Source organism: Natronorubrum texcoconense, assembly GCF_900100335.1.
GTDB classification, from domain to species: domain Archaea; phylum Halobacteriota; class Halobacteria; order Halobacteriales; family Natrialbaceae; genus Natronorubrum; species Natronorubrum texcoconense.
Genome location: NZ_FNFE01000002.1, coordinates 222,523 through 279,771 on the forward strand (window position 1 = coordinate 222,523; position 57,249 = coordinate 279,771).

51 protein-coding genes and 1 pseudogene (2 of these 52 cut by a window edge) are annotated in these 57,249 nt (G+C 64.1%); 33 read left to right on the plus strand and 19 right to left on the minus strand.

Translation table 11 applies throughout. The features are described 5' to 3' along the window. From mgtE to BLT08_RS07360, 3 genes are all read right to left on the minus strand, one after another. Positions 1-279: the 5' portion of a magnesium transporter gene (gene mgtE, locus BLT08_RS07350; protein ID WP_245724174.1), read on the minus strand. 801 nt of this gene lie to the left of the window's left edge; the window shows 279 of its 1,080 coding nt (coding positions 1-279); it begins with the start codon at positions 277-279; the stop codon falls past the left edge of the window. A 338-nt stretch (positions 280-617) separates the two neighbouring features. Beyond that, a complete protein-coding gene (locus BLT08_RS07355) occupies positions 618-1,706 on the minus strand; it encodes a glycosyltransferase family 2 protein (RefSeq protein ID WP_090304474.1) in 1,089 nt (362 codons plus the stop codon). Further along, complete coding sequence (locus tag BLT08_RS07360; protein ID WP_090304476.1) at positions 1,706-2,965, minus strand: polysaccharide deacetylase family protein; 1,260 nt, start codon at positions 2,963-2,965, stop codon at positions 1,706-1,708. The genes BLT08_RS07355 and BLT08_RS07360 overlap by 1 nt, the downstream gene beginning before the upstream one ends. Before the next feature lie 189 nt (positions 2,966-3,154). Here BLT08_RS07360 and BLT08_RS07365 point away from each other — a divergent pair, with 189 nt between their 5' ends. From BLT08_RS07365 to BLT08_RS07375, 3 genes are all read left to right on the plus strand, one after another. Further along, a complete protein-coding gene (locus tag BLT08_RS07365) occupies positions 3,155-4,144 on the plus strand; it encodes a glycosyltransferase family 2 protein (protein WP_090304478.1) in 990 nt (329 codons plus the stop codon). A gap of 151 nt (positions 4,145-4,295) precedes the next feature. Next, positions 4,296-5,507 (plus strand): sugar-transfer associated ATP-grasp domain-containing protein, encoded by a 1,212-nt coding sequence (locus BLT08_RS07370; RefSeq protein ID WP_090304482.1) that lies wholly within the window; start codon positions 4,296-4,298, stop codon positions 5,505-5,507. 173 nt (positions 5,508-5,680) lie between these two features. Then, on the plus strand, positions 5,681-6,949 hold the full coding sequence (locus tag BLT08_RS07375; protein WP_090304485.1) for a PKD domain-containing protein: 1,269 nt from the start codon (positions 5,681-5,683) through the stop codon (positions 6,947-6,949). Between the two features lie 184 nt (positions 6,950-7,133). On the opposite strand, the gene BLT08_RS07380 is transcribed toward BLT08_RS07375, so the two are convergent. Further along, on the minus strand, positions 7,134-8,465 hold the full coding sequence (locus BLT08_RS07380; protein WP_090304487.1) for a polysaccharide deacetylase family protein: 1,332 nt from the start codon (positions 8,463-8,465) through the stop codon (positions 7,134-7,136). 223 nt (positions 8,466-8,688) lie between these two features. On the opposite strand from BLT08_RS07380, the gene BLT08_RS07385 reads away from it, so the two are divergent. Then, positions 8,689-10,383 carry an asparagine synthase-related protein gene (locus tag BLT08_RS07385; protein WP_090304489.1) on the plus strand — a complete coding sequence of 565 codons (1,695 nt, stop codon included), beginning with the start codon at positions 8,689-8,691 and terminating at the stop codon, positions 10,381-10,383. A gap of 277 nt (positions 10,384-10,660) precedes the next feature. Beyond that, positions 10,661-11,056 (plus strand): hypothetical protein, encoded by a 396-nt coding sequence (locus tag BLT08_RS07390; RefSeq protein ID WP_245724175.1) that lies wholly within the window; start codon positions 10,661-10,663, stop codon positions 11,054-11,056. A gap of 23 nt (positions 11,057-11,079) precedes the next feature. Here the strand turns inward: BLT08_RS07390 and BLT08_RS07395 are convergent, their stop codons facing one another. Continuing rightward, entirely contained in the window at positions 11,080-11,706 is a 627-nt protein-coding gene (locus tag BLT08_RS07395; RefSeq protein WP_090304492.1) for a DUF7344 domain-containing protein, read from the minus strand. 388 nt (positions 11,707-12,094) lie between these two features. Here BLT08_RS07395 and BLT08_RS07400 point away from each other — a divergent pair, with 388 nt between their 5' ends. Next, a complete protein-coding gene (locus BLT08_RS07400; RefSeq protein WP_090304495.1) occupies positions 12,095-13,093 on the plus strand; it encodes a DUF1616 domain-containing protein in 999 nt (332 codons plus the stop codon). After that, on the plus strand, positions 13,094-13,672 hold the full coding sequence (locus tag BLT08_RS07405; protein WP_090304497.1) for a metal-dependent hydrolase: 579 nt from the start codon (positions 13,094-13,096) through the stop codon (positions 13,670-13,672). It begins immediately after the preceding gene. 173 nt (positions 13,673-13,845) lie between these two features. Here the strand turns inward: BLT08_RS07405 and BLT08_RS23725 are convergent. The 6 genes and pseudogenes from BLT08_RS23725 to BLT08_RS07430 form a co-directional block, all read right to left on the minus strand. Next, a pseudogene (locus BLT08_RS23725) lies at positions 13,846-14,079 on the minus strand (HAD-IA family hydrolase); the annotation flags it as partial. 18 nt (positions 14,080-14,097) lie between these two features. Beyond that, positions 14,098-14,451 (minus strand): HAD family hydrolase, encoded by a 354-nt coding sequence (locus BLT08_RS23730; protein WP_394328192.1) that lies wholly within the window; start codon positions 14,449-14,451, stop codon positions 14,098-14,100. Positions 14,452-14,572: 121 nt separating this feature from the next. Continuing rightward, on the minus strand, positions 14,573-16,555 hold the full coding sequence (locus tag BLT08_RS07415) for a DUF2206 domain-containing protein (protein WP_175529259.1): 1,983 nt from the start codon (positions 16,553-16,555) through the stop codon (positions 14,573-14,575). Then, the gene (locus tag BLT08_RS07420; protein WP_090304502.1) at positions 16,548-17,510 is read right to left on the minus strand and encodes a glycosyltransferase; all 963 of its coding nucleotides are present in this window, start codon (positions 17,508-17,510) and stop codon (positions 16,548-16,550) included. The genes BLT08_RS07415 and BLT08_RS07420 overlap by 8 nt, the downstream gene beginning before the upstream one ends. Positions 17,511-17,517: 7 nt before the next feature. Continuing rightward, positions 17,518-18,582 (minus strand): DUF354 domain-containing protein, encoded by a 1,065-nt coding sequence (locus BLT08_RS07425; RefSeq protein WP_090304504.1) that lies wholly within the window; start codon positions 18,580-18,582, stop codon positions 17,518-17,520. 6 nt (positions 18,583-18,588) lie between these two features. Beyond that, positions 18,589-19,989: a nucleotide sugar dehydrogenase gene (locus BLT08_RS07430; RefSeq protein WP_090304506.1), complete on the minus strand. Its 1,401-nt coding sequence runs from the start codon at positions 19,987-19,989 to the stop codon at positions 18,589-18,591. Between the two features lie 341 nt (positions 19,990-20,330). Between BLT08_RS07430 and BLT08_RS07440 the strand changes: the two genes are divergently transcribed. The 4 genes from BLT08_RS07440 (at position 20,331) to BLT08_RS07460 (ending at position 24,875) form a co-directional block, all read left to right on the plus strand. Continuing rightward, positions 20,331-20,972 (plus strand): helix-turn-helix transcriptional regulator, encoded by a 642-nt coding sequence (locus BLT08_RS07440; RefSeq protein ID WP_090304511.1) that lies wholly within the window; start codon positions 20,331-20,333, stop codon positions 20,970-20,972. 757 nt (positions 20,973-21,729) lie between these two features. After that, positions 21,730-23,538, plus strand: coding sequence for a glutamine--fructose-6-phosphate transaminase (isomerizing) (glmS, locus tag BLT08_RS07450; RefSeq protein ID WP_090304515.1), 1,809 nt, complete (start codon positions 21,730-21,732; stop codon positions 23,536-23,538). A 168-nt stretch (positions 23,539-23,706) separates the two neighbouring features. Then, entirely contained in the window at positions 23,707-24,498 is a 792-nt protein-coding gene (locus tag BLT08_RS07455; protein WP_090304517.1) for a TrmB family transcriptional regulator, read from the plus strand. Positions 24,499-24,560: 62 nt separating this feature from the next. Beyond that, complete coding sequence (locus BLT08_RS07460) at positions 24,561-24,875, plus strand: HalOD1 output domain-containing protein (RefSeq protein WP_090306067.1); 315 nt, start codon at positions 24,561-24,563, stop codon at positions 24,873-24,875. A 290-nt stretch (positions 24,876-25,165) separates the two neighbouring features. Here BLT08_RS07460 and BLT08_RS07465 read toward each other — a convergent pair whose 3' ends face one another. After that, a complete protein-coding gene (locus BLT08_RS07465) occupies positions 25,166-26,071 on the minus strand; it encodes a carboxypeptidase regulatory-like domain-containing protein (protein ID WP_090304519.1) in 906 nt (301 codons plus the stop codon). Positions 26,072-26,712: 641 nt separating this feature from the next. Further along, on the minus strand, positions 26,713-27,696 hold the full coding sequence (locus BLT08_RS07470; RefSeq protein ID WP_090304521.1) for a glycosyltransferase family 2 protein: 984 nt from the start codon (positions 27,694-27,696) through the stop codon (positions 26,713-26,715). Positions 27,697-28,040: 344 nt separating this feature from the next. On the opposite strand from BLT08_RS07470, the gene BLT08_RS07475 reads away from it, so the two are divergent. Further along, entirely contained in the window at positions 28,041-29,027 is a 987-nt protein-coding gene (locus BLT08_RS07475) for a glycosyltransferase family 2 protein (RefSeq protein ID WP_090304523.1), read from the plus strand. A 25-nt stretch (positions 29,028-29,052) separates the two neighbouring features. Here the strand turns inward: BLT08_RS07475 and BLT08_RS07480 are convergent, their stop codons facing one another. The 3 genes from BLT08_RS07480 to BLT08_RS07490 form a co-directional block, all read right to left on the minus strand. Further along, entirely contained in the window at positions 29,053-30,234 is a 1,182-nt protein-coding gene (locus tag BLT08_RS07480; protein WP_090304525.1) for a sensor histidine kinase, read from the minus strand. 74 nt (positions 30,235-30,308) lie between these two features. Continuing rightward, positions 30,309-31,400: an FkbM family methyltransferase gene (locus BLT08_RS07485; RefSeq protein WP_090304528.1), complete on the minus strand. Its 1,092-nt coding sequence runs from the start codon at positions 31,398-31,400 to the stop codon at positions 30,309-30,311. Between the two features lie 228 nt (positions 31,401-31,628). Next, complete coding sequence (locus tag BLT08_RS07490) at positions 31,629-32,330, minus strand: hypothetical protein (protein ID WP_090304530.1); 702 nt, start codon at positions 32,328-32,330, stop codon at positions 31,629-31,631. Positions 32,331-32,546: 216 nt separating this feature from the next. On the opposite strand from BLT08_RS07490, the gene BLT08_RS07495 reads away from it, so the two are divergent. The 4 genes from BLT08_RS07495 to BLT08_RS07510 all read left to right on the plus strand — a co-directional run bounded on the left by BLT08_RS07495 (position 32,547) and on the right by BLT08_RS07510 (position 37,440). After that, positions 32,547-35,330 (plus strand): leucine--tRNA ligase, encoded by a 2,784-nt coding sequence (locus BLT08_RS07495; RefSeq protein WP_090304532.1) that lies wholly within the window; start codon positions 32,547-32,549, stop codon positions 35,328-35,330. A gap of 193 nt (positions 35,331-35,523) precedes the next feature. After that, on the plus strand, positions 35,524-35,820 hold the full coding sequence (locus BLT08_RS07500) for a DdfA family disk-determining factor (RefSeq protein WP_090304535.1): 297 nt from the start codon (positions 35,524-35,526) through the stop codon (positions 35,818-35,820). Positions 35,821-35,941: 121 nt separating this feature from the next. Next, positions 35,942-36,733, plus strand: a complete 792-nt coding sequence (locus BLT08_RS07505; RefSeq protein ID WP_090304537.1) for a J domain-containing protein — start codon at positions 35,942-35,944, stop codon at positions 36,731-36,733. Between the two features lie 101 nt (positions 36,734-36,834). Continuing rightward, a complete protein-coding gene (locus BLT08_RS07510) occupies positions 36,835-37,440 on the plus strand; it encodes a DUF420 domain-containing protein (RefSeq protein WP_090304540.1) in 606 nt (201 codons plus the stop codon). Between the two features lie 152 nt (positions 37,441-37,592). On the opposite strand, the gene BLT08_RS07515 is transcribed toward BLT08_RS07510, so the two are convergent. From BLT08_RS07515 to ribH, 3 genes are all read right to left on the minus strand, one after another. Then, entirely contained in the window at positions 37,593-38,117 is a 525-nt protein-coding gene (locus tag BLT08_RS07515; RefSeq protein ID WP_245724176.1) for a polymer-forming cytoskeletal protein, read from the minus strand. Between the two features lie 187 nt (positions 38,118-38,304). Further along, a complete protein-coding gene (locus BLT08_RS07520) occupies positions 38,305-39,453 on the minus strand; it encodes a pyridoxal phosphate-dependent aminotransferase (protein WP_090304545.1) in 1,149 nt (382 codons plus the stop codon). An 18-nt stretch (positions 39,454-39,471) separates the two neighbouring features. Beyond that, complete coding sequence (gene ribH / locus BLT08_RS07525; RefSeq protein WP_090304547.1) at positions 39,472-39,897, minus strand: 6,7-dimethyl-8-ribityllumazine synthase; 426 nt, start codon at positions 39,895-39,897, stop codon at positions 39,472-39,474. Positions 39,898-40,074: 177 nt separating this feature from the next. Here ribH and tuf point away from each other — a divergent pair, with 177 nt between their 5' ends. The 17 genes from tuf to BLT08_RS07610 all read left to right on the plus strand — a co-directional run. Then, the gene (tuf, locus tag BLT08_RS07530) at positions 40,075-41,346 is read left to right on the plus strand and encodes a translation elongation factor EF-1 subunit alpha (RefSeq protein ID WP_090304550.1); all 1,272 of its coding nucleotides are present in this window, start codon (positions 40,075-40,077) and stop codon (positions 41,344-41,346) included. Between the two features lie 162 nt (positions 41,347-41,508). Further along, positions 41,509-42,675 carry a 5-(carboxyamino)imidazole ribonucleotide synthase gene (locus tag BLT08_RS07535; RefSeq protein WP_090304552.1) on the plus strand — a complete coding sequence of 389 codons (1,167 nt, stop codon included), beginning with the start codon at positions 41,509-41,511 and terminating at the stop codon, positions 42,673-42,675. 91 nt (positions 42,676-42,766) lie between these two features. Then, on the plus strand, positions 42,767-43,399 hold the full coding sequence (locus BLT08_RS07540) for an AIR carboxylase family protein (protein WP_090304554.1): 633 nt from the start codon (positions 42,767-42,769) through the stop codon (positions 43,397-43,399). A 316-nt stretch (positions 43,400-43,715) separates the two neighbouring features. Beyond that, the gene (locus BLT08_RS07545) at positions 43,716-44,129 is read left to right on the plus strand and encodes an NADH-quinone oxidoreductase subunit A (RefSeq protein ID WP_090304557.1); all 414 of its coding nucleotides are present in this window, start codon (positions 43,716-43,718) and stop codon (positions 44,127-44,129) included. Next, entirely contained in the window at positions 44,126-44,833 is a 708-nt protein-coding gene (locus tag BLT08_RS07550) for an NADH-quinone oxidoreductase subunit B (protein ID WP_006089403.1), read from the plus strand. Before BLT08_RS07545 ends, BLT08_RS07550 begins: the two co-directional genes overlap by 4 nt. Continuing rightward, positions 44,830-46,485 (plus strand): NADH-quinone oxidoreductase subunit D, encoded by a 1,656-nt coding sequence (locus BLT08_RS07555; RefSeq protein WP_090304559.1) that lies wholly within the window; start codon positions 44,830-44,832, stop codon positions 46,483-46,485. The genes BLT08_RS07550 and BLT08_RS07555 overlap by 4 nt, the downstream gene beginning before the upstream one ends. Before the next feature lie 2 nt (positions 46,486-46,487). Then, positions 46,488-47,579 (plus strand): complex I subunit 1/NuoH family protein, encoded by a 1,092-nt coding sequence (locus tag BLT08_RS07560; RefSeq protein ID WP_090304560.1) that lies wholly within the window; start codon positions 46,488-46,490, stop codon positions 47,577-47,579. Continuing rightward, positions 47,576-48,037: a NuoI/complex I 23 kDa subunit family protein gene (locus tag BLT08_RS07565; RefSeq protein WP_006089400.1), complete on the plus strand. Its 462-nt coding sequence runs from the start codon at positions 47,576-47,578 to the stop codon at positions 48,035-48,037. The genes BLT08_RS07560 and BLT08_RS07565 overlap by 4 nt, the downstream gene beginning before the upstream one ends. Positions 48,038-48,039: 2 nt before the next feature. Beyond that, the gene (locus BLT08_RS07570; protein ID WP_090304563.1) at positions 48,040-48,309 is read left to right on the plus strand and encodes an NADH-quinone oxidoreductase subunit J; all 270 of its coding nucleotides are present in this window, start codon (positions 48,040-48,042) and stop codon (positions 48,307-48,309) included. After that, positions 48,306-48,800 (plus strand): NADH-quinone oxidoreductase subunit J, encoded by a 495-nt coding sequence (locus BLT08_RS07575; protein ID WP_090304566.1) that lies wholly within the window; start codon positions 48,306-48,308, stop codon positions 48,798-48,800. Before BLT08_RS07570 ends, BLT08_RS07575 begins: the two co-directional genes overlap by 4 nt. Next, complete coding sequence (gene nuoK, locus BLT08_RS07580) at positions 48,797-49,102, plus strand: NADH-quinone oxidoreductase subunit NuoK (protein WP_090304568.1); 306 nt, start codon at positions 48,797-48,799, stop codon at positions 49,100-49,102. The genes BLT08_RS07575 and nuoK overlap by 4 nt, the downstream gene beginning before the upstream one ends. Position 49,103: 1 nt before the next feature. Then, positions 49,104-51,134 carry an NADH-quinone oxidoreductase subunit L gene (nuoL, locus tag BLT08_RS07585; protein ID WP_090304571.1) on the plus strand — a complete coding sequence of 677 codons (2,031 nt, stop codon included), beginning with the start codon at positions 49,104-49,106 and terminating at the stop codon, positions 51,132-51,134. Next, a complete protein-coding gene (locus BLT08_RS07590) occupies positions 51,134-52,657 on the plus strand; it encodes a complex I subunit 4 family protein (RefSeq protein ID WP_090304573.1) in 1,524 nt (507 codons plus the stop codon). The genes nuoL and BLT08_RS07590 overlap by 1 nt, the downstream gene beginning before the upstream one ends. Continuing rightward, positions 52,657-54,195 carry an NADH-quinone oxidoreductase subunit N gene (locus BLT08_RS07595; protein WP_090304577.1) on the plus strand — a complete coding sequence of 513 codons (1,539 nt, stop codon included), beginning with the start codon at positions 52,657-52,659 and terminating at the stop codon, positions 54,193-54,195. The genes BLT08_RS07590 and BLT08_RS07595 overlap by 1 nt, the downstream gene beginning before the upstream one ends. A 127-nt stretch (positions 54,196-54,322) precedes the next feature. Beyond that, the gene (locus BLT08_RS07600) at positions 54,323-55,870 is read left to right on the plus strand and encodes a DHH family phosphoesterase (protein WP_090304579.1); all 1,548 of its coding nucleotides are present in this window, start codon (positions 54,323-54,325) and stop codon (positions 55,868-55,870) included. 119 nt (positions 55,871-55,989) lie between these two features. Next, positions 55,990-56,796 (plus strand): CBS pair associated ParBc domain-containing protein, encoded by an 807-nt coding sequence (locus tag BLT08_RS07605; RefSeq protein WP_090304581.1) that lies wholly within the window; start codon positions 55,990-55,992, stop codon positions 56,794-56,796. A gap of 125 nt (positions 56,797-56,921) precedes the next feature. Then, positions 56,922-57,249 carry the beginning of an NAD(P)H-binding protein gene (locus tag BLT08_RS07610; protein WP_090304583.1) on the plus strand. 440 nt of this gene lie beyond the right edge of the window, so the window shows 328 of its 768 coding nt (coding positions 1-328); the start codon lies at positions 56,922-56,924; its stop codon lies off the right edge, out of view.

Consider the following 57,249-nt stretch of genomic DNA (forward strand, 5'->3'; position numbering starts at 1 on the left):
AATCGACGAGATAGGATCGTCATCGGGTGCTGACAACATCTCTCGAAGTGAGGCAACTCCGACGAGGCGGTCATCAGCATCAGTGACATATGTGTAATAAATAGTGGTCTGTGTCGAATCTTTGGGTGAAAACTCCTGGAACCGATCCGTCGCCGCTTCGATGGAGGTATCAGCCGGAACCGCGACGTATCCATCGGTCATCACGTCGCCAACCGAGAGTTCGTAGTCCTCCGCTTCTTCGGGTGGTTCGTCCATCACCTCCTCAGCTATCGTTGACATTCTATCCCACACATTAGAGTCGTATTATATAAATCCACATCAGACACGTGAATAGATAGTTCTGCCTTCACATCTTGTTCAGTCAGAAAACATTATCCATATCTGATATGGGGCGGGGCGGGCGATTCACGCGTTCAATGAACGGCTGGTTCGTACTTTCAGCGCAAACAACCGATGCCGGCCCGCCGAACGTGCTCTCTCGATCCGTGGGGCACCCTCTGCTAGTTGTCGGATAGCTCGATCACGGGACAGGTACTTACTCTCCTCGTCCTAATCGCACGGTCCGAGAATTCTGAGCAGCAAAACGAAACGACGGTTCGCTGCTTCCCGACGCAACGCTACCGCACCTGCGTTTCGAGGTGTTCGCTCTCGGCCATGTCGAACACCATCGCGAACAGCAAGAATGCGATCCCGGCGACGAACAACACGACGGTCGTCGATCCATCGACCACCGCACCGAGACTCGAGAGCGCGGCGATCAGCGCCGCGCCAATGGCGAGGACGCCCGCGCCGGCCAATCCGGCGCCGACGAGGTAGAACAGCGCGAGCGGGTGGAAATCCAGGGCGAGGTACTTGGTCTTCAGCCGCCAGAGGAAGTTCTGGAGCAGCATCGTCGAGACCTTCGGGATGTAACTGGAGTACTGGATGCTCGACTCCTCGTCGCCGTAGACGGCCGGCATCGCGACGTCGGCGACCCGCATGCCGTGGACGTTCAGCTTCACCAGCAGGTCGTTGCAGTAGCCGTAGTACTCGTAGAGGTTCTCGAGGTCGACCGCCTCGAGCGCGTCGTTCGAGATGGCGGTGTAGCCGTTCTGGGGGTCCATCGTCTTCCAGTAGCCCGAGGCGATCTTCGTCAGGAAGGTCAGAATCGCGTTGCCGACGAACCGAAACCGCGGCATCGCGGCCCGGTACTCCTTCGAGAGGAGCCGGTTCCCCTTCGCGTAGTCGGCCTTGCCTTCGACGATCGGGTCGAGGAGTCGGGTCATTTGGGAGAGATCCATCTGCCCGTCCGCGTCGACGGTGACCGTTGCGTCCACGCCGTCCTCGAGGGCCGCGAGGTAGCCGGTCTTGATCGCCCCGCCGGCACCGAGGTTCTCGCGGTGTTGAATCGGGACGACGCGGCCGATCGGGTCGCGTACCGACGCCCGTTTGGCGAGTGCGGAGACGCCGCCGTCGAGGGCCGCTCGATCTCCCGTGAATCCGCCGTCGGCGACGATTTGTGCGTCCTCCCTCGGTTCGGATGGGCCGTCGGAACTAGCGTCCGCTCGGGCCGCCTCGAGGATCTCGTCCCAGGTGCCGTCGGTCGACTGATCGTCGATAGCGTAGATCCGGTCGACGTAGTCGGGCATCTCGCGAATTACGTCGCCGACGAACCCCTCCTCGTTGTAGGCGGGCATCACGACGCCGACGCTCGCGTCCCGGTACATCAGCTCCCCTCCAGCAGCTCCGAGGCGGTTACGACCTCGACGTCGGCGTCGTCGATGTGCTCGAGGAGGTCCTCGAAGTCGTCCGTCGACAGCCCGTCCTCACCGATGTGCTCGAAATGCAAGACGGCGAGCTGGCCGTACTCCGCTGCGCGGTCGACGTACCGTTTCGTCGTCTCGCCGTCGGATCCGGAGAAGACACCGACGTTGTGCGGGTCCGTCAGCGGGAGGGCGTTCGGGCCGCCGCCGTAGCGGAACGCCTGCTCGTGGTACTCCCGAACGAGATCGATCGTCTCCGGGCCGAGGACGTTTCGCGGCGTGACGAAGTGCCTCGCGCCGTCCTCGAAGCCGCGGTTCTCGAGGAACGCCTTCGTTCGCCGGATCGCACCCTCCTGTTCCTCCGGCGAGTAGTCGTGGAGGTACTGCGCGCCGGTTCGCGGCCGCGCGGCCATATCCCAGCCGGCGTCGTCCAACTCCTCGAGTTGGTCGATCGTGAGCCGCTCGGACTCCCCCAGCGCCTCGTAGATCACGGCTTCGACGCCGGCGAAGTCGTAGTCCGCCATCGGCTCGAGCGCGTGCTCGTAGTGGCTCTCGAGCGTGCCGTCGAACAGCAGCATCACGTTCCCCGTCTCGGGTCGGTCGACGGCCCGGAGGTCGTCGATTCGACAGTCGATCGATCCCGACTGATCGCCGCGGCGGCGAGCCGCCAGGCGGATCTCGCGGACGTCCGTGAGATCCGGATCGCCATCGATCTCGCTGGTACCGAAGTCGACGCGCACCCAGCGGTCGGTCGGCCCGGTGAGGGTACGATCCATCGCGTACGCGTTCCGCGAGTTCGGCGCGTGCAACTCGAGGGTGAGGTGAAGCTGGTCGCGGCCGGTGAAGTTGACGGCCAGCGAGAGGTTCTGATCGGACAGGTCGATACCGTCAGAGCGCACCTGATAGACGGCCGCTCGGTCGGTTCCGTCGGCCGCCCGGAGGCGAGCCGACTGCGATCCCGCGTAGGGATCGTCCGTTTCGGCCTCGAGGTCGCCGGCGTCGATCATCGCCGCCCAGCCGTCGAGATCCTCGAAGTCCTCGATCGTCTCACCGGGGAGGTCGAGGGCGCCGTCATCGCCGTCCTCGTCGGGAGTTCGTGCCTCGGCTGACGGCTCGCCGCCATCGTCGCGCCACTCGCGGACGGTCGAGAGACAGCCGGCGAGACCGATTGCCCCGGCCGTGCCAACGGCGGTCACGAACGTTCGTCGGTTTCGATTCGTCATTGCTGGTGTCGACGAACCGTTGGGTCTTTCTTATAGAGTTGTTAGGCCGCAGCGGACCGGCCCGCGTCGTTCAGACCGTCTCGTCACACGTCCGTTGTGACGATCGGTCGGCTCGTGAGACCGACTGAAACTCCATCGCGGCGTTTATCGACTCGATAATAATGCGACGCGAACGACTAGAACCGGAAAATGACTCGCGTCAGCGTCATCATCCCGACGTACAACAGAGCACGGACGCTTCCACGGGCGATCGACAGCGCGCTCGCACAGACGGTCGACGACCTCGAGGTCGTCGTCGTCGACGACGGTTCGACGGACGACACGTCCTCGGTGCTCGCCGAGTACGACGATCCGCGGGTTCGGCCCGTCGTCCACGCGACCAACCAGGGGGCGAACGTCGCTCGGAATACGGGCATCGACCACGCCCGCGGCGAGTACGTCGCCTTCCTCGACTCCGACGACGAGTGGCGCTCCGAGAAGCTCGAGCGACAGCTCGAGACCCTCGACGGACGGTCCGAGGAGTGGGTCGGCGTCTACTGCGATGCGGCGTTCGAGCTGTCGGGAACGGACGGCTGGCTTCGATCGACGGCCGCAACCGTCCTCGCTCGAGGGAACGACCGGCCAGCGATGGAAGGCGGCGAGGAGCTGATCGGCGAGATCCTGGCGGACAACGTCCAGCCGGGCGCCGGCTCGACGCTGCTCGTTCGAACCGACGTCGCCCGCGATATCGGCGGGTTCGACGAACAGCTCGACCGGTTTCAGGACCCCGAGTTCTGTCTCCGGGTGCTCGAGGCGGGCAACCTCGCGTACGTCGACGAGGAACTGGTCATCCGCGAGGAGACGGCGATCCCACCGGCAGACGTCATCAAAAACGCCGACGAACAGTATCTGTCGATGTACGACGAGACGGTCGAGCGCTTCGAGAGCGACGGCTACGAGATTCGCTCGAGCCACCAGCTGATCCTCGCGAAGTGTTACTTCTCGGAGGGGCGGCTCCTCCGCGGCCTCTGGCACCTCCGACAGGCGGCGCCGTCGCGGCGGCAGTATCCGGGGCTTTGCTGGGCCGCCGGCGTCGGCGTTCGACGTCGGCCGGTGCCGATCGTCGCGACGGTCGCGTTTGTTCTGGTCGCAATCGTCCTGACGCAGGGCGCAGTCGCCCGTCGCGTCTTCACCGACTAACGTTCGTCCTGCCGACACGAGTACGTATAGGCACGAGAGAATGACGTAGTATCCGTTGTTTTACTGGCTGAAACGATACGGCGTTTGCTCTCGAGCGTGCAACGGTCTTGCCGAATCGATAACTAACTCCGTCTCTCTGGCAGGACGACTCGTGAACGTCAGAACACTCTACCACACGGCCAGGGGGCTACAGGACCTCGCCGCGACCGAGCGCGAGTCGGCCGCCTCGCCGTCGATTCGGCGTCGGCTCTGGCTCTGGCGCCGGGGCTTTCTGAGCCGCTCCGACGCCGTCTACGACCTCGACGAGTCGACGTACCGCGACTACCTGAACGACTATCGCCGATTCGTCCGGACGAAGCAGATCAACGGAACGTGGTCGATCGCGCTGTCGAACAAACTCCTCTTCCACCGCGTGATGCAGCCGTTCGACGACCACCGAATGGGCGTCTACGGCATGATCCGAAACGGTTCGTTCCACAGCGTCGACGGGAGCGATAGCCGACGCGAGGTGACCGACGGTGGCGCGGTCGTCCCGACCGAGAGTGAGGGTGAGGGCGAAACCGATTCACGGGGGGCTGCCGAGCGTCGGAATTCCGGCGATACCGAGCGGCAGGACTCGAATCGTCCTGATCTGCACTCGTCCGCGGAGACCCGCAACGCCGCCCAGCGCGTCGTCGAACGGCTCGAGCGCGACGACCGACTGGTCCTCAAGTGGGTTCGCGGCGGCGGCGGGAACAACGTCCTCCTGTGTGAACGCACGGACGACGGCTACCGGGTGAACGGCGACCGCTACGCCGAAGCCGAGTTCAGATCGCTGGTCTCGGATCTCGAGGAGTACCTCGTCTGTGAGTACGTCGAACAGGGCGCGTTCGCGGACGGCCTCTACGCGGAGACGCCGAACACGATCCGAATCATCACGATGTACGACGAGGAGCGCGACGAGCCGTTCATCGCCGCGGCGATCCAGCGGATCGGGACGTCGGACTCCGCGCCGCTGGACAACTTCACGCAGGGCGGTCTCTCCGCGGAGATCGACCTCGAGACGGGCGAACTCGGTCCCGGTGTGCAACCTCCCGGCGACGGCGACCTCGAGTGGCACGCGGTCCACCCCGAGACGAAAACGCCCGTCGAGGGCACCCACATTCCCGGCTGGAACGAGATTCGCGAACGAGTTCTCGAGATGGCGGACGCCTGTTCGTTCGTTCCCTACGTCGGCTGGGACGTCATCGTCACGGGCGATGACGGTGAGTTCTCGGTGATCGAGGCGAACAGCTACCCAGGGCTCAAGTCCATTCAGGTCCACGGACCGTTGCTAGCGGACGACCGAGTCAGGCGATTTTACGAGCGTCACGGCGTCCGGTGAACCGTCGGCCTGTTCCGCCTGTAGCCCGGACGTTTGCGTGTCGGTTACCGAACCGTTTCTGTGCTGGAACGATTAGTCGCGTCGCCGCGACAACCATTGCGAGCGCGATAATAGATGTATTCTCAGGTTATTCTCGCGATAGTAAACATCGGTCCTCTCGAAGGTGAGGCTGGATGCAACGGAGCTCACTCTCACGACGAACAGCACTGTCACTCACGGCCGGCGCCGTCCTCGCGGGTATCGGCGCCACCACAGCGAGCAGCGAGACCGACGAAGGAGTCTCACGGGAGTCGTTCGAAATACTCGAGGGAACGGTCCACGAGACGACGGTACACGTCACGACCGCGCAAGCGGACGGACCCACGGTCGTCGTCGTCGGCGGCGTCCACGGTAACGAGGTCGCCGGCTACGTCGCCGCGGACGAGATCGCCGACTGGACGATCGAGGCTGGCACGCTCGTCACGATTCCGGAGGCGGACGCCGTCGCGGTCGATCGCGGAACGCGGACGGGCGAGGATGGAGTCGACCTGAATCGGCAGTTCCACGAAGGGAGCGAGCCGGAGACGGAACTCTCGCGGGCGCTCTGGGACGTCGTCGTGGAGTCCGACCCCGACGTGGTCCTCGACCTCCACGAGTCGACGGGCATCTACGCCGGCGACCCCGTCGACGGCGTCGGACAGGCGATCTTCCACTCGGACGGCGACGGCGCCCCGGCCACAGCGGCCGACGCCGCCGACTACGCCACGCAGAACTACGTCGATGATCCCGACCTCGCGTTCCAGACCGGTCGGTTCTCCGGGCCCAACAGCGACCCGCAGGGGCTTCTCGTCCACAAGGCGGCTCGAGATCTGGACGCCGACGCGTACCTCGTGGAGACGCTGTCGACCGACGTCGAGCTCGAGACCCGCGTTCGTTGGCACTCGGTGATCGCCGAACGACTCGTCGAAGACGAGTTGTTCCCCGAGGAGGTGCCCGACAACGGCCACGTTCCCGACGATCCTGCCGAGGAGCCGGCGGACGACGCGGACGGCGAGTCCCCGGACGAAGCGGACGACCCCGAGGAGACGGGCGACTCGGACGAACCGGTCGAAGAACAGCCCGACGACGAAACGCCGGACGAAGCGGACGACGCGCCAGACGACGAGATGGACACGCCGGACCGTGACTCGCTGACCGCGACGATCACGACCGATCCGAGCGACGCGGACGAACTGTCCCTCGAGTCCGGCCAGACGATCGTCCTCGACGGCTCGCGTTCGTGTGTGCCGGACGGCGAAATCGTCTGCTACGAGTGGGACGTCGGCAACGATGGCTGCTTCGACGCGACTGGCGAGACGCTCGAGGTGACGATTAGTGCGAACGGCGACCACACGGTCGTGTTGCGCGTAACCGACGATACCGGGACGACTGCCACAGAGGAGATTACGCTCTCGGCGAGTTGATCGGTCGTCCGCACCTGACTCTGTCCCACGGTCGCTGCGCTGTCGACGAAACGGGACGAGGGGAGACGAAGGGTACTTTCGAGACGACGACTGCGGTAGCAGCGAATCGGTGGCACGCGAAGAACGGATCGGATTCGGTACTGAGCGACGGGACGCACGCTACGGCTTCGGCTAACGTGGAGCGCTATTCGTAGTGCTGTTCGGTCCGCAGCTCCCAGAGGTCGTCGAACGTGATGACCTCGACGTCCGCATCGTCGATGTACTCGAGGAGGTCCTCGTAGTCGTCCTCCGGCATGGTGTTGTTCGCCTCGAACTCGTGGAAGTTGAGGATCGTACACTGGTTGTGTTCGGCGGCGAGATCGACGCAGCGCTTCGAGATGTCGATGTCGTGGCCGATGGTTCGGGGTAGCGCCAACGGATCGAAGCCGTAGACGCTCGTCGTGTTGACGTTGCCCGCCTGGTTGAAGCCACCGCAGTAGTGGTAGTCGGTCTTCTGCTCGAGGCTCGACCGGTCGTAGCTGTTGTGCGGGTAGACGATGTAGTCGGCGCCCTCGAACTCGTTGTTGATGAACCACTGTTTGTCGTTTCGGAGCCTGTTTTCGATCTCCTCGTCGTCGTCGTACTCGTGAATTGGCGTGTGCGTGCCGTGGACGACGATCTGGTCGCCCTCCTCCTGGCGCTCCTGGAGCTCCGAGACCGACATGACGCCGTCGCGTCCCTGTTCGGTCCACCGCGGAACCGGCGCCTGAACGGTTCGGAAGCCGTACTCGTCGTGCAGCGGCGAGGCCGTCTCGTAGTAGTCGCTGGTGCCGTCGTCCCAGACCAGCATGACGTACCCCTGGTCGGGCTTCTCGTGGGTTCGCAGGTCGTCGATCCAGACCTCCGCCTCGTCCATCGAGTGGAGGACCTGAATCTCGAGACGGTCGAGCGAGTCCATCGCGGGTTCGTACTCGCTCTGTTCGAAGACGCCGGGACTCGAGCGGAACCAGCCCACGTCGGGCTCGCGATACGTGATTTCGCGGAGCGAGTACACGCGCTCGCTGCCGAACTGGTCGACGAGACGCAGGTTGATCGTGATGTTCTGTGGCGTCGTCGTCCGAATCGCAAAGGAGAGGTCCGTCTCGGTGAGATCTTCACCGCTGAGATCTCGCTGGGCGACGACGTTCTCGCTGCCGTCGGACTCCAGTTTGTAGCTCTGATCGCCGTCGAAGACGACGTCCTCGTCCGCCTCCCCGGAGCCCTGGACGACGTCCCAGGCGTCGAGGTCCTCGAAGTCATCGAAGGACGTCCCCGGCTGCCGGTACTGTTCGCGGCTGTTGTACTCGGTCTCGAGCGACGGAACGCCGTCCGCGAGCGCTGCTGCCCGCTCGGTGGTTTCTCCCTCCTCCGAGGAGTCGTCACCGTCGGAGCTGCCAGTGAGCGACTCGAGGCGATCGGTACACCCCGCGAGACCAGCGGCCGCGGTTGCACCGGACAGTGCGAGGATTCGTCGTCGCGTCGGTCGGTCGGATGTCATAGACGAGTCGAAGGTATCGACAGCGATCCCATTATTATAGAGTCGATAGTCCGCAATCCCCCATCGTTCAGATCACCGCCGTGCGGCCGTCTCGAGGCTTAACAATGGCATAGTTAACGACCGCAGGACCGGAGGTTGGACCAATCAGGCGTACGTGCGTGACGACCAGTTCGTTCGATCGGCCGTCGTCTCTCGTGCGTCGACAATACAGTGATCTTCGACGATGAATAGGGAGCTCTTCGGCGTATTCGGGAGTATCGAGACGTTCGACCGATTCAGATCCAGCGACGAGTTCGACGAGGTGCTCGCTGGCTCGACTACCACGGTCGGGATCAGGGACTCCGACCTCGGAACCCACGGCTGGAGCGCGCGATACGCCGGCGACGACGGCTACTGCGTCATCTGGGGGGAGGTGTACGTCCCCGGCGACGCCTCGAACGCCGCTCGGTGGCTCCTCGAGCGCTACGAGGCGGACGGCCGCGAGGCCCTCTCGGAACTCAACGGCTCGTACGTCGCCGTGCTCGACTCCGCGGCCGCCGACGAAGCGATCGTCGCGACCGACGTGGTCCGTTCCCGGGAATGTTTCTACACCGACGACCCCGGCGTTCGCGTCTTCGGCACCGACCCCGCCGAGGTTAGCCGTCCCGTCGCGGACCCGACGCTCGACCGAAACGGTATCCTCGAGTTCTTGCATCTTGGCGTGACCCTCGGGGAGAAGACCGGCGTGGACGAACTGAGCCGGCTCCCGATAGACAGTGCGCTGACGGTCGATTCGGTCGACTCGCTCGACCGGTTCGTCTATCAGCCACAAGAGTTCGACTACGCGACCGAACTCGCCGAGCGTCTCGAGCGCGCGCTTCGACGGCGGTCGGCGCTCCCGGGGACGAAAGGGGTACTCCTCTCGGCGGGGTACGATTCGCGGATCATCCTCTCGCAGGTGGCCGACATCGACCACAGTTACACGGTCGGCTCGCCGGACGCACAGGAGGTACAGGGCGCGAAACGACTCGCCGAGCAGTACGACGCGAGCCACACCGCGTTCCCGCCGGACGAGCGCTATCTCCGCGCCGACGAGTCGAAGATCCGGTACTCACAGGGGATCAAAGAGTCGTTGCACATCCATCACGCCGGCTACACCGACGAGATGGACGTCGATACGATGTATCACGGACTCCTCTGTGATACGTTCTTCCGAGGTCACTTCACCGCACAGGACAGCGTCGACGTCTTCGGCAAACGCGTCCCGGTCTCCCGACTCGATCCGGATCCGGACCCGATCGAGTCGCTGCTCGAGAAGTTCGGCTACAGCCGCGAAGCCAGCCTCGAACTCGCCGAGCGAACGTCGTTCGACGTGGAGCCGGAGGCGTTCGTCAGGGAGGCGATCGACGCCGAGTTCGACGCGAGGGGTGATCGCGCGCGGACGGTACAGAACACGCTCACCTGCGTCGGTATCGCCAATCAGCCGTCGATTCCGTTCCACAACCACCTGTCGGATCAATTCCTGACGTCGTTTCTGGCGACCGACCGCGAACTCGTCGACTGGCATCTTCGGACGCCACCGGAACACCGGACGACCGACACCTTTCTCCAGGCGTGCAAACAGCTCGACGGCGACGTGTTGCGACACAGGCCGCCGGATCGGCCGTACGATACGATGCTGTTCAACGAGATCGAGCGATTCGTTCGTCGGAAGACGCCGTTGCTCTCGTCGTTTCAACCGCCCTGGCCCGACCGCAAGACCCTCTTCGAACGCCACGACTTCGACCGGCGGCTGCTCGCCGACGCCGAACACGTCCACGACCTCCCCGCCAGACACAAGCTTCGGCTGATCGACCTTCGCGGATGGCTCGAGTGCTGGACGGACTCGAGAGACCGATCCATTCCGTGGCTCTCGCCACCGCAGTCGACGATCGGATAACGTATTCGATACAAATCGCCCGCCGCGAATACGGTTCGACGAGATAGAACACCGGCCGAAACCCGTCTAATGACGGGATAGATCTGTTGCAGCCGCCAAACCGAGACAATACTTATATGTCACGCAGTTTTAGCGCGAGTCATGCGTCTGACGCCGCCTTGGTTTCGATCCTCGTCGGAAGACCCCCCCCGGAGAGGAATCCGATGGTGATCCGGACACCAGCACCGGAGTGACGATCTATCACTCCCCGCCGAGCGATCTTTCAGAGGAGCCGTCCGTGTCCAGCCGACGAGCAACGCACTTCGTCCCAGAGTCCGATACCGCGCTGATAGTCGAACTCGACGAGATGAGTACGCCGGTGACCGTCGACGAGGTCGCCGATAAGCTGATCGCGCCCGCGGACCCGCCGGTCGAAACCTGGGCGGCCGTCCACGAACAGTTACATCAGGATCGGCTTCCGGCACTCGACGCCTCGAACGACATCGTGTTCGACGAGTCCCAGGGGGTCGTCGAGCGGCCGCCACAGGCTCGATCCGGAACACAGAACGGCATCGCAATGGCGTCAGCCGTCTCGAGAACACCACCGATTACGGCGTCCGGCGTGGTTCTCACGGTTCTTTCGCTCGCGGTGTTGGGTGCAGCTATTTTCGTCGTACTAACGGTTGTCGTATAACAGTTACAGTGCGGGATCAGTCGTTACCGGTTGACGAGTCGGCTAACGGTCAGTACCGAAAACAGGAGGAGAATCAGCGCGCTCAACGCGATCCCCGAGAGGAACGAGGTGAACGGCAGCTCGACGACGGCACCGACCAGGAGGACGTAACAGAGGACCGTCGCGCCGATGTAGTAGTCGTCCCAGTTCTCGTCGGTCGCTTGTGCGGGCATGGATTCGTCGGCCGGCTCGATCTGGAGGTACTGATCGACCTGATTCGCGAGCGGCTTCCGTTCGACGATACCGCGGTTTTTCTGGTAGTCGATAATGCCCGCCTCGTCGAGTTTCGACAGGTGAGACTGGTAGAGCGGGATGTAGACGCGCTGGCGTTGCGTGGACGTGAGTTGTTCGACCGTCGTATCGTGTTCCCACGCCGCGACCTGCTCTGCAATATCGCGCATACGTACCGGTCCTTCGGTGCCACGAAGGTATCGAAGAACCATTCGGCGGCGTTCGTTCTGCAGCAGGTGGAAGATTTCGTCCTTCGAAAACGCAGAGGTTTCCGATGGCTGGTCGACGTCACCATCCATAGGCGCTTCCGATGGCTGATCGACGTCACCGTCCGTCTCCTGCTCACCGTGTTCTTTTTCGCTGATATATGTCGCGTTCATCGCACCAATATCCCGTAAACAGAAGGGGGTAATAAAGCATTGGAACTGTAAATTGTCGATATTCGCGATTTAGATGATTTCACGAACCTTGATCGCTTTTCTAGTGTTTTTATATCTGGTCCAGAGCCCTCTTACTGCGCGATCATCGGCATACCTGGATCTGATTGCAGTTTTTAATTTCTTAAGCTGAATCGGAAAAATTGCGAACGGTCTATCCGAATGTGGGACTGTTGTACCCCGTGGGATCGTTCAGAACCGGCGAAAGAGACTCACGTAGAACCTGTATCTGATTTTTGATATAATGTCCCCCGGCAGCCGGCAGACACCCCCTTCAGTAGGCCGCTTACCGTGCCGATAATAAACCAGCTATCGCCCCAACGACTCCCTCATGAGCGACAATCACTGGTGGTTTTTCGACCTCGCAGCCGTCATCGCGATCACTGGCGCAGTGACGTTCGGGATATTTTCCGGCGTCGGTGGCGTCGTCCGAACGGTGCTTCTTGTTCCGCTCGTCTGCTTTCTACCGGGCTATGCGCTCGTCTCTGCGCTGTTTCCGGACGAGCCGACCGACGAGTATCAGCCGTTCGACGACGAGGAAACCGCGCTCGGAAATCCGCTGATCGTCACTGGGGGACTCGAGTCGGTCGAACGAGTGATACTGTCAGTGGTCTTTAGCGTTGCGACCGTTCCGATGGTTGCCCTTCTGGCGTCCGCAACCCCTAGGGGTTTGACGCTCGAAACGGTGCTCCCCGGGATTGCAGTGTTCACGGTCGTGCTTTCGGTACTCGCGATTGGTTCTCGCTATCGGTGTCCAGCCGACCGCCGCTTCGCGCCGTCGCTCTCGTCCGCGCTATCGTTTCACACACCAGCGCGACCGAACGCGTACTCGCGAACGAACACCCGACCGTACAACGTGGCGATCGTCGTCGCGTTGGTCCTGTTGGTCGCGAGTGCCGGCTTCGCGATCGCGAACCCACCCCAGGGCGACGGCTTTACCGAGTTCGCCGTCGAAACCGAGACCGTAAGCGGGGATATCGACACCATGTATCAGTCGACGTACACCGCCGGTGAGACCGATGAACTCGCGGTGTCGATCACCAATCAGGAACACGAGGAACGCGACTACACGACCGTGGCGTTGCTCGAGCGTGTCGGCGACGGCGACGCCAACGATAGCGATGCGACCGTCACCGAAGCGGCCGAACTCGATAGGCAGTCGGCGACGGTCGCCCACGGCGACGCACACGAGCAAACGCTCGAGATCACGCCGTCGATGCAGGGGGATGATCTCCGACTGACGCTGTTACTCTACGACGACGAGCCGCCGTCGGAGCCGACGGCCGAGAACGCCTATCGAGCGATCCACCTGCCGATCGAAGCCGAATAGATGTTTCCGTGGGAGCACCTCGCCTTTGCGTACGTTCTGTACTCACTGTTCGCGAACGTGGCCCTCAGACGGGCACCCACGAGCCGTGAAACGGTCGCTGTCGTCATCGGCTCACAGCTCCCGGATCTCGTCGATAAACCCCTCGCCTGGACGTTCGGGATCACGGAAACCGGCTACTCGATCGGACACTCGATCTTCGTCGCTCCGATCGTCTGCCTCGCGGTGTACGCGGTGGCCGCCCGGCACGGCGACCGACTCCTCGCCGGCGCGTTTGCACTCGCGTACGGCTCACACCTCGTGACCGACGTCTACGACCCCTTGCGCGAAAGCTCGCGATTCGAGCCACGGGTCGTCCTTTGGCCGCTCGAGTCGCCGCCGGCGGGCGACCACGGCGGATTTCTGGACCACTTCGCCCTCTACTTCGTCCGGTACGTAAACGAGTTGCTCGCCGGCGGCGTGACGCCGTCGGTCGCCCTCCAGCTCGGGCTCGGCGTCGCTGTCGTGGCGCTCTGGCTGGTCGACGGTGCGCCGATCGCTGCCGACGGCTACCGGTGGCTTCGGACTCGTCTGCAGGCATGAGTCGGAGTCGGTCCCGCGATCCGCCTCTTTCGCTGTTTCTATCGACAGTCGATCGATCGGCCTCGAGCGGTCGCTGACACGGGTCCCGTCGAACGGTCGCTGTGCTACCGGTCAGAGGGGGCTGCGAATTCAAACAAACCAATGACCGCGACGATCGCAGCCCTCCCTGTCGACTACTCCCAATCGAGGCTATCGGGAAGATCGGCGAATCCGCCGCCCGAGTATCGGAACGCGGTCCAGCCGGCGTTCCTCGCGCCGTCGACGTCCGAATCGTCGTCGCCCACCATCGCGTAGGCTCGCGCCGGGAGCCGTGCCTCGGCGAATCGGTACGGAGCTTCGCACGGCTTGTGCGCCCCGGCCTGATAGGAGGTGACGACCGTCTCGAAGCGCTGCTCGAGGTCGTGCTCGCGAAGTTTGTACCGCTGTCAGCCCTCGAAACCGTTGGTCAGCACGCCGAGCCGATGGCCGTCCGAGAGGCGGTCTAGATCCGCGTGGACGGCGTCGGGCGGTTCGCAGGCCGGCGCCTCCCGTCTACGGAGTTCGTCCGCCAGCAGCTCCGGGTCCGAGCAGGCGTCGATACTGGCGAACGCCCGCGGAACCGGATTCGGCTCGTACGCCTCGAACAGCTCGTCGAAGACGTCAGTGTACCGTTCGATCCACTCTTCCCGTGCCTCCCCTTCGACCGTTTCGAAGGTCGCCGCCAGTATCTCGGAGTACGCCTGACGGTGCTCGAGCAGCGTTCCGTCCAGGTCGAAAACGATCGCCTTCGCGTTCGTCATCGTCTCACAGGGTGCGGAAACCGAAGCCAAAGGTGTTCCTCCAGGCTGAACCAACGGGACGGCCAGGTGGGTCACTGAGGTCGCATCGAAAACGAGTGGTCCGACGACGGGTGAACGGCGATTAGCCGGATCCGGGCCCGGCCGCACACATCGTCACTTCACCGTTCGTGTAGACCGTGGCCTGATCCGGCCGGCAGAGTTGCGGCTGATCGATCTGCTCGATCCGTCCGTTGCCGTCGGCGTCGGTGAAGTAGACCGCGTCGGTCGACTGCGTCGAGCGGTAGACCGTGTACTCGTGGTCGGCGACGCCGCCGTCCGGTACGGTCGCGGTGCCTATTCCCGACCGGGGATAGGCCCCGGTACGCCAGAACAGCGTCTGGTACGGATGATCCGTGTGGATTCGCTGATCTTCGCGAATCTCGCTTCCAGTTTGGGAGCCGGTTAGCTCGCCGATCGAGTCGACCGCGGCGAGCTCCGCTTCGTTGTACGCCAGTTGTTCGTGGTGATCGTCGAAGATCGGGTTCTCGGAGTTGCTCTCGACCGCCAGTATCATCGCACCCGGATAGACGAGGACGAAGATCAGGAGCACGGAGACGACGATTCGAGGCTCGAGTCCCCGAACCATCGTTCGCAGGCCGATCGCACCGAGAATCGCCATCGGCGCGAAGAGGAACGCGAACCACCGGGTCGGGATGAAGTTCCGGATGCCGAACATCGGCAGCCCGAGGACGAAGACGAGCATGAACGCCGCCGCTAACAGGAGCGTGAACACCGACTGTTCGGCGCGTCGGCGGTGGACGACGTACAGACAGCCGACGAACGTGACGCCGAGCAGGAAAAGGAATCCGAGGGCGTCCACGTAAGGGACGACCTGATCGAGCAGCGTCGTCGCCGCCTGTGCTGCTTCGTCCGGATCGGCGTCGCCCGAGTCGCTCGCGATGTTGAGGAAGCCGGCGCTCTCCTCTATCGTCTGGCTGAAGAAGCTCATCACGGTCGCGAGGAACGACTGATCGCCGTACGGCGTCAGCGACCAGACGAAAATCGTCAGCCCGAAGTTGAAGACGACGAGCCCGATGAGGTTGACCGGCTTCTTCGACCGGAAGACGCTCGTGTCGACGCGTGTCAGCCCGAGCGGGTCGATCTCGAAGACGATCTGGGCGAGAAACGCCGCCGCCAACAACACCAGCATGATGAACGTCGACACCTGGTGGGTGAGGATGACGGCGACGCTGAACAGGACCAGCAACGCGAAGTCGCGGATCGTGTACTCGATGCGCATGACGCGGATCAGCGAGTACACCATCGCGAGGAAGAAGACCAGCCCGAGGCTGGTCGGAATGAGGTGCATGCCCCACATCGAGACGTGGCTGGCGAGGGCGAAGAGGGCGGTCGCCAACGTCGCCCACCGCGCGGAGACGAGCAGGTTCGCCGTGGCGTAGACGAGCAGGACCGACAGCGGCATCGCGATGCCGACGGAGAGATACAGCGCCGTCCGCAGCGACACGTCGTACAGCACCGACGACGACGCGACTAACAGGTGGTAAAACGGCGACGCGTAGTGTTTGTCGTGGGAGATGCCGCCGACGGAGCCCTCGTCGAGGATCGCCTGCGTGAGCTCCGTGTGGGTCCAGATGTCGATCCCGATGTATCCCGGCGTCGCGTAGAGGGCGGTAAACCGGAAGACGAACGCGAAGGCGACGATCTGGAGCAGCAAGATTCCGGGATGCAACTCGCGGTCGTTCACGAAGAGGATCTGCCCGATCACGAGCGTCCCGAGGACGCTCGCCACCCCGAAAAAGAGCGGCGTCCGCGCGCCTTGTATCACCGTCAGTGCCACGAGCGCCGAGAGTCCGGCCAGAACGATGCTCGGAAGCGCCATCGCCACTCCCGACGGGAGCGTCGGAAGGCTCGTCGAGTTCGCCCCCTGATAGAGGGAGACGAGATACAGGACGCAGGCGGTCCCGAGGATCAACGGGACGGTCTCGAGATACAGCTGCGACGCGAAGAATCGAAGCGGCAACAGTGCCAGCGCGAGCACGAGACCGACGATCGCCGCGACGGTGTCGAGCCGTAACGGTCGCAGCTCCGACAGCCTGCTATACACCGTGGCCCACCTCCGTTCGTCGGCCCGACGGCCCGTCTCGCTCGAGCACGTCACGGTAGACGCCGAGGAGCCGGTCGCCCAGCGCGTCGAGACTCAGCCCGTCGATCGTCTCGCGGCCGTCGGATCGGCGGCGAGCGTCGGCGACGTACTCGAGCCCGTCGATCAGCGCCGTGTCGTCGTCGCTGACGACGCAGCCGGTCACGTCCGCGACCGTCTCGCGGACGAAGCCGACGTCGGTCGAGACGACCGGCAGGTTACAGGCGGCGGCCTCCTTGACGACCATCGGACCGCTCTCGCGTTCCGACGTCACGAGGAGGACGTCGCTCGCGTTCATGTAGTGTGGAATTTCCTCGTGGTCGACGCCGGTGACCGTCCGCAGTTCGAGGTCGGCGTCGGCGCGCTCGACCAGCCGTCGCGCTCGCGGGTAGTCCTTGACGGCTCGCGTCCGATCGTACGGAAAGAGCGCGATCGGTCGGTCGGTCTCCCAGCCGACGCGTTCGCGTGCGTTCGCCTGGGACATCGGTCTGAACAGGTCGGTGTCGACACCGAACGGGATCAGTTCGTGGTCGGTCTCGAGTACGTTCGACATGGCCCGACTCGGAACGATTGCCGCGTTCGCACGGCGGGCACCGAACCGGCTGAGCGAGCGGAGCCAGTCGTGGTCGCTCATCAAATCCGTCCCCCACAGGGTCACGACGACCGGCCGGGTCGGCTGCGCGAGCGCGAACGGTGCGACGAGTCCGTAGTTCGCGTGGATCAGGTCGTAGTCGCCCGAACGGAGTTCCGAGAGGATCCGCGGATAGTATCGCGCGTAGTCCGTCGGCGCTCGCGTCGAGTCGCCGCTGTGTGCGCCGGGGACGTCGAGGACGGTACAGTCGACGCCCCGATCCTGGAGGACCGACACCTGCTGGTCGAAAAACGGTCGCGGGGACGTGACCAACTGAAGTACGTTCATGAGTAGGTTAGCGTGGATTGGTCGCCGGCGTCGGTTTCGCACCTCGCGTGCGCGCGTGTAATTCGATTTGTTCGACGACGAACGCCGTCACGTCGATCCGCTCCTCGAGCAGGCGTTCCCGTCGCTCGGCCCACGTTTCAGCGGGCGCTTCGAGGACGTCGTCGATCGTCTCGAGCGCTCGAGCGTGGCGATCGTCGCCGTTACAGCCGAACAGCAGTCCGTACTCGGCCTCGAGTTCGGCGGTGTAGCCGAGCGAGAGCGGGTTGACGTAGACGGCCGGCGTGCCGAGCACCGCGGCTTCGGTCGCGGTCGTCGCGCCCTCGCTGACGACGATATCGGCGTAAGCGAGCAGATCGTGCAACCGTTCGGGTCGCGTCGAAAACTGGTACGACTCGAGGTCGACCGGTGGCTCACCTTCCGCCGTGAGCAACACCTCGAGACCGGCGTCCTCGAGTCGATCGATCGCCTCGCGCGGGTCGTCGAACCCCCCGTGACCGACGTCGTGGGAGGCCTCCCAGCTACTGAGACGAACGACGGCGAACGAATCGTCGGAACCGAGGCCGACCGACTCGAGGACGGCCGGGTCGGGATCGAACCGATTCGGATGGAGGTAGGCGAGTTCGTGATACCCCGGGTAGCGCACCTGGCTCGAGCCGACGTCGTCGCGGTAACACGCCGGCGTACAGATCGCGTCCGCGAACGGGTAGGCGAGTTTCGTGATGAGCGTCGCGTGTTCGGTGTCGTAGAAGACGACGCTCTTGGTACGCAAAACGGACGCGACGTGGGCGGCGGCGACGCCGCCGATGGCCGTGACGACGTCAGGATCGATCCGTCGCGCCCGGGCCAGCAGGCGCGTCTCGTAGGTCGCCTGCACGGTGGCCAACGAGAACAGCGAGTCGGACTCGCCGGCGAGCACCTCGTGGTCGATATCGTACGCCTCGAGCAGCGCGATAGCCACGTCGCTCTCGCGGGCGAAGACGTGGACCTCGTGTCCCCGGGCTTCCAGTTCCTCGATCGGGTTTCGGAAGAAGTGGACGTGTCCGGGGTGTTGAATCGTGATCACGACTCGCATTGGCGATTATAACCTCCGGTAGACGAATCCCGCGTCGTGGGCCGCGTCCGCCCCGTACGTTCCCGTGACGTCGATCAGGGCGGGATTCTCCCCCAGTTCGGCCGCGACGGCCTCGAGGTCCAGCCGTTCGAACTCGGCGTGTGGCGTCGCGAGGAGCACGGCGTCGAAGCCCTCGAACGAAAGCGTCTCCTGGACCTCGAGGTCGAACGTCTCCTGTACCGCATCGGCGTCCGCGAACGGATCGAAGCCCTCGACGTCGATATCGTACTCCCGAAGCGAGTCGACGACGTTCGCGACTTTCGAACTCCGGATGTCGCCGACGTCCGCTTTGTACGACAGTCCAAGAACCAGCACGCGACTCTCGCGAAGGGTCTTGTGACACTGGTTGAGCGCCTTGATCGTCAGATCGGCGATGTGGTCCGGCACCGATTCGTTGACGTCGCGACCGGCCCGGATGAGTTCGGGCTCGTATCCCTCCTGGGCCGATCGGTGGGCGAGGAAGTAGGGATCGACCGGAATGCAGTGGCCGCCGACCAGTCCCGGACGGTAGTCGTGGAAGTTCCACTTCGTACCCGCGGCCTCGAGGACCGCCCGCGTGTCGACGTCCATCCGCTCGAGCGCCATCGAGAGCTCGTTGACGAACGCGATGTTGAGGTCGCGCTGGGTGTTCTCGACGACTTTGCACGCCTCGGCGACCTCGATCGAGGGGGCGCGGTGGACGCCCGCGTCGACGACCGACTCGTAGAGCGTCGCCACGTCCTCGAGCACCGGCTCGGTCTGTGCACCGACGACTTTGACGACGTGTGCGAGTCCGTGTTCGTCGTCTCCGGGCGTCGCGCGCTCCGGCGAGTAGCCGACGAAGAAGTCCTCGCCAGCGGTGAGGTCGGCCGCCTCCTCGAGCGTCGGGATCAACACGTCCTGGGTCGTCCCCGGGTAGACGGTCGACTCGAGGACGACCGTCGTGCCGGCGGTCAGTTTCGAGCCGACGGTGGTCGCCGCGCTCTCGACGAAGCGCAGGTCCGGCCGGTCGTCGTCGTCGATCGGCGTCGGTACGGCGATGATGACGTAGTCGGCCTCGCTGATCTCGGCCGCGTCGGTCGTGTAGGAGATGTCGCCGTCCAGGATCGCTTCGTCGGAGAGGTCGCCGGTGGTGTCGACGCCGTCCTGAAGACGCTCGACCGTCGATTCGTCGATATCGTAGCCGATGACACGGTAGTCCGACTGCGCGAAGCCGACCGCAAGCGGCAGGCCGACGTAGCCGAGTCCGACGACGCAGATCGTCGCCTCTCGGACGGACTGCTCCTCGACGTGCTCGAGGGTGGTCCCCTCGTCGCTCGATCGAAGGGGTAGTCGGTCGCGCTCTCGGTCGTCCGCTCGGTTCTCGGTGTCGCTGATTGTCGTGGTCATAGATGATACGTGGTCGCTGGGCCGTCACACCCGCTCGTGTGACGGTTTCGTTCGGCTCGGTGCCGTTCGCGTTCCTCATCTATCCAGAGACAGTTCGGGTGGTTTACTATAGCCAGAATAAACGGTTGCACCACGACCATCCGCTCGTGAGGCGATCTGCTGGGGGTGAGTCGGCGGCTCAGATGGTTCACGTCGATATCGACGTCAGCGGCTTATACTGGTGTTAAACGGGCCTATACGGATTCATAATGAAGGGGGCATCGGTCCGATAATTCATGCGGTCAGTTCGATCACGAACGGCGTGACCCGAACCCACCGACCGCGTCAGAACCGTGAAACACATGGTTTCAACTTCCCAGATTGAACTCGAACCCGCGTTCGCCTCGATACACGCCAGCGTGTCCTCGAGTACGGGTTCGGTGCCGATTCGTCGACTCGACGTCCAGACGTTCGCATCGGTAGCTCCCAGCGATAGCGATCAGTTGGGTGGACCGGTATCCTGGCTGTCGATGCTACGCGGCGCATCGATCTGGGAAGCGGCGATGATCGCGGTTCTGTTCCTACTGATTTGCGGACTCGTCGGCATCCGCCTGCGAGAACTGCTGTCGAACCGGGAGGTCGAACTCGCTACGCACCCGCTGTTGTCACAGTCAGCGGACGAGTCGGGTGAAATAACTGGCTCACCCACCGACGATCACCGACCCTACGAACAGTATCTCTCACCCGAGACACCGACCGAACTCCTGAGCGACAAGGGAGAGGTGGTTCGACTGCTCGTCGCAAATCACGGCCGCATTCGCCAACACCAGATCGCCGACGAAACCGGTTGGTCGAAGTCGAAAGTGAGCCGGATCTGCTCGCAGATGCACACCGACGGCACGATCGAGAAGACCTCGGTCGGCCGAGAAAATCTCATCACCCTGTCCGACCGAGAGCCGGAGACGGAAACGCAGTGTACCGACACCGGAAAACCGATTCAGTGAGTACGCACCACACTCTCGCACCACTCTCGTACTGACTGAAACGGTTCAGTACCGATCGCACGGCTGCCGTGCGATCGGGCGTCTCTCGGTTCGACGGAGACGATCGGTCGGATTCCGCCACGCACACCACGGTCTTCCAACCGATCGCATCCGTCCCGTCGCTTCGTATCCCACACGACCACGCCAGCCCAGCGTGTAGTTGCCGTTGTCGTCGTGACCGTCCAGAGCGAGGTATCGTCCGATCCGGGGCCGAATCGGACCGGACTCGAACCCATCCACTGACGGATCCACCGCTGTTCGAAGCCGGCTCCTATCGGCTACCGAAATACCCGCCACCGGCGGAATCGGCGACTCTGGATCAGTTCCGTATCGGTACGACTGCCCGATTCTACGAGGGTGCGACCGCTCCCGCACACGGAGTCGGTCCCGCTATAGCGCTCTCGAGTGCGGGACACCCTGACAACCCACGGCTCGTTTGCAGTTCGTGCAAACGAATTCCGCATTATACAGACGATAGCGCTCAGCTTATCCGTGGTATAGTAATGGCCGCTGTCGGTCTTGACGGTTGTAACGACCCGCCCCGTCTCGCAGTCGACGGGCGTGGGTAGGTGATATCAATGACACACAATCGCACTGTCCGTCAGGCAGCTCCCACGCACCGACCGGGTACGACCGTTCCGAACGCGGCACCCGTTGCAGACCGTCTGACAAGCGCGACGAATCCGACGACCGCCGCTCGAGCGGAGGTGAGCGGCTGATGTGCGGTATCATCGCGCGTATCGGTCACGGTGACGCCGCGGAGACGCTTCTGTCGGGACTCGAGAACCTCGAGTACCGCGGCTACGACTCGGCGGGGATCGCCGTCCAGAACGGCTCCGGCGTCAAGGTACACAAGTGCTCGGGCGAGGTCGACGACCTCAAGTCCTCGCTCGAGAGCCAGCCCCACGGCAACATGGGGATCGGCCACACGCGCTGGAGTACCCACGGCCCGCCGACCGACGCGAACGCACACCCGCACACGGACACGGCTGGTGACGTCGCGGTCGTACACAACGGCGTCATCGACAACTACGACGAGCTCCGAACCGAACTTCAGGCGAAGGGCCACGAGTTCGAGAGCGACACCGACACGGAAGTCATCCCCCACCTCATCGACGAGTACCGGACGGAAACCGGCGACAGCGAGGAGGCGGTCCGCCGCGCCGTCGAGACGCTCGAGGGCAGCTACGCGATCGCCGCGATCGTTGACGGCGAGGAGGCGGTGTACGCCGCACGAAAGGGTTCGCCGCTCGTCCTCGGACTCGACGACGAGGAGTGGTTCCTCGCAAGCGACGTCCCGGCCTTCCTCGACCACACCGACGAAGTGATCTACCTCGAGGACGGCGATATCGTCGTTCTCGATCCCGACTCCTACCGAATCACCGATCTCGAGGGCACTCCTATCGATCGATCGACCGACACCGTCGATTGGGACCCGGAGGACGCGGGGAAAGGCGAGTACGATCACTACATGCTCAAGGAGATCAACAACCAGCCGACGTCGCTCTCGAACACGATCGAGGGCCGGATCGACGACGGCGACGTTGCGCTCGAGGAACTGCCGGCCGGCACGTTCGAAGACGTCGAGACCGTCCAGTTCGTCGCCTGCGGAACGTCCTATCACGCGGCGATGTACGGCGCCAACCTGCTTCGTTCGGCGGGGATCAGCACGGAGGTCGTCCGCGCGAGCGAGTATACGTCGATGTCGGGACCCGTAGACGAGGGGACCCTCGTCGTCGCGGTCACCCAGAGCGGTGAGACCGCCGACACGCTCGAGGCCGTCCGCGAGGCGACCGCGCGCGGTGCCCGCTCGCTCGCCGTCACCAACGTCGTGGGATCGACGGCTGCACGCGAGGCCGACGACGCGATCTACATCCGCGCCGGCCCGGAGGTCGGCGTCGCCGCGACGAAGACCTTCTCGTCGCAGGCGGTCACGCTCGCGTTGCTCACCCAGCGGCTCGCGGCCGACGTTCCGACGGCGACCCCCGCCGAGGACCGCGAGACGATGCTCGAGGAGCTGAAAGAGCTCCCGGAACACGTCGAGCGAGTCCTCGAGACGACCGACGCGGCGTCGCTCGCCCGGGATACCGTCGACAGCAAGTCGTACTTCTTCATCGGCAACGGGCTCGGCCACTCGGTAGCGCTCGAGGGCGCGTTGAAGTTCAAGGAGATCACGTACGAACACGCCGAGGGGTTCGCCGCCGGGGAGCTCAAACACGGCCCGCTCGCGCTCGTGACCGACGAGACGCCGGTGTTCGCGGTCGCCACCGGCAGCGGCGACGGGAAGACGAAGACGAACGCGATCGAAGCCCAGACCCGCGGCGCGCCGATCGTCGCCGTCAGTCCCGACGATCACCCGCTGACCGACGTCGCCGAGGTTCACCTGTCGGTTCCCGACACGCACCCCGTCTGGGCCGGCCTGCTGGCGAACGTACAGCTCCAACTGGTCTCCTACCACGCTGCGGACGTACTCGAGCGACCGATCGACAAGCCGCGCAACTTAGCGAAGAGCGTGACGGTCGAGTGATCGAGACGCCGCGATACTGACGACTTTTCGCCGTCCCGTCCGATACCCGACTCGCACGCTGATTCTCGAGAGCCGTCTCTCTACCCGCGATGGCGTTCCGTCCGGCTGACGCGACCTCGAGTCCCGATCTCAAGGAACTTTATTCGGCCCCATGCCATATCACAACATATGGCACCATTTGACGAAGAGCAGGCCGAAGCCGAGGCGCTCGACCGATTGCAAAATCTCGGCTTGTCTCAGTACGAATCCCAGACACTGATCAACCTCCTTCGGCTCGGCACAGGAACCACACAGGACATTGCCCGCGTCAACGGTGTGCCACGTACCCGCGTGTACGAAGCGACTGATCGGCTCCACGAACTGGGCTTCATCGACATCCAGTACACGACGCCGCGGAAATTCACGGTGATATCCGAGGAAACGATCATCCGCATGCTCAACACCCAGCGTGAAAACACGATTACCGAACTTGCGGAGCGTCTGGAGGTGATCGGGCCAGCCCAACCACAACGCGAGCAGTTCGGCGTCTGGACGGTGACCGGTCGGGAGGCGGTATCGTCTCGCATCGACGAGTTCATCGCCGACGCAGACGAGCAAATCGTCTACATGACCGTCGATGAATTACTCACCGACGACCACCTCGACCGGCTTCAGGACGCCGAAGAACGCGGGGTAGAAATCTATCTCGCGGGGATTTCGGACGACGTTCAAGACCAGATTCAGGAGATGGTGCCGTCGGCCGAGCTGTTCGAAACCCTGTGGGAGTGGCGAGATACGCCCGCCGGGAACCTGGTGATCACTGACGAAGAAACGGCGCTCGTCAGCGCGCTCGTGAACGGTTCCAGCGGCGCTACTGAGTTCGAAGAGACGGCAATCTGGGGTGCAGGCGACCGAAATAGTCTCGTTGTCGTCCTCCGAGCGATCTTCACGTGGCGACTCGACGGAGAGCGAGCAGAGTGATCAGACGGACGGTCACTCGAAAAGTCACAGGTCTTTATGTGGTATGCTATAGCATGGGGTGTATGGATGAGGGGGATTCAGCGGTGGATGGCAGTCAGGTTGATTCGTATGCCGTTGAGTTGCAGAAAACGTACGATTGGTCGGCGACACCACCGAGCACCGCCGCAGTCACCGCTCTCGCAACCGCCATGGGCGTCGATCCAACCGAGCTTGCAACCGAACGCGAAACCACCTTACACGATTACGTTAACTCGGACGCACTCGATGCGCTCGTCCGAGACCAACAATCCGAACAAGTCACTGTTTCCTTCACTGTTGACCGCTATCGAATTTGGTTCGACGGCGACGAGTTGAGTATCCACTCTCACAACCGGTAAACGCATCTCGATAGCGATGGACAGCACGTTTCGTCGGGCTTGTCAGTGGCGGCAAAAGTGGTATGCTGTACTCTCCGAATCGACCGCTGCTCCGTTACTTGCTCCACTTGTACTGACCGATCACTGCTACTGTCGATCGATTCTGAACTCATGCTGCATTCGCGCCCTGTATTCAGATCTGGCATCGGCTCCTCGGGATCGAGACGGACGCAGAAGGATCGCTCACCGTTCGGTCGGAATCGCCGTTCGAAAACGGACCGCTCGAGAACGCTCGTGAATCGACGCGCCGATCAGTCGTCCTCGAGCACCAACGTGACCGTCTCGTCGTCGCCGTCGATCTCGACGTCCACTTCGTCTGCCTCGTAGTCGTCCGCGCTCGCGATGACCGTGTAGTCGCCGTCCTCGACCTCGAACTCGGCTTCGCCATCGTCAGTGTCTTGCTCCTCGCTCGAGCCGAAGAACCCGGACTCCTCGACCTCGACGGTGGCGTCGTCGATCTCGTCGCCGTCCTCGTCCTCGACGATCGCGGTCAGGGTGTGGGTCTCGTCGTCATCGTCGTCCGCCTCGAGTACCAGCGTGATCGTCTCGTCGTCGCCGTCGATCTCGACGTCCACTTCGTCGTCCTCGTAGCCGTCCGCGCTCGCGGTGACCGTATAGTCGCCGTCCTCGAGTTCGAACTCGGCCTCGCCGTCGTCGACCGCTTGCTCTTCACTCGAGCCGATACCGCCGTCGACCTCGACGGTGGCGTCGTCGATCTCGTCACCGTCGTCATCCTCGACGATCGTGGTCAGGGTGTGGGTCTCGTCGTCGTCCTGGTCGTCGTCACCGTTCTGGTCGTCATCGCCATTCTGATCATCACCGTCGTCCTGGTCGTCACCCGTATCGTCCCCGTCACCGCTATCTGAATCCCCGTCGTCCGTGTCGGAGCCCTCATCACTGTCTTCGCCGTTCTCGTCTTCGCCGCCGTTTTCGTCGTCGGACCCCCCGTCGTCGTCCGAGCCGACGTCGTCGGCCGATCCATCGGTGTCTCCCCAGTCGTCGTTGACCGCACCGAGCGCGCTCCCGAGGGAAGCGCCGCTGGCGGCGAGTGCGAGCCCGGCCACCAGGAAGACGATTCCGCTGACGGTGAGCAGTACCTGTACGCCGCGCTGGGTGGACCGCGTCCGTGTCGGTTGCTGGTTGACGTTGGGGCACATTGGTGAGAGTTGAATGACAGTCTGAGTTACGTACTCGGTGCGTCGTCCGTTCGTGACGTCTCCGACTGCTTCGCAGCCGGTCGTCGTCGGCTCGCACTCCGGCTGAGCGCCGTGTCTGCGAACTGATTCGGTTGCGTAGCTGCGGGTCGGTTCGCCGGAAATCGAACCGGACGGTCGGTCTGTGTACGCTGGCGAGCGGAATACCCACCGCGTACGAGAGAGATGACGTTCACTACCCGTTCGTTTCGTCTTTCGGCGGTTCACTATACCGCAGATAAGACCGTTTCGTCCGATGAAACAGTCCGAAACGATACCGGAGCGAGCGGAACGATCACGGCGATACTGCCGTTACGACGCTACTCGAGAACGGACACGCCGGCGAGCCCCACCGTCTGTAGCAGTCGAGAGCCGGACCGACGTAAGGTCACACCGAACGTGTCGATGCGTTGGCGTCGAGCGTATCCGTCGATCGTCGATCCGAATACACGAGTGGCGCTCCGCCTCGTACAGCCCTCGAGCGGAGTACGGTCCGTCAGACCGGCCCGATCGAGTTCGAATCCGAGGCCGCTCGAAGGCGATTATCAGGTGGATAACGGCTACGACGGACCCGCTTCGTCGCGCGGATCGGAGCGGAGCGCGGGTTATTCGGCGAGTCGGTTGTCGTTCACCCGGTCGAACTGGGTATGTAAAATAGTGTCACGAGCGGTTCGAACCAGGTCGAGTGCCGACGAGCCGAGAACGGCGAAACAACAGATCGCCAGGCTAGCAAGTGACGGTCGGTTTTTCGTGGCCTCCCACCCGTACCGAAGCGCCCGCCGTCGGTTGTTGCGCTCGATCTCCGTCCACCCCCACGAGAGGTGTCGGTCGTACTGCAGTTGCCGTTCGATCTCGGGGTGACGTTCGATCTCATCGCGGTACTTCGACCAGATCTGCCCGAAGATATCCGCGGTCCCGTCGAGTTCGAGTTGCAGGCGATCCGTCCGCTCGATCGCGGCCGCCGCCGATACGTTCGAGTCGTGGAAGTGCCGAACGACCAGCGGCTCGTCCACGTACTCGTACTCGTACTCGCGGGCGATTCGAATCGCGTGATCCCAGTCTTCCCCGCAATCGAAATTCGTATCGTAGTCACCGACCGTCTCGAAGCACTCGGCGCGGATCATGTGACTCGAGTAGGGCTTGAGATCGAAGTGGGCGAGGATCTCTGGATAGATTTCGCCGCGGATCGACGGCGTGTAGGTGCCGGCCGTTCGGCCGTTCTGTCGGACGAGACCGCCGGTGTAGACGACGCCGCAGTCCGTGTTCGCCTCCATGACGGCGAGCTGTTTTTCGACCTTCTCGGGGTCCCAGCGATCGTCGTCGTCCAGAATACAGACGTACTCGCCGCGGGCCCGCGCTATCGCCAGATTTCTGCTCGCCGCGATGCCGAGTCGCTCGTCGTTGTAGAACGGCCGAACGCGCTCGTCGTCCTCGTACCGCTCGAGGACGGCCCGCGTCTCCTCGACGGGCGGATCACAGACGATCACGACTTCGATCTCGTCGTGCGTCTGCTCGAGCGCCGTCTCGACCGCGCCCTCGACGAACGATGGCCGGTCGTAGGTGGGGATGATCACGCTGACGAGCGTCACGATCGTGACTCACCCGCTGACCGGCTGTAGTGGAGAGTGGTGTACCTACGCGCAACTGGACACATATTGTGAACGATCGGCCAGAGACACTTATCCATGGACTGAATTCTCAGGCGTTGATGATCTCTCGCTGCGAGTATCTTCCGACTTAGGTTGAAAGTCGGCATAATTGGTATTGATTTGGTCACAACCGATTCGGGCGGTCGTACAGTGACTGTGGCCCCGTTTCGAACCGGCTACGATCCGAGTTCGGTGACTGTCTCGAGAGGAATGTTGTCGCTACTTTTTACGGTCCCTCTCGAGTGACTGAACAGCGACCGAAACGGACGGTATTTCGAATAGCGATGAACGAACACAGCACACACGACGAGCCGCGAGGAACTGGCGCGGAGAGCGGGGAGCAGGACGTGGATGCGGGCGAGCGGCCGCAGGTCTCGGTCGTCGTCCCCGTCTACAACGATCCGACGGGGCTCCGAGAGACGCTCGCTTCGCTGGCTGAACAGACGTATCCGACCGACGCTCACGAGATACTCGTCGTCGACAACGGTTCGACGGACGAAACGCCGGCCGTCGCAAGGGAGTTCGCGGACGATCACGACCGGATAACCGTTCTCGTCGAAGACGAGATCCAGAGCTCTTACGCGGCGCGAAACAGGGGTATCGAGCACGCGGACGGTGAGATCCTCGCGTTCGTCGACGCGGACATGATCGCCGAGGACGAATGGCTCGTCGACGCCGTCGACGCGTTCGAGCGGACCGACGCCGAGTATATGGGTTGTAACGTCGAGATGGTACCCTCTGAGAACAGTGGCTCGCTCGCGGAACGGTACAACTTGCGGACCGGGTTTCCCATCGATCACTTCATCGAAGACCTCGGATTCGCACCGACGTGTTGCCTGTTCGTCCACCGGTCCGTGATCGACGACGTCGGCCCGTTCGACTCGCGACTGATCTCCGGTGGTGATCGGGAGTTCGGTCACCGGGTTCGCGACTCCGGCCGAGCGCTCCAGTTCGCGCCGGAGGCAACGATATACCACCCGACGCGGTCGACGGCCGAGGCGATTCTGCGAAAGTCGCGACGCGTCGGCCGCGGCGTCTACCAGCTTCGCGTGTTCCACCCCGATCGATACGACAGTACGGTTCCGGTCGCGCTCAATCCCGTTCCGTACCTCCCGCCCCGACCCGAGCGAGTCCGCAGCGTCGACGGCTGGAGCGACCTCTCTCGACGCGAGAAAATGGGGTTCTACCTGTTGTCCTACGCACGGGGGGTCTGCAACGGGCTGGGTCGGCTCGAGGAGACGCTCCGGAGACGCGCGAGCACGTCGCGGTGAGTTCGGACTGACGGTCGGACGCCGCTCACGTCGATGGGTGCATATCGGTCGCCTCGCGGCGGTGCTCGCCCGCGGCCGGGAGCGCGACCGAGAACGTCGCTCCTTCGTCGGGCTCTGAGTCGACCCAGATGTCGCCGCCGTGGCGCTCGACGATTCGCTGACAGAGCGCGAGTCCGATGCCCGTTCCCTCGTACTCCTCGTGGCTGTGCAGTCGCTGAAAGATCCGGAAGATACGCTTCTGATCGGCGGAGTCGATGCCGATTCCCTCGTCACTGACCGACACGATCCACTCGTCGCCGTCGCGTTCGGCGGTAACGGTGACTCGTGGCGGCTCCTCGCCGCTGTACGCGACGGCGTTGGAGAGGAGATTCTGGAACAGTTGCTGTAACTGGCTCGCATCTCCCTCGACGCGAGGGAGGTCTTCGACTTCGAGGTCGGCGTCGGTCTCTTCGAGTCGAAGTTCGAGATTCTTGCGAACGTCGTCCATTACGCCACCGAGGTCGACCGGTTCGAACGGCTCGCCCCGCGTCTCGATGCGGGAGTACTCGAGGAGGTCGTCGATCATCTCGCGCATGCGTTCCGCACCGTCGACGGCGTACTCGAGGAACTCCTCGCCCTCCTCGTCGAGTTCATCTGCGTACCGGCTGTCGACGAGCTGGAGGTAGCTCGAGACCATCCGCAGCGGCTCTTTTAAGTCGTGGCTAGCGACGTACGCGAACTGTTCGAGGCGTTCGTTGGACTCCTCGAGTTGGGTTTGCACGCGCTCGAGCGTCCGATTTTGCTGTTGGAGTGTGTGCGTGGCCGTCCTCGCTCGCGCGTCGTACGTCCCGACTCCGAACCCGGCGGCGGAGGCGAACGCCGTGAGTATCGGGATCGATCGTTCCGGTTCGGTCAGCCCCGTATCCGGCTGGACGTGATAGAGCGCGAGCATCCCGAGGATGGCGCCGATTCCGCCCAAACACCACCAGGCGATCGTCGAGTAGAACTGCGGATGGATCTCGTCGTTCGGCAGTCGATAGCCGCCGACGACGAGGACGGCTCCCGAGCCGGCGATAAAGGCGAAGACGATCGCGACCGACGCGATCGATCGGTCCAACGGTAGCTGCGTGAGCACACGCGCGGTACCGAGTGCGACGTACAGACCGCCGATACCGATGACGACGTGTCGCCCGTCGACCGCCGACACGACGTCCTTCGAACGGGCCATTGGAATATTGCAGATCAGAACGATAATAAAGGTTGAGATTGGACGCTCGAGACCGTACCGACGGTTTCCGAGACTTACTTCCGCGCGATCAGTTCGATCGAGTGATCGCTCTCGGCCATCGCCCGTCGAAGGTCGTCGAAGCTCTCGACGTCACACTCGAGGCCGTGCCAGCGCCGCGCGTCCGGCACACCGGCGGCGGCGTCCGTTCGAACCGCCGAGACGATTTCGAACCCGTTCGTCGCGAAGCGGTCGATAACCCCCGCCTTCGCCGATGACGAGAGATCGAGCGGGTGGAGTTCGACGTAGACGACCGTCGGCCCCGGCGCTTCGAGGACGTCCGTCAGCCCCTCGAGCACCGCGGACTCGTAGCCTTCGACGTCGAACCGGACGACGTTGATGGAGGCGGGATCGACGTCTCGATCCGCGAGGTACCGATTTCCGGTGGTCTGTTCGACCGCGACCGTCTCGCTCTCGCCGTCCTCGAGCGTCGCTGTCGACGAGGTGCTGTCCGCAGCCGACGAAACGCCGCCCGCCGCCGAAACGCTATCCGTCGCTGTGGAGCCCGCGCGAACCTGGTGTTGGTTCGAGTGCGTACTCAACTGCATCTCGACCGGCCGCTCCTCGTCGCCGAACGCGAGTCGCTCGACGTCAGCGAGGTCGGCGTAGCCGTTGCGCTCGAGGTTGTGCTCGAGGAGGGCGACGTTCGACGGAATCGGTTCGACCGCGTGGATCCGCGCTCGATCGCCGAGAATTCCGGCTTCGATGGTACAGAAGTAGCCGATGTTCGCGCCGACCTCGAGCACGCGAACGGGACCGTCGATGGCCGCGGCGAGGCGCTCGAGTTCGCGCTCGAAGGCCGTCGACGAGCGGTACTCGTGGACGCCGTAGGCGAGCAACGTCCGCGAGATGCCGGCGTCGGTGGTGTCGACCACCAGTTCGTGGTCGCCGACGGAAACGGGCTGATAGCGTCGGTCCTCGAGTCGGAAGGCGTAGTAGGGATTGCGGCCGGTCGCCAGTTCTGCAATCGAGCCGACGGCCGCACCGGGTCGCCCGGCGCGCAGGAGGCGGGCCAGCTTTCGAGTCTCTAGCCCCAGAAACTGCGCGATCTGGGGTGCGTCGTCGAGCACCGACCGGACGCGTTTCGCGGGCGTTCGCGTCGCGGTCATCGGTCCGGTGGGGCAGGTTTCCGCATCGGTCGAGTACCCGTTCCTGAGTCAGCCATCGATGGTTCGCGGTAATTCACGAGCGCGGATAAGTCTCGAGGCGTCTTTCGGTTCGTGAGAGTGGCTCTCGATCGGGACTCGAGAGTTGGCACGGCGACGGCTCGGCACACAACTCGGAGCGGAGTACAGACACGCGAACGGCGGCGATAGGCTGTCGGGCCCGATCGCTTATCAGTCGTCGAACGGTCCGCCATCGTCGAACGGACTGTCTGGTCCGTCACCATCGAACGGCCCACCGTCGTCAAACGGACTCCCGGGACCGTCATCGTCGAACGGGCCGCCGTCGTCGAACGGCCCACCGTCCCCACTATCGGTATCGTCGTCACCAGCGTCGTCGCCACCGTTCCCACTATCGGTATCGTCGTCACCAGCGTCGTCCTCACCCTCGACGTCGTCGAACGGAGTATCGGGTTCGTCGGTCCCATCATCATCCTGTCCGGGCGGGCCGTCATCGCCGTCCTGTCCAGGCGGGCCGTCGTCGTCCTGTCCGGGCGGCCCGTCACCGTCCGGCCCCGGTGGACCGTCACCATCGTCCGAATCGTCTGGCGACTCGGTCTCGTTCGGTTCGTCCACATCCGACCCCTCGTCTGATGCGAGATCCGACTCGGTCGACTCGTTGTCGTCCGATGCGTTATCGTCGGAGTCGTTGTCGGGATCGAGGTCGGTCGACGGCGTCTCGGTAGCCGAGTCGTTCGCCGACGAGTTCTCCGACGACTCTTCACCCGGGCCGAGCATCCCCGGCCCCATACCGGGGTTGAAGACCATTGCCAGCGCTGCGAACGTGACCAAGACGATGAGGACAGTTACGAGCAACGTCGACGCTGCCGGTATCGGATCGTCGTCCGGCGCCGGACCGTCGTCTGAACGAGCCATTCGACCGACCGTTTGGGCCCGACAAGCTTTGTTAAGCCCAGCCCACATCGATCGTCATCGACCCGTGAGAATGGTATCGAGTGGATTCGGTCCCGCGGGAGCGGACAGCCGACGCCGTCGAGCGGCCCGCACTGCCGCGCGGGCGGACGATCCGTCGCGATGGCCGAACAATGATATAGCCGGCTCACCCACTATTCGCCAGGAACGCCCGCTACAATGACGAAACACTACGATCACGCGCAGGTCCAGGAGTTCTGGCAGTACGTCTGGGAGCGCGACGACGTTTACACGTTGGCCGAGGACGCCGAAGACCCGACCTACGTGCTCGGGATGTTTCCGTACACCTCCGGGACGCTCCACATGGGGCACGTTCGAAACTACGCGATCACCGACGCCTACGCTCGGTATCGCCGCATGCAGGGCGACGACGTCCTCCACCCGATGGGCTGGGACGCGTTCGGACTCCCCGCGGAAAACGCGGCGTTCGAGCGCAAGACCGATCCCCGCTCGTGGACGGAGGCCTGTATTCGTCGGATGCGCGAGGAACTCGAGACCATGGGCTTTGGCTACGACTGGTCTCGAGAGATCACCACCTGCGAGCCCGCGTACTACCGGTGGAACCAGTGGCTGTTCAAGCGCCTCTACGAGGCGGGTCTCGTCGAGTACGAGGCCGCGTCGGTCAACTGGTGTCCCGACTGTGAGACGGTGCTTGCGGCGGCGCAGGTGGAGGAACGCGAGGTCGAGCGAAGCGAGACCTCGGAAAGAGCGAGCGGCGACGCCGCGAGCAGCGGGCACGAACGGAGTGAGACCTCAGGTCGAGAGAGCAGCGGCGCTGCGGATCACGAGCACGAACGGGTCTGCTGGCGCTGTGAGACCCCCGTCGGCCGGCGCGAACTCGATCAGTGGTTCTTCACGATCACCGACTACGCGGAGGAGCTCCACGACGATCTCGAGGCCCTCGAGGGCTGGCCCGACGGCGTCCGCGAGATTCAGCGCAACTGGATCGGTCGGCAGGAAGGGACTCGTATCTCGTTCGAAGTGGCGGACTATAGCGAGGGGGCGGTTGACGTCTTCAGCACTCGTCCGGAGACGGTCTACGGCGCCACGTATCTCGCCGTCTCGCCGGGCCACGATCTCGCGCGGGAACTCGCCGAAACGGACGACGACGTCGCGGCGTACGTCGACGCGGTTCGCGAGCAGGATCCGAGCGAGGTCGGGTTCACGGGCGTCGAGACGGACGCGACGGCGACCCATCCGCTCACCGACGAAGAACTGCCGGTTTACGTCGCCGGCTACGTTTTAGAGGACGTCGGCACCGGGGCCGTCATGGGCGTCCCCGCGCACAACGAGCGCGATCACACGTTCGCCGCGGAACACGACCTCCCGATCGAACGGGTCGTCATTCCCAGTACCCCGGACGAACGAACCAGCCTCGAGGACGGCCCCTACACCGACGACGGCATTCTCGAGCACAGCGGCGAGTACGACGGGCTCGAGAGCGACGTCGTCCGCGAGCGGGTCGTCGCCGAGCACGACGCGCTGACGGAAGACGTCACCTACCGCCTGCGCGACTGGCTGATCTCCCGGCAGCGCTACTGGGGGACGCCGATCCCGGTCGTCCACTGTGAGGACTGCGGACACGTCCTCGTGCCCGACGAGGAGCTTCCGGTCGAACTGCCCGAGTTCGTCCGGACGACGGGGAACCCGCTCGAGGCCCACGACTCCTTCCGCGAAACCGAGTGTCCCGACTGCGGCGGCCCGGCCCGGCGCGAGACGGACACGATGGACACCTTCGTCGACTCCTCGTGGTACTTCCTGCGATTCCTCTCGCCACAGCTCGAGGACGCGCCGTTCGACACCGAGCTGGCCGACGAGTGGCTGCCGGTCGACGTCTACGTGGGCGGCGAGGAACACGCCATCCTCCACCTGCTCTACACGCGATTCTTCACGAAGGCGCTGGCCGACCTGGATCTGCTCGATCGGCGCGAACCGATTACGGAGCTCAAGAGTCAGGGGACGGTGCTGTACGACGGCGAGAAGATGTCCAGTTCGAAGGGAAACGTCGTCGCCCCACAGGAGTACGGCGCGGAGACGACGCGGCTGTTCGTCCTCTCGGCGGCCCATCCCGAACAGGACTTCGAGTGGACCGCGAACAACGTCCGCGGCGCCTACGATCTTCAGCAGACGCTGTACGGGATGGCTACCGCGTTCGTCGCGGAAGGCGATACGCGAGTCGAGCGGTTGGATCACGACGAGTACATCGCCCGCGAGATCGACCGAACGATCGCCGCGGCCACCGAGGAGTACGACCGGTTCCGGTTCCACCGGGCGGCCACGGAGATTCAGGAACTGGCGCGAGTGCTTCGGCGCTACCGCGAGTACGACAGGCCACACGGCGAGGTCTACCGCCGCGGGCTGTTGGCGCTGGCCGCGCTGATCGCGCCGATGGCGCCCCACCTCGGCGAGGAGTGCTGGAACAAACTCCGGGGCGACGGCCTGGTCGTCGAAGCCGACTGGCCCGAACCCGAGACCGAACTCGAGGACTACCGACGCGAGCGCCAACTCGTCGAGACCACCCTCGCGGACGTTCGGGATATCGTCGACACCGCCGCGATCGACGATCCGGAACGGATCGAACTCGTCGTCGCTCCGGCGTGGAAGTACGACGTGCTCCGAATCGCAGCCGACTACGCCGACGAAGAGCTCGCGGACGGCGATCCCGGTTCGCTCGTCGATCGAGTCCTCGAGACCGACGCCGTGGCCGAACTCGCGGTCGGCCGCGAACCCGTCGCGACGTTCGTCACCGATCTAGCCGGCCGGGACGACCGCGCGGATTTCGAGTCCGTGCTCGCAGCAGCCGACGAACTGGCGATCTTAGAGCGCAGTAGCTGGCTCGTCACCGACGAGTTCGACGCCGATGTCGTCGTCCGCAGTGCGAGCGACGACGACGAACTGGCAGCGCGGGCACGACCGGGAAAACCCGCGATCCGGATTCGGTAACGATCGATTACACTGTCAGATCGTCAATATCAACTGGTGACTTCCGACGGTAGCGATTCACTCACTCGATCAAAATCGCCAGGGGATAGTTTCGTCACTATTCCTTCGATATCGAAGGTGACTAGCCGTATTTTTGTCAGAATCGAGATCAAGAAGGACAGTTTTATTCCATCGGATTCGGTAGGGTACCAGTATGACGGAGGGGGATGGCGACAGTGTCGATACGTCGTGTGACCAAGTGCCAAGTCAGAACGTTATTAGGGCTATCGCTGCGGCCGAAGGAATTCCACCCGAGCAGTTGCACCCGCCGACGTACGAATCGCTGCACACGGTCGTCGATCCGGAAGCACTCGATGCGCTCTTTGCGCGCCGCTCCGACGGCGCACCCCGGCCCGGCGGTGAGGTGACGTTTTCGTTCTGTGACTACGACGTAACCATCGAGCGAGACGGCTCGGTCGTCCTCGAGGAGCGCGCCGACTCGTCGGAGTAGCGATAGTTGACGCGCTAGTCACGTATTACGGGCCTCGAGCCACGGTGCTCGCTACCCAGGATCGACGTGACGCTCGTCGGACGGAAAGACTCTTTTCGTCGAAGGGGCGTAGTACGGAACGATGGAGAGCCACTACGAGGCCCTCGGGCTACCACCGACCGCCGACGAGCGGGCGGTTCGGCGAGCCTACCGGACCTTGTTGAAAGAACATCATCCGGACCAGGGTGGCTCTCGAAAACGCTTTCTCCGGATCAAGACCGCCTACGAAGCGATCGTCGGGGAACAGCCACCCGACGATCCCGAAACCGACGGCGGCGCGATTCCACACCTGCACGATGCCGCGAGCAGTCCCCGTCAAACCACGCCGACGTACGACCCCGACGCGTGTTCGGCCGACGAGTCGCCCGTCGACAGTCACGAGACGCTGACGGTCGGCGGCCAGTATCTCACGCTCACCCTCTCGGCGTTGGTCCACGACCTCTCCCTCGCCGACCTCGTCGACGAGCACGTCCCCGCTGCGACCGATCGAACGGTCGCCTTCTTCCGCGTTCACAACACGAGCTCCCAGCCCCGTTGCTGGCGAGGCAAGGCGAACACGAGTTTCATCGGCGACGACGGCTTTCTGTACGAGGGCTCGAGTATCGTCACGCCACACGCCGAGCAGTTGCCCGAGCGGTGGTGTGGAACCGACGTCGAGATCCAGCCCGGTCGGGCGCTCGATGCGGTCGTCATCGCCCAAGAGATGCCAGCCGACGTCACCGTCGAAAAGGTGCTGTACACCCAGCATGCGGGCGAAACTGGCGATGACGCACTCGGGGACGGTGACGAGACCGTCGGAGACACCGAACGATATCTCTTCGAACTCCGGCCGCTCGTCCGCGAACGACTCGATAGGCTCCCGTTTCGGACGTAGCGATGCCGCCGTCTGACGGCCGAGACGGGTTCGCCGGCCTCCGCGACCGTCGGAGAGCCGGAACAGCAAGACAAATACGGCCCCTATCCTAACCCCCGATAATGGCAACCGCCGACGCGAAACGACGGCTCCGAGAGCAGCCGATGGGTGTTACAATCGTCCTGTCGATCGTCGGCTACGCCCTCGTCATCGGGACCTTCGTGCTCGACTTGCCGATCTATCCGGACCTCACGCTCTCTCAGGTCGACTTCCTCACGCACGCGATTGCCGTCATCAACGCGGCCACGACGGTGTTGCTCGTCGCCGGCTGGTACTGGATCCGCGTCGACGAAGTCGAGAAACACCGGAAAGCGATGATCGGTGCGTTCGTGTTAATCTTGGTCTTCCTCGTCACCTACCTGACCCGTGTCGGCGGCGGCGACGGCGAGAAGCTGTTCGTCGGTCCCGACCCGGTCTACTACGCCTACCTGATCATGCTCGCGATCCACATCCTGCTCTCGATCGTCGCCGTCCCGGTCGTGCTCTACGCGCTGATCCTCGGGCTGACGCACACGCCCGCGGAGCTTCGGCAAACTTCCCACGCCAAGGTCGGACGCATCGCCGCCGCCTCGTGGGTCCTGAGCCTCGTCCTCGGCGTCGTCACCTACCTGCTGCTCAACCACATCTACAGCTACGAGTTCGGGATCGTGATCGCGCCGCTGTTCTGACCCGGGTCGATAGCCGTGAGAAACCACCGTTTCTAGCCGAGTGATGCGGAGACGGTGGCCTGATTCGCCGCCAAATCGGGGCGTCGATGCAGTACCGCCGAAGGCACGAATTCACACGTTCGAACTCCGCGTAGCCGTCGGCTTCGAGGATGTCACCCCGTTTCGTTCACGTCGCCGTCGACCTCCGCGGAATCGGCGACGTCGACGGACTGGCCGGTGACGTCGCCGTCGACCTCAGCATCGTCCTCGAGCACGACGTCCCCGTCGGCGTCGACGTTCCCGCCGACTTCAGCGTCCTCCTGAACCAAGACGTCGCCGCCGGCTTCGACGTCCCCGTCGACTTCCGCGTCGGGACCGAGAACGACGTGTCCGCCCGCAGCCACGTCCTCGGCTTCCGTGTCGTCCTCGAAGCGGACGTGTTCACCGGCGTCGACGGCGCCATCGACTTCTGCGTCGTCCTCGAGCACGACCGAACCGCCGGCGATAACGCTTCCATCGAGGAGGAACTCCTCGGGGACGACGACGTCGTCGCCCGTCTCCACGTCTCCGATCTCCTCCTCGACGGTCACGGCGTCGCGGTCCTCGATCGGCCAGGACTCGTCGATTTCGCCGTCGGCGTCGAGCGGACTGTAATCGTCGTCGATGGCGTCGTCTTCGTCGTCTTCCTGTGCACTCACCGCGCTAGCCGTCGCTCCAACGGCGAGTGTTCCACCCGTTACCTGTAGAATACGTCGTCGAGTCGTCTCTCGTGTCATCACTGGTTGCTGGCTACCGGGAAACAAGTAAAAGGCACACCAGCAGTTCCACACTATCACGGACGGCAACACGACGTGGTGTGGCCGTCCCGTTGGACAGGACGGGTGCTTACAGGTAGCCTTCGTCGGCCAGTCGCTCGATCCCTTCCTCGAGTCGCTCCTCGCTCGCGGCGTAGGAGATCCGCGCGTAGCCGGGCGTCCCGAACGCGCTGCCGGGGACGGTGGCGACGTGGGCGTCCTCGATCGCCCCCTCACACCAGGCCTGATCGTCGTCATCGACAGGAAGCATCATGTAGAACGCGCCGTCGGGGACGGCGACGTCGACGTCGTGTTCATCGAGCAGGTCGACGACCAGATCCCGACGTTCCTCGAACGCTTCGGTCATCTCCGAGACGGCCTCGTCGGTGTTCTCGAGCGCCTCGATGCCGGCGTGCTGGACGAAGTTCACAGCTGAAGAAACCGAGTGGCTGTGGAGTTTTCCGGCCTGGTCGATTAGCTCCTCGGGGCCGGCAAAGTAGCCCAGTCGCCAGCCGGTCATCGAGTACGCTTTCGAAAAGCCGTTGACGGTGATCGTCCGGTCGGCCATCCCCTCGAGCGTGCCGAGGCTCGTCGGCTCGACGCCGTAGGTGATCTCCTTGTAGATCTCGTCGGAGATGACGGTGATGTCGTGTTCGACGGCGAGGTCGCGGACGCCCTCGAGGGCTTCGTCGGAGTAGACCGCACCGGTCGGGTTCGACGGTGAGTTGACGATCAACAGTTCAGTGTCGTCGGAGACGGCGTCCGCGAGGTCGTCGAGTGCGGGCTCGAGCTGGAAGTCGGCGTCGGAGAGGTCGACGCGGGTCAGATCCCCGCCCGCCATCTTGACCATCGCCTCGTAGGAGACCCATGCGGGGTCGAGCAGGGCGACTTCGTCGCCGTCCTGAATTAGGGCCTGCACGATCTCGTACAGCGCCTGCTTCGCGCCGGGGGTGACGATGATCTCCTCGGGGCCGTGGTCGAGTCCGTCGGCGGCGAGCTTTTCCGAGATGGCCTCGCGGAGGTCGATGATCCCTGCGGAGGTGGTGTAGCCGGTGTGGCCGGCGTCCATCGCGTCCTGGCCGGCGTCGACGATGTTCTGGGGCGTCGGGAAGTCGGGTTCGCCGACGGAGAGGTCGACGACGTCGGCGCCGTCGTTCTCGAGTTCGGTTGCGAGCGCGGAGATGGCCAGCGTTGCGGACGGTTCGACTCGGGTCAAGCGGTCGGTGAATTCCATAGACATTGTGCTGAATTGGTGCTGTTACGCTGAATCTGCGTCGGGGTCGGGAAGTTCGTCCACGAGGTCGAGCGCGCCGTCGACGGCTTTCGCCGCGTTCTCGACGCGTTCGCGGGATTCGGCGGCGGACATGCCGGGGCCCGTCACGCCGAGTGTGACCGGGGTGTCACGCTCGAGGCTCACGTCGGCGAGCCGCTGGGCGGCCGCGTCCGTGATCACCTGATCGTGATCGGTGTCGCCGGTGATCACCGTCCCGATGACGGCGACGGCGTCGACGGTCTCGAGGCGGGCGAGTCGATCCGCCGCGAGGGGCGCGTCGTACACGCCCGGAACGGTGACTGTCTCGTACACCTCGGCGCCCGCGGATTGGGCCGCCTCGAGTGCCTCCTGCTCCATCTGCTCGGTGATCGGACGGTTGAACTCCGCGACCACCAGTCCGAGCGTGGTCATATGCCAGCGGTGGAGAGGCTGCGTAAAAGAGGTACCGTTCTCGGCGGACGAATCGGACCGTCGTGGGTGAATCGAACGCGGGGTATCGACGCGAGCACGCTCTCAGTTTTCGAACGGTCAGGAAGTGCTGGACGAGGGTTTACGAGCGAACGCGAAGTAGTTACTAGCCGATCACAGATGAGCGCAGACAGCCAACACCAGAACCTGGCCATCATCGGCCACGTCGACCACGGGAAGAGTACGCTCGTCGGACGGCTCCTGTACGAGACGGGGAGCATCCCCGAACACGTCATCGAGCAGCACCGCGAGGAGGCCGAAGAGAAGGGCAAGGGCGGATTCGAGTTCGCCTACGTCATGGACAACCTCGCCGAGGAGCGAGAGCGCGGCGTCACCATCGACATCGCTCACCAGGAGTTCTCGACCGACGAGTACGACTTCACCATCGTCGACACGCCCGGTCACCGCGACTTCGTCAAGAACATGATCACCGGTGCGAGTCAGGCCGATCACGCCGTCCTCGTCGTCGCGGCCGACGACGGCGTCGCACCGCAGACCCAGGAACACGTCTTCCTGGCCCGAACCCTCGGGATCGACGAACTCATCGTCGCGGTCAACAAGATGGACGTCGTCGACTACGAGGAGTCGACGTACGACGAGGTCGTCGGCGAAGTCGAGCAGTTGCTCGAGCAAGTCCGGTTCCAGACCGACGACGCCTCGTTCATCCCGATCTCGGCGTTCGAGGGCGACAACATCGCCGACGCCTCCGACAACACGCCGTGGTACGACGGCCGTACGATACTCGAAGCACTCAACGACCTCCCCGAGCCCCAGCCGCCGACGGACGCGCCGCTCCGACTCCCGATTCAGGACGTCTACACGATCTCGGGGATCGGTACGGTCCCGGTCGGACGAATCGAGACGGGCATCATGAACGTCGGCGACAGCGTCTCCTTCCAGCCCAGCGACGTGGGCGGCGAAGTAAAGACGATCGAGATGCACCACGAGGAAGTCCCGGAAGCGCGACCGGGTGACAACGTCGGCTTCAACGTCCGCGGCATCGGCAAGGACGACATCCGCCGCGGCGACGTCTGCGGCCCGGCCGACGATCCGCCGAGCGTCGCCGAAACGTTCCAGGCCCAGATCGTCGTCATGCAACACCCCTCGGTCATTACGGCCGGCTACACGCCGGTGTTCCACGCCCACACGGCCCAGGTCGCGTGTACGATCGAGTCCATCGACAAGAAGATGGATCCCGCGAGCGGCGAGGTCGCCGAGGAGAACCCCGACTTCATCCAGTCGGGTGACGCTGCGGTGGTCACCATCCGCCCACAAAAACCGCTCAGCATCGAGCCATCGAGCAAGATCCCCGAACTCGGGAGCTTCGCCATCCGCGATATGGGCCAAACCATCGCGGCCGGCAAGGTTCTCGAGGTCCACGAACGGGAGTAACGCTCGCGAGACCGGATAGCGGAGTCGCCCCACAGCGGCCGTGACGGCGACGATCGAGGCGCGCGCGAAGCCGAGCGGAGACCGTACTCGACGAGGCGTCGATCGTCGAGACCGGTCGCGGATTACCAATTCTTAAGCGCAATCGCTGTCAACGAGCGCGCAATGACAACGCTCCGAACGCCAGGCCCGACGATCGGTGTCGTCGGCGGGGGACAGCTCGGTCGGATGCTCGCCGAGGCGGCATCGCCGCTGGGCGTCGAGGTCGTCGTGCTCGATCCGACGCCCGACTGCCCGGCCGCGCCCGTCGTCCGCGACCAGATCGTCGCCGACTTCGGCGACGAGGCCGGGATCCGCGAACTCGCCGCCCGCGCGGACGTGCTCACGTTCGAGATCGAACTCGCCGACCAGGACGTCTTAGAGCGCGTCAGCGAGGACTCGGGAACGCCCGTCCACCCGAAGCCGTCGACGCTGCGGACGATCCACGACAAACTCGTCCAGAAACGGGAACTCGAAGACGCCGGCATTCCCGTCCCGCCGTTCCGCGCGGTCGACGACGCTGACGACGTTCGCGACGCCATCGACGACTATGGCGCGCCGGTGATGCTCAAGGCTCGCACGGGCGGCTACGACGGCCGCGGAAACGTCCCCGTCGAATCGAAAGACGAGGCCGAGGAGGCCCTCGAGTCGGTCGCCGGCCCCGCGATGGTCGAAGCCTTCGTCGAGTTCGAGCGCGAGGTGTCCGTCATCGCGGTGAAGGGGGACGACGAGGTCGCAACCTTCCCGCTCGGGGAGAACATCCACGTCGACGAGATCCTTCGGGAGACCATCGTCCCCGCGCGCTCGAGCGAGGCGGCAACGGAACGAGCCTACGAAGTCGCGCGAGACGTGCTCGAGGTCATGGACGGGCGCGGAGTGTATGGAATCGAGCTCTTCGAAACGCCAGACGGCGAAGTTCTACTCAACGAGATCGCCCCGCGCCCGCACAACTCCGGCCACTGGACCATCGAGGGCGCACACAGTTCGCAGTTCGAACAGCACGCGCGGGCCGTTCTCGGCTGGCCGCTGGGGTCGACCGAACTCCGCTCGCCGACCGCGCTGGCGAACCTGCTGGCCGACGTCGAGGAGAACCGTGACGCGCAGTTGCGACACGTCGACCGCGTGCTCGAGACCCCCGGTGCGAACCTCCACTGGTACGGCAAGCGCCAGGCCCGACCGGGGCGCAAGATGGGACACGTCACGGTCTCGGGGCGGGACGAGGATGCGGACGTAGAGGAACTGCTCGAGACTGCACGGGAACTCGAGGACGCGGTAACGTTCCGTTCCGAGTGAGTGCCACGCGGTAACGTTCCGATCGGCGTGAGCACCGGCACGCCGTAACGGTCTCGGCGGTTTGAAGTCCTCCGGCCGACCACTGACAATCATGAGCGACAGCGTCGCCGAGCTAATCGACCGGTTACACCGCGAGGCCGAACAGGACCGTCCGACCGAGGAGACGCCAGACGTTGGCATCGTCATGGGGAGCGACTCGGATCTCGAGGTCATGATGACCGGCGGGAAGCGTCGCGGGGCCTACGACGCGTTCGTCGACGAACTCGGCTTCGCCGAGCAGACCGATTTCGAGGACCCGCCCGCAGAGCGCTTTACCTTCGAGACGTACGTCACCTCCGCCCACCGAACGCCGGACTTAATGACGGCTTACGCCGAGACGGCCGAGGATCGCGGGCTCGAGGTGATCATCGCCGGCGCGGGCGGGAAGTCCGCGGACCTGCCGAACATGACGGCCTCGATCGCCTATCCGCTGCCCGTGATCGGCGTCCCCGTCCAAGAGAAGTCCGTCGACAGCGTCATCGGAATGCCCACCGGGGCGCCGCTCGTGGCGGTCGACGCCGGGAAATCGTTCAACGCGGCGCTCTCGGCGGCCCAGATTCTCGCGCGCCAGTCCGACGAGGTTCGCGACCGACTCGTCGCCTACCACGAGGGGCTCCGCGAGGGGGTCGGGTCGGTCTCTCGAGCGCTCCACGACGAGGGAACGGTCGACTTTTCGAACCGGTAAATTTCGGTTCGATCTCGAGTTCGAACAATCGATCGGATAGCAAAGTGTACTCTCTCGAAAATTGAACATCCGTTTGGTTACCCTCACCGCTGCACGCGGTCCTCTGTCGTTCTACTGCGTCTCCCTCTTGCGGTTTCCTCTATCGAGTAATCCTGGGATACCGATTCGTTCAATCACGAAATGTACATATGTAGTTTACAGTGATTATTCGAGAAGGTTCGATACGGCGGAAGTCGCCGGTATGGCCCGTCTGCGGCCGAAAAACGAACAATCAACCCTTATATGCGTGGGGTATGAATCTCCGAACGTTACGGAGATGAACGACTGGATCGCTATCGGGATGCTGGCGCTCGTGGGGTTGTCGATACCACTCGGTATGATGGTGGTGTCCTACCTCATTCGACCGTCGGTTCCCGAAACGAGTAAACGTGCCACCTACGAGAGTGGCGAGATCCCGACCGGCGGAACGCGTATCCGCTTTAACATTCAGTACTACATGGTCGCGCTTCTGTTCGTGGTCTTCGATATCGAGACCGTCCTCCTGTTTCCGTGGGCGGTCGTCTATCAGGATGCGCTGGCCTCGCCGGAGTACGGGCTTCTCGAGGCGCTCGGTCCAATGTTGCTGTTCGTCGCCATCCTCATGATTGGACTCGCGTGGGCGTGGCGCACTGGTGCAGTACAATGGGCACAGACACGAACGCAAGCAGCGTCCGACACTGACCGACAATGAGTAGTGACAATCCACGGCAATCGATCTACGACAGCACCGCACCGTCGACGGACACCCGCGACTCGCGGATCGGCGAGGGTCCCGACGACCGGTTCAACTCCAAACTGCGGGAGGCGTTCGGTTCGACGCCGTTCATCCTCACGAAGTTCGACAAGTTCATGAACTGGGTGCGGGGGAACTCGATGTTCATGCTGCAGTTCGGAATCGCCTGTTGCAGCATCGAGATGATTCACACGTACGCGATCAAACACGACCTCGATCGCTTCGGTGCCGGGGTTCCGCGCGCTTCGCCGCGACAAGCCGACGTGATGATCGTTCCCGGAACGATCGTCTCGAAGTTCGGCCCCCGCATGAAGCGCGTCTACGATCAGATGCCCGAACCCAAGTTCGTCGTCGGGATGGGATCGTGTACGATCTCCGGCGGTCCGTTTCAGGAAGGGTACAACGTCGTCAAGGGCGCCGAGGAGATTATTCCGATCGACATCCACGTTCCCGGCTGCCCGCCGCGACCGGAGGCGCTGGTCTACGGCGTCGCCAAACTCCAAGAACGAATTCGAAACGGCGAGTCCTCGCCCGTCGTCGTCAAACCCTACGAACTCGAGCAGTTCGGCGACTTGGAGAAGGACGAACTCGTCCAGAAACTCGCGAGCGAGATCGACGAGGACGATCTCGTCATGCGCTACAACTGGGCTGATTCACCATGAGTTCGGGACTCGAGCGAACGCGACCGGTGGAGACCACCGAGGACGACCTCGAGGCGCTGTTGGGTGATCGCGCGCTCGCACGCGACGACCACCTGAACGCGCCGGGGTTCGTCATCCGACCGGACGACGTCCAGGACGTCCTCTCGGATCTGCGCGACGAGGCGGGGTTCGATCATCTCTCCTGTCTCACCGCACAGCAGTACGAGGATCGGTACGAGTCGATCTACCACATGAAGAAGTACGCCGATCCGACCCAGGAGGTCTCGATCGTCGTGCCGACGACGACCGACGACCCCGTCAGCGAGTCCGCCGCGCCGGTGTTTCGGACGGCGGACTGGCACGAGCGCGAGGCGTTCGACCTCGTCGGGATCGACTACGAAGGTCACCCCGATCCGCGACGGATCCTCCTACCTGAAACCTGGCAGGGCCACCCGCTCTCGCTGGATTACGACCAGGAGAAGCCACAGCTCGTCACCCTGTCCGAACACGCCAACCCGATTCAGCCGGACCACCACGACGCCGAGTCGGACACGATGTTCTTGAACATCGGTCCACATCACCCGGCGACCCACGGCGTGCTCCACGTTAAAACCGTGCTGGACGGCGAGACGGTCGTCGACGTCGATCCCGACGTCGGCTACCTGCACCGCTGTGAGGAGCAGATGTGCCAGCAGGGCACCTACCGTCACCAGATCATGCCCTACCCCGACCGCTGGGACTACGTCTCGGCCGGGCTGTTGAACGAGTGGGCGTACGCCCGCGCGGCCGAGGACCTGGCCGACATCGAGGTCCCCGAGTACGCTCAGATCATCCGGACGATGGGCGCCGAACTCTGTCGGATCGCCTCCCACATGCTCGCGCTCGGAACCTTCTGCCTGGACGTCTACGGCGACTTCACCGCCGTCTTCCAGTACGCGTTCCGCGACCGCGAGGTCGTCCAGGACATTCTCGAGGATCTCACCGGCCAGCGGCTGATGTTCAACTACTTCCGCCTCGGCGGGGTCGCCTGGGACCTGCCCGAACCCCGCGAGGAGTTCATCGCAAAGACGCGGGACTTCCTCGACGAACTCCCGGCGAAGGTCGACGAGTACAACGACATGGTCACCTCGAACGAGATCTTCCAGGTCCGGTGTATCGACACCGGAGTTCTGGAACCCGAGGTCGCCAAGGACTACGGCTGTACCGGACCCGTCGCCCGCGGGTCGGGCGTCGACTACGACATTCGACGCGACGACCCCTACGGCTACTACTCCGAACTCGACTGGGACGTCATCACCGACGACGGCTGTGACAATTACAGCCGCGTCCTCTGTCGGATGCGGGAGGTCGAGGAGTCCGCGAAGATCATCGAGCAGTGTCTCGACTTACTCGAGGACTGGCCCGAGGACGAACGTGAGATCCAGGCCAACGTCCCGCGGACGCTGAAGCCGGACGCGGATACGGAGGTCTACCGCGCGGTCGAGGGTGCGAAGGGCGAACTCGGCATCTACATCCGATCCGACGGAACGGACAAACCGGGTCGGTTCAAGATCCGCAGCCCGTGTTACCACAACCTCTCGGCGCTCGGCGAGATGACCCAAGGGGAGTACATCCCCGATCTGATCGCTTCGCTCGGCAGTCTCGACATCGTTCTCGGGGAGGTGGATCGGTAACTATGGTCGGCGCAATCACACGGACGCCGCTCCAGAACGACGACACCATCCTGCTCCCCGAACGGATCGGGGATCTGACGGGGCTCGACGCGTACGGAACCGGTGGCGAACTGCTCGCCATCTTTCTGGCGGCCTTCCTCATCGGAAACTTGATGCTGGCGATGACCGGCGTCGCCGGCCCGTGGGCGAAACGGAAGATCACCGCGGCGTTCACCGACCGTATCGCGGTTAACCGACTGGGACCGGCCGGCATCCTGATCATCGTCGCCGACTCCGTGCGGCTGCTCTCGAAGGAGCTGATTATCCCCGAGAATGCCGATCGACCGGCCTACGACCTCGCGCCGATCGTCATCGCCTCGTCGGCGCTGCTCGGCTTCGCCGTCATCCCGATGGGAAGCGGGATCCACCTCGCCGACCCCGAAGTCGGGCTGGCGTACGTCTTCGCGGTGGCCGGCATCGCGAGCATCGGTCTGGTGATGGCCGGCTACGCGTCGTCGAACAAGTACTCGATGCTCGGCGGCCTGCGAGCGGTGGCACAGAACGTCGCCTACGAGATCCCGCTGGTCGTCACCGGGATGTCGGTCGTCATCTTCGCCGGCTCCCTGCAGATGAGTACGATCGTCGAGGCGCAGGCGGCAACGTTCGATCTCGGCATCGTCTCGATTCCGGCGTGGTACGCGCTCGTCAACCCGTTCGCGTTCGTCCTCTTCCTGGTGGCGAACTTCGCGGAAGTCGGTCGGAATCCCTTCGACACGCCCGAAGCGCCGACAGAGATCGTCGCCGGCTACCAGACCGAGTACTCCTCGGTCTACTTCGTCCTGATCTACCTCGGGGAGTTCCTCCACATCTTCCTCGGCGGGGCGATCATCGCGACGATCTTCCTCGGCGGTCCGGCGGGGCCGGGCCCGGCCGAGCTCGGCATCGTCTGGTTCCTCATCAAGATCTGGGCGGTGTTCCTGCTGACTCAGTGGCTCCGATCGGCGGTGCCTCGAGTCAGGATCGACCAACTGATCGAGATCGGCTGGAAGGGACTGCTCGTCCTCTCCTTTGCGAATCTCGTACTCACTGCGGTAATTGTGGGGCTGATAGCATGATCGGGTTACTCAAATCGATGGCGACGACGATGAAGCACGCACTGGACGGCTCGACCTTCACGGTCGAGTATCCCGAGACAGCTCCGGACGTCTCCCCGCGGTTCAGGGGCGTCCACAAGTTCAGCCAGGAGCGCTGTATCTGGTGTCGCCAGTGTGAAAACGTCTGTCCGAACGACACGATTCAGATCGTGATGGACGACCAGCGCAACGGCGAACAGTACAACCTCCACATCGGCCAGTGTATCTACTGCCGGCTCTGTGAGGAGGTCTGTCCGGTCGACGCCATCCTGCTCACCCAGAACTTCGAGTTCACGGCGGATACGAAACACGACTTCGTCTACAACAAAGAGCAGCTGAAAGCCGTACCGTGGTACAAGGATATCGACCCGCTCGAGTCACGCGAACCCGACCGGAGCGCGTGGATCGGCGAGGGGGAGGGGGACGTCGATTACCAGTAACAATGTTGGAAACGATTGCGTTTGCGGCGTTTGCGTTCGTGACGCTCGCCAGCGCGCTGGCTGTGGTCCTGCTGAAGGATCCGTGGCACTCGGCGCTCATGCTCGGCGTGGCGCTGACGAGTATCGCGGTACACTTCGTGATGTTGGCGGCCGAGTTCGTCGCCATGATGCAGGTCCTCGTCTACGTCGGCGGGGTGTTGGTGCTCATCACGTTCGCCGTGATGCTCACCCAGCGTGACGACGAGGCGTCCGACGAGGTGGTACAGGCATGACGACCGGACCGAAACTTCGACTCGGAAGGACGCTCGCTCCGGGGCTGCTCGCCGTCGCCCTCTTCGGGCTGATGGCGCTGATCGTCCTCAATACGTCGTTCCAGCCGATGGCCGACGGCGGCTTCGAGGCGGAGTCGATCACCGCCGCGATCGGCTACGCGATGTTCGATTTCGCGACGCTCCAGGAGTCCGACGGCGTGACGGGAACCGAGCCGTTCCTCGCCGCGTTCCTGCTGATCGCGCTCACGCTCGACGCGGCGCTCGACGCCTCGCTCGTCCTCGCAAAACGCGAGGAAGACGGCGAGCCGGTGTCGGCGCTCGGGAGTACGGGCCCAAGCGACGCCGCACCCGGCACCGGTTCCGGCGACTCGAGCGGCTTCGGTCCGGTCGGGCCGACGGCGACGGACGGCGGGTCCGCCGCCGAAAGCGCGAGTTCCGAGGACGGGACGACCGACGCCGACGCGGAGTCGACGGGAGGTGACGACCGATGACGGTCGGCGTCGAGTACTACGTTCTCCTGTCGATGGCGCTGTTCTCGATCGGGCTGTTCGGCGTGTTGACGCGTCGTAACGCACTGATGTTCCTGATGTCCGTCGAACTGATGTTGAACGCGGCGAACATCAACCTGATCGCCTTTGCGTTCTATCACGGCAACCTCACGGGGCAGGTCTTCGCGCTGTTCGCGATGGCGCTCGCCGCCGCCGAGGTCGCCGTCGGTCTCGGGATCATCCTGGTGCTGTACCGCAACTTCCGTGACGTCGACGTCACGGTTCCGACGACGATGAGGTGGTAAGATGGAAGGTGCATTCTCCTACGCGCCGGCGATAGCGGCGTTCCCGCTCGCGGCCTTCGTGGTCGCGCTCACCTTCGGCAAGTGGATGCCGAGGAAGGGCGCGATCGCGGGCATCGCGGCGACGGCAGGCTCCCTGCTGTTCTCGCTGTGGATGCTTGCGGCGGTCGCGAGCGGCGAAGTGTATCACGAGACGCTCTACGAGTGGACGGCCGGCGAGGCCGCGGGCGAGGTCGGCGACGGGATCGAATTCACGTTCGGCATCCTGATCGACCCGCTCTCGGCGCTCATGCTGGTCATCGTCTCGCTCGTCGCGTTCCTCGTGCACATTTTCAGTCTCGGCTACATGAACGCCGAGGGCGAGACCGGTCTCCCGCGGTACTACGCCGGACTCGGCCTCTTTACGTTCAGCATGCTCGCGTTCGTCTACGCGGACAACCTGCTGATGGCGTTCATGTTCTTCGAACTGGTGGGTCTCTGTTCGTACCTGCTGATCGGCTTCTGGTTCCGAACGCGATCCGCGCCCTCGGCCGCGAAGAAGGCGTTCCTGGTCACCCGATTCGGTGACTACTTCTTCCTGATCGGGGTCGTCGCCATCGCCGCAACCTTCGGCACGGTCGCCTTCGCGGGCGACGACTCGTTCGTCGCGGCCGCCGAGACCGCGATCGCCGACGGCGACACGCTGTTCGGCTTCGACGCCCAGACCTGGGTGACGATCACCGGACTGCTCGTGCTGGGCGGCGTGCTGGGCAAGTCCGCCCAGTTCCCGTTCCACACCTGGCTGCCCGACGCCATGGAAGGCCCGACGACCGTCTCCGCGCTCATTCACGCGGCGACGATGGTCGCGGCCGGCGTCTACCTCGTCGCGCGGATGTTCGGCTACTACGCGCTCAGCCCGACCGCGCTGGCGATCATCGCCTTCGTGGGCGGTTTCACCGCGCTCTTCGCGGCCACGATGGGCGTCGTCAAAGACGACATCAAGCAGGTGCTGGCGTACTCGACGATCAGCCAGTACGGTTACATGATGCTCGGACTCGGCGTCGGCGGCTACGTCGCCGGGGTCTTCCACCTCATGAACCACGCCTTCTTCAAGGCGCTGCTGTTCCTGGGTGCCGGTGCCGTCATCATCCTCATGCACCACGAACAGGACATGTGGAAGATGGGCGGCCTGAAGGAGAAAGCCCCGGTTACCTACTACACGTTCCTCGCGGGCGCGCTCGCACTCGCCGGGATCATCCCGTTCTCGGGCTTCTGGTCCAAAGACGAGATCCTCTACGACGCGCTCATCGTCGGCCTGAACGAACCGGTGATCATGGCGGCGTACGCGATGGGGCTCGTCGCCGTCTTCTTCACCGGCTTCTACACCTTCCGGATGGTCTTCCTGACCTTCCACGGCGAGCCGCGTTCGGAGGCCGCCGAGGACCCACACCCGGTCGGCTGGGCCGTCAAGGTCCCGCTGCTCACGCTGGGCGTCCTCGCGTTAGTCGCCGGCGTCGCGAACCTCGCTCCCGTCGCGAAGATTCTGGGCGTTGACATCGTCTTCCTCGAGCACTGGCTCGACGGCGAGTACGGTGCCGTCGAGGGGCTGACCTACAGCGCCTACGGCGAGCTGTTGGCCTACGAGACCGGCGTCATCGGCTCCGAACAGCTGACGATCCTGGTCGCGGCCGGACTCTCGCTCCTGCTCGCGTTCTCCGGAGCCGGACTCGCCTGGAAGCTGTACAACGTTCCGGAACCCGTCGCCCACAAAGAACGGCTGGGCAGCGCCCGCCGGACGATCGAGAACAACTACTACCAGGACGAGTACCAGGTCTGGCTCGCACGCGGCTTCACGCTGCCGCTCTCTCGAGCGGCCGACCGCTTCGACCAGACCGTCATCGACGGCTCGGTCAACGGCATCTCGACCGCCAGCCTCTTCGGCAGTAGCTGGGTGAAACGACTGCAAACCGGTATCGTGACGAACTACGCGGCGCTGATCGTCGCCGGGTTCATCGCCTTACTGGTCTTCCTCGGCGTCTACGGAGGGTGGTTCTGATGATGATCGAAGCACTAATCGCTGTCGCACTGATCGGCGCGCTCGTCACGTTTATGGCGCCGAACCGCATCGCGGGCAAGCTGGCGTTCGCCATCAGCCTGGTGCCGGCCGCGCTCAGCATCTGGATGTTCACGGCGTTCGACGGCAGCGGTAACGCCTTACTCGACGGCACGCTCGCCTTCGAGTCCCACCTCGAGTGGATCCAGCTGGGCGAGTACTCGATCTCGTGGTTCGTCGGCGTCGACGGCATCAGCCTGCCGCTCGTCGTGCTGACGACGATCCTGACGTCGCTGGCGATCATGAGTTCGTGGACGCCGATCGACGACCGCGAGTCCCAGTTTTACGGGCTCATCCTCTTTATCGAGGCCAACCTGATCGGCGTCTTCACCGCGCTGGATTTCTTCCTCTGGTTCATCTTCTGGGAGGCCGTGCTGATCCCGATGTACCTGCTGATCGGTATCTGGGGCGGCCCGCGCCGGAAGTACGCCGCGATCAAGTTCTTCGTCTACACGAACGTGGCGTCGCTCGTGATGTTCGGTGCGTTCATCGCGCTGATCTTCGGCCTCGGCGACGGCGTGACGAGCTTCGCGCTGCCGGAGATCGCGAACGCGATGCTCAACGGCGGTCCCGAGGGACTGTTCGGCCTCGAGGGAACCACCCTCGCGTCGGTCGTCTTCATCGCGATGTTCCTCGGCTTTGCGGTGAAAGTCCCGGTCGTCCCGTTCCACACGTGGCTGCCTGACGCTCACGTGCAGGCGCCGACGCCCGCCTCCGTGCTGTTAGCGGGCGTCCTGCTGAAGATGGGAACGTACGCGCTGCTCCGGTTCAACTTCACGATGTTCCCCGACCAGGTCGAGGCGTACGCCGTGCCGATCGCCGCCATCGCCGTCATCAGCGTGATCTACGGCGCGATGCTGGCGCTGGCACAGACCGACCTGAAACGGATCGTCGCCTACTCCTCGGTGTCCTCGATGGGCTACGTGATCCTCGGACTCGTCGCCTACACCCAGTTCGGAGTCGGCGGCGCGACGTTCCAGATGGTCAGCCACGGCCTCATCTCGGGGCTGATGTTCATGGCCGTCGGCGTCATCTACAACGCCACCCACACCCGGCTCGTCACCGACATGTCCGGGATGGCCGACCGAATGCCCGTCGCCGTCGGCATCCTCGTCGCCGGCGCCTTCGGCTACATGGGGCTGCCGCTGATGTCCGGCTTCGCCGCGGAGTACTTCATCTTCTTCGGCGCGTTCGGGGCCGACTTCCCGTACGCCCCACTGTTCACGTCGCTGGCGATGTTCGGCATCGTCATCGTCGCCGGCTACCTGCTCTTCGCGCTCCAGCGTGCCGTCTTCGGACCGTACGAACTCGAGACCGACTACGAGGTGAGCCGCGCCCCGCTGCACGACATCGCGCCGATGTTCGTGCTGCTCGGGCTCATCATCGCCCTGGGCGTAGCTCCCGACCTGATCTTCCAGATGATAACCGACGCAGTCGATCCGATCCTGAGCGGAGGTGACCTGTGATGGCGGTGTTCCAACTCGCGGAGTGGACCGCGATGGCGCCGGCGTTGATCCTGGCGGGGACGGCGCTCGCGCTGTTCGTCTTCGACAGCATCTCGCCGCACTCGACCAACCGCTCGCTACTCGCGGGCACCGCGGCCGGCGGCGCGCTCGCGTCGCTTGCCGTCGCGGTCTGGTTCATCGTCGCCGGCGTCGGCACGCCGACGGTCGACGGCGGACTCGGCGAGATCACGGTTCTCAGCGATCAGTTCGTCGTCGATCAGATGGCGCTGTACTTCATGATCATCGTGGCCATCGTCACGGCCCTGATCGTGGTGGCCAGCTACGACTATCTGGTCGGTCACGCCTACCAGGCCGAGTACTACTCGCTGGTCGTCCTCGCGGCGACCGGCATGTCGATGATGGCCGCCGCTAACAGCCTCGTAACGATCTTCATCGCCCTCGAGCTAGCGAGTCTTCCCTCGTACGCGCTCGTGGCGATCCTGAAGGACAATCGCGGCAGCGTCGAAGCGGGACTGAAGTACTTCCTGATCGGCGCGCTGTCGTCGGCGATCTTCCTCTACGGAATCTCGCTGGTCTACGGCGCCACCGGCCACCTGCAACTGGACAACATCGCCGAGGTTATCGCCGCGGGCGATGCCGACCCCTACGGCGGCCTGCTCGGGCTCGGCATCCTCATGCTGATCGGCGGCTTCGCGTTCAAGACGGCCAGCGTCCCCTTCCACTTCTGGGCGCCGGACGCCTACGAGGGCGCGCCCGCACCGATTAGCGGGTTCCTCTCGTCGGCTTCGAAGGCCGCCGGCTTCGTCATCCTCTTCCGCGTCTTCACGGAAGCCTTCCCGCTCGGCGACCAGATGAACGCCCTGATCGGCTTCGACTGGACGGTCGCGTTCATCATCCTCGCGATCGTCACCATGACGGTCGGGAACTTCGCCGCGGCGACCCAGAACAACGTCAAGCGGATGCTCGCGTACTCCTCGATCGGCCACGCCGGCTACGCGCTGATCGGAGTCGCCGGCCTCTCCGCCGACGGCGGCGAACTCGTCATGGGTGCGGCGATGATGCACCTGCTCGTCTACGGCTTCATGAACACGGGGGCGTTCCTGTTCGTCGCCCTGGCCGAACACTGGGGCGTCGGTCGCACCTTCGAGGACTACAACGGGCTCTCGAGGCAGGCGCCGATCGCCTGCGCCGCGATGGCCGTCTTCATGTTCAGTCTCGCTGGGATCCCGCCCTTCGGCGGCTTCTTCAGTAAGTTCTTCCTGTTCATGGGGGCGCTCGAGGCCTCGGCCGCCAACACGGCGATGCTCGCGGTGGCCGCCGCGCTCGTCGTCAACAGCGCGCTCTCGCTGTACTACTACTCGCGGCTGGTCAAGGCGCTCTGGATCGAAGAGCCCGCGACTACCCGCGACCGACTCGCCCGGCCGACCGGGCTCTACGCGGCGATCGTCGTCGCCGCCGTGATGACGGTCCTCATCCTCCCCGGCTTCGGGCCGGTCGTCGACGCGGCGCTCGACGCCGCGGTGGCCGCCCTCGGCTGAGGCGGCCTGCCGTACCGATCTGATAGCGCGACAACGGACGATTCGCGGTTGCGTCGAAACTGACTTCTTGCAGTCGCCGAGCGCCGACCCGGTAGCTTTTCCCGCACGGGGTTGCAAACCGGCACGTATGGTTTTCCGGCTCGTGCTCGGGTGCGGAACGGTGGGCCGCCAGGTGGTCGAACAGATACCCGAGCGCACCGGTGACGCCCGCGACCGACTGCTCGTCGTCACCGAGGACGAGAGCGTCGTCGAGACGCTTCGCGACGAGAGCATTCCGGCCTGGTGTGCCGACCCGACCGATCCGGCGGTGATCGCGAACATCGAACAGCCCGACGTGATATTCGTCGCCAGCGACCGCACTGACGTTAATCGGGCCGCCCTCGAGCGAGCGCGCGAGCGGTTTCCGACGGCGTCGATCGTGGCCTATCTGGGCGGGAACGTGGCGTCGTCGGATCGAACGCAGTTCGAGAGGTTCGCGGACCACGTCGTCGACGCAAAACGTGCAATGGTCGATCACATTATCGACGGCGTCGCGCGACCCTCTGCCGGTGCGGCGATCGGCCTCCGAAAACAGCTCTCGACGATCGACGGCCGGCTGGCCGTCGTCATGCACGACAACCCGGATCCGGACGCGATCGCGAGCGCCGTCGCGCTGGTCGATATCGCCGCGGAGGTCGGCGTCGACGCCGACGCCTGTTACTTCGGAGACATCTCCCACCAGGAGAATCGCGCGATGGTCAACTTGCTCGAGCTCGACCTTCGGAACCTTTCGCACGAGGACTCGCTCGAGGAGTACGACGCGTTCGCACTGGTCGACCACTCTCGGCCCGGAGTCAACGACCAACTCCCCGAGGACCTCCACGTCGACATCGTCATCGACCACCACCCGCCCCGCGGTCCCGTCCCCGGCGAGTTCGTCGACCTGCGCGAACACGCCGGCGCGACCAGCACCGTCATGACCGACTACCTCGATCGGTTCGGTCTCGAGCCCCGACGGGCGACCGCCACGGCATTGCTCTACGGCATCCGAATCGACACGAACGACTTTACGCGGGAGGTCTCGCCGGCCGATTTCGAGGCGGCGTCGATCCTGTGGCCCCACGTCGAGACGTCCGTCCTGCGCCAGATCGAGCAGCCGACGGTCGAAGGGGAGACCCTGGATACGATCGCTCGAGCGATCAAGAACCGGATCCAGCGCGACTCTGTCGCTGTCGCCAGTGTCGGCCAACTCGCCAACCGCGACGCCTTGCCACAGGCGGCGGACCAATTACTGTCGATCGAAGGCGTCGAGACGACGCTCGTCTTCGGATTCAGAGACGAGATGGTGTTTCTCTCCGCTCGATCGCGGGCGAGCGACGTCGACCTCGGCGAGACGCTCCGGGACGCGTTCGATCGGATCGGGAGCGCCGGCGGCCACGCCGACATGGCCGGTGCCCAACTCGAGATCGGCATTCTGGGGAGCGCCGACGACGAAGACGAGGTCGAGTCGATCGTCAGCGTCGTCGAGGAGGTGATCACGAATCGGTTTTTCGAAGCGATCGAAAGCCGACCGGGAGTCTCCGTCGGGGCCTACACCCAGACCAGCGAGTGGCTGTTTTCGGTCGACGAGGACGGAGTGAGCGAGCCGACACAGTCCGAGGACGAGGGTGAACTGGAAGGCGGGGAATCGGCGTAACGCGACTGGCGAGAGGGAGACGACCGGCGAAAGTCGGAGCGATCCAGGACCGAGCGGTCAGTGTCGGCAGTCACCGACGGGAGGACACGCTTTTGCGCGCGGAGTCCCTCGAATGACGTATGGAGGTCGCGTCGGACAGAAGCAAACCCCAGGTCCACGAGTACATGACGCGCGACGTGGTAACGGTCGCCCCCGACGAGACCGTCGGCGACGTCGCGGCACGGATCGCCGAGAGCGACGAGCACAGCGGCTTTCCAGTCTGCGAACGGCGACGGGTGGAAGGGTTCGTCAGCGCCCGCGACCTGTTGCTGGCCGACGACGGCGAGCCGATTTTCAAGGTGATGACGACGGACCTGCTGGTCGCCCACCCCGACATGAAAGTGACCGACGCCGCGCGCGTCATCCTCCGGTCGGGGATCCAGAAGCTTCCCGTCGTCGACGACGCCGGGAACCTCGTGGGGATCATCTCGAACGCCGACGTCATCCGCAGTCAGATCGAGCGCGCCACGCCCGAGAAGGTGGGGAAACTGATGCGAACGCTCGAGCAGATCCACGACACCGAACTCGAGCAGGAACGACGAACGGTCTCGCTCGCGGCGCTCACGCCGACGCAGGGCCGGGTCTACGCCGACGAACTCGAGGGACGACGGTACGAACTCGAACACGGGCTGGCCGAGCCGCTGGTGGTCATCGACAACGGCGGCACGCTGTTGCTCGCCGACGGCCACCACCGCGTCATGGCGTCGGATCGACTGGGTATCGACGAGATGGACGCCTACGTCATCGTCGTCGATCAGGCGATCGAACTCGGGATGGCAGCCACCGCGGAGAAAGAGGAACTCGAGCGGATCGACGACATCGAGGTCGTCGACTACGCCCGCCACCCGCTCGTCGAGACGACGAAACGGTTGCAGTCTGGAAAGTAGCCGACTCCTGTTCTTCGGCCGGAGATTGTCGCCGAATGTAACTTATACGACGGGTCCCCGGACACGACTGTCGGGCGTGCTGTCTACTGGTGAAGGTTATCCGTCCCCGGACAGTAGCCCGGTCGATGGCAGGTACCCCCTCCGGACTGACGGCTGCCGACCGCGTTCTCGTCGCCGGTGCGAGCGGAGAGACTGGCCACGAACTCCTCTCAGTGCTCCGGCCGACCGATCTCACCGTCCGCGCGACGACGCAGTCGTACGCGAACGTCGATACGCTCGAGCGACTCGGCGCGGACGAGGTGATCGTCGCCGACTTCTTCCAGTCGGCCGACGCCGTCGCCGCTGTCGAAGAGTGCGACGTCGTTTACTGCGCGCTCGGCACGCCGGCGGGCGTGCGCCACACGCTCGGCGGAAAGCTGGTCGACCGGACCGGCGTTATCAACCTCATTACGG

What these genes read in the sequence shown, in the direction of transcription:
- BLT08_RS07355 (WP_090304474.1), bottom strand. Translation starts at nt 1,706, where the DNA reads ATGTACCGGGACGCGAGCGTCGGCGTCGTGATGCCCGCCTACAACGAG.
- BLT08_RS07360 (WP_090304476.1), bottom strand. Translation starts at nt 2,965, where the DNA reads ATGACGAATCGAAACCGACGAACGTTCGTGACCGCCGTTGGCACGGCC.
- BLT08_RS07365 (WP_090304478.1), top strand. Translation starts at nt 3,155, where the DNA reads ATGACTCGCGTCAGCGTCATCATCCCGACGTACAACAGAGCACGGACG.
- BLT08_RS07375 (WP_090304485.1), top strand. Translation starts at nt 5,681, where the DNA reads ATGCAACGGAGCTCACTCTCACGACGAACAGCACTGTCACTCACGGCC.
- BLT08_RS07380 (WP_090304487.1), bottom strand. Translation starts at nt 8,465, where the DNA reads ATGACATCCGACCGACCGACGCGACGACGAATCCTCGCACTGTCCGGT.
- BLT08_RS07385 (WP_090304489.1), top strand. Translation starts at nt 8,689, where the DNA reads ATGAATAGGGAGCTCTTCGGCGTATTCGGGAGTATCGAGACGTTCGAC.
- BLT08_RS07395 (WP_090304492.1), bottom strand. Translation starts at nt 11,706, where the DNA reads ATGAACGCGACATATATCAGCGAAAAAGAACACGGTGAGCAGGAGACG.
- BLT08_RS07400 (WP_090304495.1), top strand. Translation starts at nt 12,095, where the DNA reads ATGAGCGACAATCACTGGTGGTTTTTCGACCTCGCAGCCGTCATCGCG.
- BLT08_RS07405 (WP_090304497.1), top strand. Translation starts at nt 13,094, where the DNA reads ATGTTTCCGTGGGAGCACCTCGCCTTTGCGTACGTTCTGTACTCACTG.
- BLT08_RS23730 (WP_394328192.1), bottom strand. Translation starts at nt 14,451, where the DNA reads ATGACGAACGCGAAGGCGATCGTTTTCGACCTGGACGGAACGCTGCTC.
- BLT08_RS07420 (WP_090304502.1), bottom strand. Translation starts at nt 17,510, where the DNA reads ATGAACGTACTTCAGTTGGTCACGTCCCCGCGACCGTTTTTCGACCAG.
- BLT08_RS07425 (WP_090304504.1), bottom strand. Translation starts at nt 18,582, where the DNA reads ATGCGAGTCGTGATCACGATTCAACACCCCGGACACGTCCACTTCTTC.
- BLT08_RS07430 (WP_090304506.1), bottom strand. Translation starts at nt 19,989, where the DNA reads ATGACCACGACAATCAGCGACACCGAGAACCGAGCGGACGACCGAGAG.
- BLT08_RS07440 (WP_090304511.1), top strand. Translation starts at nt 20,331, where the DNA reads ATGGTTTCAACTTCCCAGATTGAACTCGAACCCGCGTTCGCCTCGATA.
- glmS (WP_090304515.1), top strand. Translation starts at nt 21,730, where the DNA reads ATGTGCGGTATCATCGCGCGTATCGGTCACGGTGACGCCGCGGAGACG.
- BLT08_RS07455 (WP_090304517.1), top strand. Translation starts at nt 23,707, where the DNA reads ATGGCACCATTTGACGAAGAGCAGGCCGAAGCCGAGGCGCTCGACCGA.
- BLT08_RS07460 (WP_090306067.1), top strand. Translation starts at nt 24,561, where the DNA reads ATGGATGAGGGGGATTCAGCGGTGGATGGCAGTCAGGTTGATTCGTAT.
- BLT08_RS07465 (WP_090304519.1), bottom strand. Translation starts at nt 26,071, where the DNA reads ATGTGCCCCAACGTCAACCAGCAACCGACACGGACGCGGTCCACCCAG.
- BLT08_RS07475 (WP_090304523.1), top strand. Translation starts at nt 28,041, where the DNA reads ATGAACGAACACAGCACACACGACGAGCCGCGAGGAACTGGCGCGGAG.
- BLT08_RS07480 (WP_090304525.1), bottom strand. Translation starts at nt 30,234, where the DNA reads ATGGCCCGTTCGAAGGACGTCGTGTCGGCGGTCGACGGGCGACACGTC.
- BLT08_RS07485 (WP_090304528.1), bottom strand. Translation starts at nt 31,400, where the DNA reads ATGACCGCGACGCGAACGCCCGCGAAACGCGTCCGGTCGGTGCTCGAC.
- BLT08_RS07490 (WP_090304530.1), bottom strand. Translation starts at nt 32,330, where the DNA reads ATGGCTCGTTCAGACGACGGTCCGGCGCCGGACGACGATCCGATACCG.
- BLT08_RS07495 (WP_090304532.1), top strand. Translation starts at nt 32,547, where the DNA reads ATGACGAAACACTACGATCACGCGCAGGTCCAGGAGTTCTGGCAGTAC.
- BLT08_RS07500 (WP_090304535.1), top strand. Translation starts at nt 35,524, where the DNA reads ATGACGGAGGGGGATGGCGACAGTGTCGATACGTCGTGTGACCAAGTG.
- BLT08_RS07505 (WP_090304537.1), top strand. Translation starts at nt 35,942, where the DNA reads ATGGAGAGCCACTACGAGGCCCTCGGGCTACCACCGACCGCCGACGAG.
- BLT08_RS07510 (WP_090304540.1), top strand. Translation starts at nt 36,835, where the DNA reads ATGGCAACCGCCGACGCGAAACGACGGCTCCGAGAGCAGCCGATGGGT.
- BLT08_RS07520 (WP_090304545.1), bottom strand. Translation starts at nt 39,453, where the DNA reads ATGTCTATGGAATTCACCGACCGCTTGACCCGAGTCGAACCGTCCGCA.
- ribH (WP_090304547.1), bottom strand. Translation starts at nt 39,897, where the DNA reads ATGACCACGCTCGGACTGGTGGTCGCGGAGTTCAACCGTCCGATCACC.
- tuf (WP_090304550.1), top strand. Translation starts at nt 40,075, where the DNA reads ATGAGCGCAGACAGCCAACACCAGAACCTGGCCATCATCGGCCACGTC.
- BLT08_RS07535 (WP_090304552.1), top strand. Translation starts at nt 41,509, where the DNA reads ATGACAACGCTCCGAACGCCAGGCCCGACGATCGGTGTCGTCGGCGGG.
- BLT08_RS07540 (WP_090304554.1), top strand. Translation starts at nt 42,767, where the DNA reads ATGAGCGACAGCGTCGCCGAGCTAATCGACCGGTTACACCGCGAGGCC.
- BLT08_RS07545 (WP_090304557.1), top strand. Translation starts at nt 43,716, where the DNA reads ATGAACGACTGGATCGCTATCGGGATGCTGGCGCTCGTGGGGTTGTCG.
- BLT08_RS07550 (WP_006089403.1), top strand. Translation starts at nt 44,126, where the DNA reads ATGAGTAGTGACAATCCACGGCAATCGATCTACGACAGCACCGCACCG.
- BLT08_RS07555 (WP_090304559.1), top strand. Translation starts at nt 44,830, where the DNA reads ATGAGTTCGGGACTCGAGCGAACGCGACCGGTGGAGACCACCGAGGAC.
- BLT08_RS07560 (WP_090304560.1), top strand. Translation starts at nt 46,488, where the DNA reads ATGGTCGGCGCAATCACACGGACGCCGCTCCAGAACGACGACACCATC.
- BLT08_RS07565 (WP_006089400.1), top strand. Translation starts at nt 47,576, where the DNA reads ATGATCGGGTTACTCAAATCGATGGCGACGACGATGAAGCACGCACTG.
- BLT08_RS07570 (WP_090304563.1), top strand. Translation starts at nt 48,040, where the DNA reads ATGTTGGAAACGATTGCGTTTGCGGCGTTTGCGTTCGTGACGCTCGCC.
- BLT08_RS07575 (WP_090304566.1), top strand. Translation starts at nt 48,306, where the DNA reads ATGACGACCGGACCGAAACTTCGACTCGGAAGGACGCTCGCTCCGGGG.
- nuoK (WP_090304568.1), top strand. Translation starts at nt 48,797, where the DNA reads ATGACGGTCGGCGTCGAGTACTACGTTCTCCTGTCGATGGCGCTGTTC.
- nuoL (WP_090304571.1), top strand. Translation starts at nt 49,104, where the DNA reads ATGGAAGGTGCATTCTCCTACGCGCCGGCGATAGCGGCGTTCCCGCTC.
- BLT08_RS07590 (WP_090304573.1), top strand. Translation starts at nt 51,134, where the DNA reads ATGATGATCGAAGCACTAATCGCTGTCGCACTGATCGGCGCGCTCGTC.
- BLT08_RS07595 (WP_090304577.1), top strand. Translation starts at nt 52,657, where the DNA reads ATGGCGGTGTTCCAACTCGCGGAGTGGACCGCGATGGCGCCGGCGTTG.
- BLT08_RS07600 (WP_090304579.1), top strand. Translation starts at nt 54,323, where the DNA reads ATGGTTTTCCGGCTCGTGCTCGGGTGCGGAACGGTGGGCCGCCAGGTG.
- BLT08_RS07605 (WP_090304581.1), top strand. Translation starts at nt 55,990, where the DNA reads ATGGAGGTCGCGTCGGACAGAAGCAAACCCCAGGTCCACGAGTACATG.